The following is a 55707-nucleotide window of genomic DNA, read 5'->3' on the forward strand; positions in this document are numbered from 1 at the left end:
CGTATTCGTGTCCCATGGGGGCGTCGTGAACCTCGTCCGCGCCGCGATACGGCCACAGATCCGAACCACAGATGCAGGTCGCCGACATCTTGATGATCGCGTCCGTCGGATGGATGATCTCGGGGTCGTCCCGGTCTTCGACTCGCACGTCCCCCGGGGCATGCATCACGACGCCGCGCATTGGCTGGGCCTTCCTCTGCATCTGTGGTTCGGATCTGTGGCCGTATCGCGGCGCGGACGAGGTTCACGACGCCCCCATGGGACACGAATACGTGGGCATCGTGGAAGAGGTCGGCAGCGAGGTCCGCAACGTCCGGCCCGGCCAATTCGTCGTCGGCTCGTTCGTCACTTCGGACAACACCTGCGAGATCTGTCAGGCGGGTTACCAGAGCCGGTGTGTGCACGGCGAATTGATGGGCCACATCGGCACCCAGGCCCAGTACGCCCGCGTCCCGCTGGCCGACGGCACCTTGGTGGCCACGCCCGAGATGCCGCCCGCCGAGATGATCCCCAGCCTGCTGGCTGCTTCCGACGTGCTGGGCACCGGCTGGTTCGCCGCGGTGGCCGCCGAGGCCGGTCCCGGCAAGACCGTCACCGTGGTCGGCGACGGGGCGGTCGGACTGCTCGGGGTTCTGGCCGCCAAGCAACTCGGCGCGGAGCGGGTCATCGCGATGAGCCGGCACCGGGATCGCCAAGCGTTGGCCCGTGAATTCGGCGCGACGGACATCGTCGAAGAACGCGGCGACGAGGGTGTGGCCAGGATCAAAGACCTGACCAACGGCCTCGGCGCCCACAGCGTTGTCGAGGCGGTCGGCACCCAGCAGTCGATGATGCAAGCGATCTCCTGCACCCGACCGGGCGGTCACGTGGGCTACGTCGGCCTCTCGCACGACGTCGCGCTGCCCGGCGACGAGCTGTTCTTCTCGATGGTGCACCTGCACGGCGGCCTGGCCCCGGTACGCCGATTCCTGCCCGAGCTGATCAGGCTGATCTGGGACGGTGCGATCAACCCGGGCAAGGTGTTCGACCTGAACCTTCCGCTACAGGACGCCGCCGAGGGTTACAAGGCGATGGACGAACGTCGCGCGGTCAAGGTCCTGCTCACCGTCTGAGGACCGACTGCTCAGCGCTCGACCCAACGGGAGTTCAACGCGAAGTCCGACAGATACTTCGTCGAACTCCAGCCGCCATCGACGACGATGGTCTGCCCGTTGATGAAACTGCCACCCGGGGAGCACAGGAACGCGACGGTGCTGGCCACGTCATCGATGGTTCCCAGCCGCTGATGCGGTGTCATCTCGGTGTTGATTTTGCGGAACTTCTCGTCTTCCAAGCGCTTTTCGACCATCGGGGTGACCGTCACTCCGGGTGCCACGGCGTTGCACCGGATGCCGGACGGCCCGTACTGGCAGGCGATGTGGGTGGTCAGTGCTGTCAGCCCTCCCTTCGCCGCCGAGTAGGCACCGCCGCGCAGGCCGCCGACGACGGCGAAAGTCGATGTGACGTTGATGATCGCCGACCCGGGCCCCATGTGGGGCAGCACGTCGCGCGCCAACCTGAACGGCGCGCGCAGCATCAAACCCAGGAAATAGTCCAGTGTTTCGTCGTCGGTCTCGTGCAGCGGTTTGGGACTGCCCACCCCGGCGTTGTTGATGAGGAAGTCGATGTGACCCCAGCGGCTGACCGCGAGGTCGACGATGCGGCCGGGCGCGTCGTCGTGGGTCAGATCGACCGCGAGTGTCGCGACGCGGTTCGGATCACCGATGGATCTTTCCAGCTCGGCCAGCCGGCCCGGATCCCGGCCGGTGCCGAGGATCGCCATCCCCATCTCGGCGAGTTTCGTCGCGCATCCCAGGCCGATGCCGCTGCTTGCCCCCGTAACGATCGCGACCTGCATATCACCCATCTACCTTCGTCAGCGCCGCCTTGATCTGATGCTTGAGCACCTTTCCGGCATCGTTTTTCGGCAGCGTGTCCCAGAAGACGACCTGTTCCGGCGCCTTGAATTTGGCGACGCCCTTGCTCTGTAGCAGCGCAAGCAGGCTCGTGGTGTCCGGCCGGGACGAACCCGCGGGAACGATCACCGCGCAGGCGCGCTCGCCGGTGCGGTCGTCGGGCAGTCCCACGACCGCGATCTCGGCCACGCCGGGATGGTCGGCCAGCAAGTCCTCGACTTCCTTGGCCGAGATGTTCTCGCCGTTGCGGATGATGACGTCCTTGGCCCGGCCGGTCACCACGAGGTATTGGCCGTCCACCCAGCGTCCCAGGTCGCCCGTGCGAAAATAGCCTGCGTCGTCGAACGATTCGGCCTCGTCCTCGGCGTGCAGGTAGCCCAGCAGCATCTGCGGGCCCCGGACGCAGATTTCGCCCTCCCCGGCCGGCGCGGCCTGATGCGCGGCGAGCTTGATCTCGGCGATGCCCGCGCGCCCGTCGGTGTCGGCGGCGCGGGCGGCCTCGCCTGGCCTTGGCGCGCCGACAGTCGTGACCGGCACTTCCGTGCAGCCGTACACCCGGGTGATCACCGCCCGGTCAAGGTATGCGCCGGCCCGGCGGATCAGTGACGGCGACACGGCGGCGCCACCGCAGATGAACACCCTCAACGCGGGCAGCCGGCTGCCGGCGCGCTCGGCGGCGGAGAGCAGTTGTTGCAGAAACGGTGTCGCCCCGGCCATGTGGGTGCACCGTTCGCCGTCCATCAGCGTCACGGCCGCCGATGGGTCCCAGCGGTCCATCAGGATCGCGGACGTGCCCAGCAGCAGCGGGCACTCGAACGCATAGATCGACCCGCCGATGTGCGCCACCGGCGACGGCACCAGGAACGCGTCGCCAGGGTTGATGTCCCAGTGCTCGCGGATCTGGCTGATCAGGGCGTGGATCGAATTGTGGCTGTGCAGCACGCCTTTCGGCTGGCCCGAGGTTCCGGAGGTGTAGAGGACCATCCGCACGGCGTCGGGGTCGAGGCTCGGGAGCCGCGTCGCGTCCGGCGGCCGGCCCAGCAGTTCCGGGTACGGCGTGTGCGGGCCGGCTTGGGTCGTTTCGCAGCCGCGCAGCACCACCACTTCGGGGGCCCGCTTGAGGGCGGCCGTGACGCCGTCGAGCATCGCCGCGTAGTCGTGGCCGCCGAACCGGTGCGGGACGAAGATCATGGCGGCGCCGACGTCTTCGAGGATGAAGCGCAGCTCCCGCTCGCGCAGTGACGGCAGGATCGGGTTCACCACCATCCCGGCCAAAGTGGCCGCCAGATAGATGACCGCGGCCTCGTGCCAGTTCGGCAGCATGAACGACACGACGCTGCCCTCCGGCATCCGCGTCAGCAGGGCGTTCGCCAACGCGGTGGCCTGGGCGTAGAGCGTGGCGGCATCGAGCCGAATGTTCCCGTCCACCAGCACAACACGGCGCGGCGAGGTCGCCGCCGCCACGAGCAGGGAATCGGCCAGCGTGGTATGGACCCACAGCCCGCGCCGGTACGCATCCTCCGCGCGCGCGGGGTCGTGGCGAGCCGGGGCGATCACCGCAACAACCTAATCTTTCACGCGGCGCATTGTCATCGCATACCGAAAGTCCGAGGACAGATGGGTGTTGATGGTCACCTGGGCGACGTCGCCATCAGAGGTCTTGTACGTGCGCTGCATCTGCAAGGCGGCCAGCCCCGCTTCGACTCCGAGGCCGTCGGCCACCTCGGGTGAGAGCACCACCGCGGCGATCTCTTGGTGTAACTCGGCGATGGTGACGCCGAACAGGTCCTCGATCAACGGGAAGATCGGGCCGGCGTGCCGTTGCAGCAACCTGCCGACCGCCGCGAAATCGCGGTTGATGTAGTACTCCGTTCGGCACAGAGGCGCTGACGCGCCGTCGGCCCGGCGGTAACCGCGCACGCTCAACCACTCTGTGCCGGCGAGCAATCCGGTTCGAGCGGACACCTCGTCGTCGATGGTCACCATCACGTTGGACTCGATGGTCAGCTGCGCGCCGGCCGCGAACTCCAGCAGGTCGTCGATCGACATCGCGTCCTGCGCATAGGAACTGGAGGCGGGACGGGGAACCACCCGCGTGCCCGCCCGTGGCCGGGACGCGACGAGGTTGTCGTCGCGCAGCCGGCGCAGCGCCTCCCGAATGGTGTAGCGACTGACCGCGAACCGCTCGCACAGCTGATGCTCCGTCGGCAGCTGCGAGCCGACCGGATAGACGCCGTCGACGATCTCCTTGCGCAGTGTGCGGGCGATCTGAAGGTAGCGGTGCTCGCCCGCGACGGCCTGGGGCATCAGCGGCCGTCCCGCGACCGGCGCACAGCCAGCACGCTGCCATCGCCGTCGGCCGACAGGTAGATGGTCCCGTCGGGCGCGGACGCGATGCCGGCAAAGGGGCCCTGTGGGCCCGAGAACGGCGGCATCCCTTTCAAGGGTTTGGGCACCACACCCGGCGGCGGGCCGACCGGCAACCCCGATGCGATGACGCGCCGGACCTGGTCGTGCAGGTCGACGGCGATCAGCTCCTTGGCGCCGGCGTCGACGACGTAGAGCACGCCGTCACGCACCAGAATGCCTTGCGGGCGTTGCAGATCCGCCACCACGACGTCGCTCCTGGACCCGGCCACCCTGACGACCCGCCCGGCCTCGGCCACCAGGCACGCGCCGTCGGCGCCGATCGCGACACCGACCGGTTCAAGCAGGCCGGTGGCGAGCACCTCGAGGCCGCCCGGCCCCAGCGACAGGATCCGCCCGGTCCCCAGTTCGGCGAAGACGATGCCGGTGCGACCGACCGCGACGCCGTAAAGCTGGTCGAATCCCTCGGCCAGCACCTCAGTTTCGCTGACCCCCGGCCGGTACCGGGCGACCTGACCGGCCGAGGTGGTCACGACGAACTCGCCGGGCCCGCTCGGCGCGACGCCCCGCAGGAACCCGGGATAGCCGGGACTGAACAACATGCCCACGGTTTGCAACGACCCGTCCGGCAGTAGGACGTAGAAGTAGGTGCCATCGGCGATGTAGAGCCGGCCGTCGTGGCCGACGGCCAGGTCCAGCGGCCAGTTGAGGCCGCCGGGCAACACCGTTCGCGTCTCGCCGGTCGGTGCGATCTCGGTGACCTCTCCGGTGAAGTTGGATGCCAGCACCCGGTCACCGACCAACGTGCAGTTGTCCAGGCCAGGGTTCAGCTGGGCCAGTACCCGCCGCTCGCCGCTGCGCGGATCTATCCGAAGGACCTGCCCGGTGGCGACCTGGGTCGAGACGATGTGGCCTTGCGCGTCGAACTTGACCGAGTCGGGCACGCCGAGATCGGCTGCGACACATTGCGCCTCGCCGCCGTCGGGAGGGACGCGCCAGATCTCGTTGGCGCCCATCACCGGGAAGTACAACAGGCCGTCGGGGCCGACCTCCATCGCATTCGGTGACGGGACGTTCTCCAGCAGCACCCGCGCCGACCCGCCACCCGGGTCGAGTTCCAGCAACCGCCCACCCTCGCGGCATTCACCGACGAACAACCGGTCCCGATAGAACGTGATGCCGTTCGCCGACGGAAGGTCGTCACGCAGCACCCGGGTTCGCCCGGCGGTGTCGAGCACGCTGACCCGGCCGTCCATGACCTCGGTGGCGAACAGGTTGCCGCCGGAGTCGAACGCGACATCATCGGGGGCGACGATCTCGCCCCCCTTGGGGCTCACGTTTTCCAGCCCGCCGGTGCGGTGATCCAGTGCGCTGATCTGACTGCCGGTCACCTGCGCGATGTAAACGCGGCCGTCCGGCCCGGTGCGCAACCCGTTCGCGCCGAAGAGCCGGCTAGGAGCGGTGACCCGATCGAGGCGCCAGCCGTCCGCCACTTCGGCCTGATGGTTGAGGGCCGCATACCGTGACGGCTCCGCCGCGGTGGCCCGTGAAATCGACATGCCTTGCCGGGATCCTTCCGTCGGCCGTTTGCGCTGGACGCTATCAATTGCCGCTAGTCCAGACAATAGTCGGCGGCGCGGCCGCCATCGGCCTTGACAGTGCTGTCGAGCGATGGGAATAGTATTCTCCGAACGACAGAACGACATATTTTGTCCGGACCAGTAGAAAGCACAGCCCGTTGCGCCCGTGCCGGTGTTCGCAACAGGGGGAAGCAGGCCATGGAGGACTTCCTCAGACTCGACGGCCGCATCGTGGTGGTCTCCGGCGCCGGCGGCGGCGGGATCGGCACCACCGTGACCGCGATGGCCGCCCGGGCCGGCGCCACCGTGATCGCGGTGAGCCGGTCGAAGGAGAACCTCGACGAGCACATCGCCCCGCTGGCCGGACAGGGTCTGGCGGTGGTGCCCGTCGCGGCCGACGCCTCGACCGACGACGGCATCGCCGCGGTGATCGATCAGGCCCGGCGCGCCGAGGGCAATCTATACGGACTCGTCAACGTCGCCGGCGGCGCGGCGCCGTCGACCTGGATGCCATCCACCCGGGTGACGCGCCACGATTGGCGTGAGATCTTCGCCGCGAACCTCGAGACGGCGTTCTTCATGAGCCAGGCCGTGGCGGCCGAGCTGGTGGCACAGGAGCGGCCCGGATCGATCGTGTCGATCTCGTCGATCAGCGGCATGAACACCGCACCCTTTCACATCGCCTACGGCACCGCCAAGGCCGCCATCGCCGCGATGACCCGCACGATGGCACTCGAACTGGCGCTGGCCGGGATCCGGGTGAACGCCGTGGCACCGGGCGTCACCGAGACCGCCGCCTCGCGCACCTACGTCGACTCCGACCCGGACCGGGATCGGCGTGCGATCGCGATGGGCCGGCGTGGCAGGCCAGAGGAACAGGCGGGCGCCATCCTGTTTCTGCTCTCGGAACTGTCCGGCTACATCACCGGCCAGACGCTGCTGGTCGACGGCGGCCTGGACCTCAAGTGGAGTCATCTCGACGCCGACAACACCTCGCTGTTTCTCAAGGACGAATCCTTCCGCGCGGCCATTAGGAGGATGCGATGACCGATCTCGCCCGGGGCGTGAATGCCTCAGCCGCGGAGGAACTTTCGCAGCCGATGACGATCGGCGTCGAGGCCTACATCTCCGAGGATTACGCCCGCGCCGAGCGGGACAAGCTGTGGCGGAAGGTGTGGCAGCAGGTTGGTCGCGTCGAAGAGCTGCCCGAGGTGGGCAGCTACCTGACCTACGACATCCTCGACGACTCGATCATCGTGGTGCGCACCGGGTCCGACGAGTTCAAGGCCCACCACAACGTGTGCATGCACCGCGGCCGCCGGCTGATCGACACACCCGAAGGCGCGAAGAACGCTCGCGGTCGCGCCCGCAAGTCATTCGTCTGCGGATTCCACGGCTGGACATACGGTTTGGACGGGGCGTGCACCCACATCCGCGAACAGCAGGACTGGCGGGGGTCGCTCACAGCCGAGAACACCCACCTGCGGCCTGTCAAGGTCGACACCTGGGGCGGGTGGCTGTGGGTCAACATGGACCCCGATTGCGAACCGCTGGCCGATTACCTGTTCCCCGCCGCGAAGATTCTCGACCCGTTCGGCCTGGAAAACATGCGCTACAAATGGCGCAAGTGGCTGTCCTTCGACTGCAATTGGAAGGTCGCGCTGGAGGCGTTCAACGAGACCTACCACGTCTACACCACCCATCCCGAATTCAACAAGTTCGGCGAATTCAAGGGCTGGGCCAAAGCCCAGGGCAAACACAGCAACATCGGCTATGACGCTCCGGAGGACATGGAGGCCACCAAGTCCAAGATCCGCCTCGGCATCGGTGACGACCCGCGCGTGTCAACCGCGGAGATGCAGGTGTACACGATGGAGGAAACGAACGCCACCACCACCCAAACCCTGGTGAACGCCGCGAAGCGGCTGGTCGACGAGTTGCCCGAGGGGACACCGGCAGACAAGGTCCTCGAGCACTGGCTGGCGTCCGCGCGCCGCGACGATGAGGCCCGCGGAGTGACCTGGCCGACGATTCCCGCCGACATCCTCGGTCAGGCCGGCACCGCGTGGCAGATCTTCCCAAACTTCCAGATCGGGCAGGGCCTGACCAGCGCGCTGTGTTACAGCGCGCGACCACACCCCAGCTACAACCCCGACAAGTGCATCTTCGAGGTGTCCGTCTTCGAGCTGTATCCGAAAGGCCAAGAGCCCGAGACGGAATGGGAGCACACGCCGGTCGGCGATCCCAGGTGGCGATCTGTGCTACCACAGGATTTCTCGAACATGGCCGCCGTGCAGCAGGGCATGAAATCGCTCGGCTTCCCGGGCACCAAGCCCAACCCGTACCGCGAACGCAGCACCGTCAATCTGCACTACCAACTGTCGAAGTACATGGGTACCGGCGAACCGCGGGAGCTTTGAGATACATGACCATGTTCCAAAACGAATGCGGACCGACGCAGACACCCGACGACGTCGACATCGAGGCGCTGCGCGAGAAGTACCGGCAGGAGCGCGAAAAGCGTTTGCGCAAAGAGGGTTCCAAGCAATACATCGAGCTCGAGGACGACTTCGCCGGCTACTACGAGGTCGACCCGTACACGCCCGTGACGCCCCGCGAGCCGATCAACGAGGACATCGATGTCGCGGTCCTCGGGGGCGGCTTCGGGGGCCTGCTGTCGGCGGCTTACCTCAGGAAGGCGGGCGTCGACGACGTGCGAATCATCGAGCTCGGCGGTGACTTCGGCGGCGTCTGGTACTGGAACCGCTATCCGGGCATCCAGTGCGACAACGAATCCTACTGCTATATACCGCTTCTGGAAGAACTCGATTTCATGCCGTCGAAGAAGTTCGCCGACGGAGCCGAGATTTACCAGCACTGCCGGAACATCGGCAAGCATTTCGGCCTCTACGATGCGGCGATCTTCTCCACCCAGGTGCACGATCTGCGCTGGGACGGCGACATCAAGCGCTGGCGGATCGGCACCAACCGCGGTGACGACATCCGTGCGCGCTTCGTCGTGATGGCGTCCGGCCCGTTTCACCGGCCGAAGTTGCCCGGAATTCCCGGCATCAAGGACTTCAAGGGACACAGCTTCCATTCGTCGCGGTGGGATTACGCCTACACCGGCGGCGACGCCGGGGGCGGACTGGACAAACTGGCCGACAAGCGCGTGGCCGTGGTCGGCACCGGCGCCACCGGTATCCAGATCGTGCCGTTCCTGGCCCGCCACGCCGAACACCTGTACGTGTTCCAACGCACCCCGTCGACCGTCGACGCGCGCAACAACACGCCGACCGATCCCGAGTGGGTCAAGACCCTCAAACCCGGCTGGCAGAAGGAACGTCAGCGCAACTTCCACTCCTGGACGTTCGAGGGCATGGCGCTCGGTCAGCCGGATCTGGTGTGCGACTTCTGGACCGAGCTCGGCCGCAACACCGCGGCCCGGGTCCTCGCGCTGGACGATCCGGCGGCCCTGACTCCCGACGAGTTCATGGCGATCCGGGAAGAGGAAGACTACAAGGTCATGGAGCGGCTGCGCCGGCGCGTGTCCGCCATCGTCGAGGACGAGGCGACCGCCGAGGCCCTGAAGCCCTACTACCGGTTCCTGTGCAAGCGGCCGTGCTCCAACGACGACTACCTGGCGACGTTCAACCGGCCCAACGTCACGCTGGTCGACGTGTCGTCGAGCAAAGGCGTCGAGCGCGCCACCGAAAAGGGCCTTCTCGCAAACGGTGTCGAGTACGAGGTCGACTGCATCATCTACGCCAGCGGATTCGAGATCACCACCGAAATCAGCCGGCGCTACTCGATCGAGACGATCCAGGGTCGCAACGGGCGGTCGCTGTTCGACTACTGGCACGACGGCTACAAGACGTTGCACGGCATGACCAGCCGCGGGTTTCCCAACCAGTTCTATACCGGCTTCACCCAGGTCGGCATCTCCGCGAACATCGCCGCCAACTACGAGGTGCAGGGCGAGCACATCGCCTACATCATCGCCGAGGCCCTGGCGCGCGGCGCGACCACCGTCGAGCCCAGTCAGGAGGCCCAGGACGCCTGGTGCCAGACCATCCGCGAGACGGCGGTCGACAACTCGGCGTTCGACGCCCAATGCACACCCGGCTACTACAACAACGAAGGCGGCGGGGGCGGAGAGGGAATCCGGTCCCACCTGGGCGAGCCCTACGGCCCCGGCTTCTACGCCTTCGACGACCTGTTGCGGGTCTGGCGGGACAAGGGCGACCTGGAAGGCCTGGTCCTCGGGACGTGAACGAGACCCCTTCTGCAGAGCTGAGATTCGACGGCCGCGTCGCCGTCGTGACCGGCGCCGGACGCGGATTGGGCCGCGCGTACGCGCAGCTGCTCGCCGCGCGGGGCGCGAAGGTCGTGGTCAACGACCCGGGCGCCGGCCTGACCGGTGAGGGCGCCGACCCCGGGCCGGCCGAGCGGGTCGCGGCCGAGATCGCGGCCGCCGGCGGCGATGCCGTCGCGTGCACCGCGTCGGTCACGACCCGCGAAGGCGGCGAGGCCATCATCCAGGCCGCCGTTCAGCGCTACGGCGGGGTCGACATCCTCGTCCACAACGCCGGCAACGTCCGTCGCGGATCACTCAAGGAGATGAGCTACGAGGATTTCGACGCGGTCCTCGACGTCCACCTGCGCGGCGCTTTCCACGTCGTGCGGCCGGCCTTTCCGCTGATGTGCCGGGCGGGCTACGGGCGCATCGTGTTGACGTCGTCGATCGGCGGGCTGTACGGCAACCACGGGGTGGCCAACTATGCGGCCGCGAAGGCCGGCGTCATCGGACTGGCCAACGTCGCGGCGCTCGAAGGCGCCGCCGACGGGGTGGCGTGCAACGTCATCGTCCCGGCCGCGGTGACCCGGATGGCCGACGGCATCGACGTCTCCGCCTACCCGCCGATGGGTCCGGAACTCGTTGCGCCCGTGGTGGGCTGGCTCGCACACGAATCCTGCTCGGTGACCGGGGAAGTGTTCATCGCGCTGGCCGGGCGGGTGGCGCGGGCGGTCGTCGCCGAAAGCCCGGGGGTATACCGGCCGTCGTGGACGGTCGAAGACGTCGGCAGGCATCTGGAGGCGATTCGATACGTGGAGGCGCCGTTGATCTTTCCGGTCCTGCCCGACGGGCATGACCAACACATTCGCTACAGCTTCGAATTGGCGCATCGCTCAAGCGATCAAGGCGCGCTGCATGGCTGAAGCGACTGGCCCGCTCGCGGGCGTGCGGGTGATCGACCTCACGGCCATGGTGATGGGGCCGTACTGCACGCAGATCATGGCCGACATGGGCGCGGACGTGATCAAAGTCGAACCGCCGGAAGGGGATAACACCCGCTACATCTCCGTCGGCCCGGCGCCGGGCATGAGCGGCGTGTTCGTCAACGTCAACCGCGGCAAGCGCAGCCTCGTGCTCGACCTGCGCACCGACACCGGGACCGCCGCTCTGCGTGCACTGCTCGAGACGGCGGACGTCTTCATCCACTCGATGCGCGCCAAGGCGATCACCAAGCTGGGCTTTGGCTACCCCGAGGTCGCCGCGATCAACCCACGGATCGTCTACACCAATTGCTACGGCTACGGCAGGCGCGGGCCCGAACGCGACCGGCCCGCATACGACGACACCATCCAGGCCGAATGCGGCCTGCCCGCGGTGCAGCAGCAGCTGACGGGCGAGGCCGACTACGTCGGGACCATCATGGCCGACAAGGTCGCCGGCCTGACGGCGCTGTATGCGACGACCATGGCGTTGTTCCACCGCGAGCGCACCGGGGAAGGGCAGGAGGTCGAGGTCGCGATGTTCGAAACCATGGCCTCGTTCATGCTCGTCGAACACGCCAACGGCGCCATGTTCGATCCCCCGTTGGGCCCGGCCGTGTATCCGCGCACCGTGGCGCCCAACCGCCGCCCGTACCGCACCAGCGACGGCTACATCGCCGCGTTGATCTACAACGACAAGCACTGGAACGCCTTCATCGACGCGGTGCGGCCGCCGTGGGTCGACGGATCGTATTCGACGCTCGAGCAGCGCGCCCGCCAAATCGACTCCGTCTACGGCTTATTGGCCGAGACGATGAAGGAGCGCTCGACCGAGGAATGGTTGGCGTTGTTCCGAGACCTCGAGATACCGGCCGCACCGCTCAATACCCCCGGCGCGTTGTTCGACGACCCGCACCTCAACGCCGTCGGCATGTTCGAAACCGTGGACACCCCGCATGGCCCGGTGCGCTTCCCCGGCGTGCCCACCTGGTTCTCGCGGACGCCGGGCCGGGTCGCGGGCCCGGCCCCCGAACTCGGCGCCGACACCACGCAGATCCTGGACGAACTGGGGCTCGCGGCCGACGTGAAATCGACCCGCTGACCGTCAAACCACAGAGGAGCTTTGACCATGGGTGTGCCCGTCTACAAACGCATTCTGGACCTGTTCGAGGTCGAGGGCGTCAATACCCTGTTCGGCATCCCCGACCCGAACTTCGTGCACATGTTCGCGGAGGCGGACGCTCGTGGCTGGTCGGTGGTGGCACCGCATCACGAACTGAGCGCGGGGTTCATGGCCGAGGCGGCGTCGCGGATGACCGGTAATCCCGGCCTGTGTATCGGCACGCTCGGGCCCGGCATGGCCAACATGGCCGGTGCGATCCAGTGCGCGCTCGTGGAGAACTCCCCCGTGATCTTCATCGGCGGCCAGCGGGCCCGCATCACCGAGCGCCGGGTCCGGCGCGGCCGCATCCAGTTCGTCCGGCAGGAACCGCTCGTTGCGCCGTCCGTCAAGTACAGCGCCTCCATCGAATACCCCGACCAGACCGATGAGATCATCCACGAGGCGATCCGCCGGGCCATGTCCGGCACCCCCGGGCCGGCCTACGTCGAGTACCCCTCGCACGTCATCCTCTCCGAGCTCGACGTGCCGGATCCCCTGCCGCCCAACAGGTACCGACTCGTCAACCAGACCGCCGGTGAGCGTGAGGTGGCCGAGGCGGCACAGCTGATCCGGGCCGCCGAAAGCCCGATCCTGTTGGTCGGGCACGGGGTCCACACGTCGCGCACCGGTGCGGCGGTCCGGGAGCTGGCCGACCTGATGGCCTGCCCGGTGATCCAGACCTCCGGCGGCACGTCCTTCATCGACGGCCTCGAGGACCGGACCTTCGCGTACGGGTTCTCGCCGGCGGCCGTCGAGGCGGTGGTGAAGTCCGACCTGTGCGTCGCGCTCGGCACGGAGCTCGGTGAGCCGAGTCATTACGGCAGGACCCGCCATTGGGCGCAGAACAACGCGAATCGCAAATGGGTTCTGGTCGAACAGGACCCGGCCGCCGTCGGGGTGAACCGTCCGATCGATGTCCCGCTGGTCGGCGATCTTCGCGGCGTGGTGCCTCAGTTGGTCGAGGCGCTTCGCGGCAATCCGCGCAGAGCCTCGGCCGCCGCCAAGGCCGACCTCGACCGCTGGATCGCCGAGGACGCGGCGGAGCTGGCTCAGCTCGCGGAGAACGCGCCGACGGGACGGACGCCGGTGCATCCGGCCCGGTTCGTCGTCGAGGCCACCCGAGCGTTCCCAAAAGACGGCATCATGGTCCGCGACGGCGGCGCGACCGTCATCTTCGGTTGGACGTACTCGCAGGCCAAACCGCGCGATGTCATCTGGAACCAGAACTTCGGTCACCTCGGCACCGGCTTGCCGTACGCGGTTGGGGCCTCGGTCGCCGAAGGCGGTAAGCGCCCGGTCATGCTGATCACCAGCGACTCGGCGTTCCTTTTCCACATCGCCGAGTTGGAAACGGCCGCGCGGCAGCAACTTCCGCTGGTGTGCGTGGTCGGTGTCGACCACCAGTGGGGCCTCGAGGTCGGCGTCTACAAGCGCACCTTCGCCCAGCCGTCTCCGCAGCCTGGCGTGCACTGGAGCAAGGACGTCCGTCTCGACAAAGTCGCCGAGGGCTTCGGTTGCCACGGCGAGTTCGTCGAGAAGGAGGAGGAGATCGGCCCGGCGATCGAGCGGGCGTACGCGAGCGGCAAGACCGCCGTCGTCCACGTCTGCATCGACCCGAAGGCGAACTCCGAGGAGATGCCCAAGTACGACGAGTTCCGCACCTGGTACGCCGAAGGCACCCAGTAGATCAAGGATTCCCGAAGGAGGAGCCATGCGCGATTACCTGAAGTTCTACATCGACGGGCAATGGGTCGACCCGGCCCGGCCCAATACTTTCGACGTCGAAAACCCGGCGACCGAAGGCGTTTGCGGAAGGATCTCGCTCGGATCGCCCGCGGATGTGGACGCGGCGGTGGGCGCGGCCCGGCGGGCGTTCGCCGACTGGTCGCAGAGCAGCCGCGAGCATCGGCTCGAGCTGCTGGAGGGCATCCTTGCCGAATACCAGCGCCGTGCCGGCGATCTCGCCGACGCGGTGACCGAGGAGATGGGCGCTCCCCCGTCGCTGGCCGCGGGCCCGCAGGTTCAACTCGGGATCGGTCACTTGGTCACGGCGATCGATGTGTTGAAGAACTTCCCCTTCGAGGAGCAACACGGTGCGACGCTGATCACCAGGGAGCCCATCGGTGTCTGCGGGCTGATCACGCCATGGAACTGGCCGCTCAACCAAATCGCCGTCAAGGTGTACCCGGCGTTGGCCACGGGCTGCACGATGATCCTGAAACCCTCCGAGGTGGCGCCGTTTTCGGCCTACATCTTCGCCGAGATCCTCGACGCCGCCGGCGTGCCGGCCGGGGTGTTCAACCTGGTGAACGGTGACGGCCCCGGCGTGGGCATGGCGATTGCGGCCCATCCCGGCATCGACATGGTGTCGTTCACCGGCTCCACCCGCGCGGGCGTCGAGGTGGCGAAAACCGCCGCCCCGACCGTCAAGCGGGTGACCCAGGAGTTGGGTGGCAAGAGCCCCAACATCGTCCTCGACGACTCGGGCTTCGCCGACAGTGTGCGAGCCGGAGTCGCCAACATGATGCCGAATTCCGGTCAGAGTTGTAATGCGCCGTCGCGCATGCTTGTTCCGAATTCGCGCATGGACGAGGCCATCGCCATCGCACGCGAAACCGCCGGGCAGGTGAAGGTGGGCGACCCCGGTGACAAGACCGCAATCGGGCCTGTGGCGTCCAAGGCGCAGTTCGAGAAGGTGCAACGCCTCATCCAGCGCGGCATCGACGGTGGTGCGACCGTCGTCGCGGGCGGTCCCGGCCGGCCGGACGGCCTGACCAACGGCTACTACGTCCGGCCGACCGTCTTCGCGCACGTCACCAACGACATGGCGATCGCGCGGGAGGAGATCTTCGGGCCGGTGTTGTGCGTGCTCGGCTACGACGACCTCGACCAGGCCGTCGATATCGCCAACGACACCGATTATGGTCTGGCGGGCTATGTTTCGGCCGCCGACCTCGACAAGGCGCGTGCGGTGGCGCGCCGCATCCGGGCCGGTTGGGTGACGATCAACCACGCGTTCGACATGAGTGCGCCGTTCGGCGGCTACAAGCACAGCGGCAACGGGCGCGAGTGGAGCGAGTTCGGGTTCCACGAGTACCTGGAGGTCAAGAGCGTTTTGGGGTACGCGCCCGAGAAGGGCGGCCAGTAGCGTTGTCGCGCTGATCAGCGGGACTCGAAGTGGCGGCGGATGCCGGCCAGCATCGCGATGTGCGCCCGCACGGCTTCACGAGTGGTCATCGGGGCCAACGGCCGGGGCGCCGCGATCCCGATTCGCTCGGTGACGCGCGTGCCCGCCGCGGTCGGCTCGAAGCTCACCCGCCCGCGCAGGCGCACCCCCGGCGACTGGTCCGCCTCGGTGAGCACGTCGCCCTCCGGCGGCACCCGCAGCCGCGCCCGGTAGGTGATCGTCATCGTGAACGGTCCCAACGGAATCCGGTCCCGCACCCGATAGCTGAGGTCGACCCCGGCCGGGGTTTCGCTGCGCGACAACAGCTCCACGGACACGATCAGTGGGTGCACCAGCTTGATGTTGTCCAGGTCCACGTAGAAGTCGCGAACCTCACCCGGGGGCGCCGGCACGTCCTCGGTCAGCGTGTGCTCGCCGTGGGCGACCCACCAGCTCACGCCGAAAACTCCAACAGCAGCTGCGCCGTGCGCCACCAGATCAGCACGGCGAACGCCACCAGCACGATGACGGTCACCGCGGCCTGAATCGTGTTGCGGCGCTCCTTCGGTGGGTAAACGTAGGCGGCGGCGACCAGCGCACCCGTGACCAGCCCGCCCACGTGCGCCTGCCAGCTGATGCGTTGCGAGCTGAACAACGGCACCAGGAACGTGACGACCAGGTTGATCGCGATCACCGCCACCACCCAGCGGACGTCGAATGCCAGCCGCTTGCCCACCACGAAGGTGGCGCCGAACAGACCGAAGATCGCGCCCGAGGCGCCCGCCGTCGCGGTGTCCAGCGGCGACACCAAATAGACCAGCACCGAACCGCCCAGCCCGCTCAGCGCGTATAGCGCGCCGAAACGCAGTCGGCCCAGCCACATTTCGAGCGGCGGGCCCACCACGTACAGGGCCCACATGTTGAACACCAGATGGGTGGCGCCATAGTGCAGGAACGCCGACGTCACCAGGCGGTAGAACTGGCCGTCGGCGACGGCCGGCGGCCACAGCGCGAGCTGCTTCTCCAAGTTTCCCGACGCCATCTGCAGCACGAAGGCCAGCACGTTGATCCCGATCAGGGCGTAGGTAAGCACCGGGGTGTTCGACCGCTGCCGCCCGCCGAACCGGGTGCGGGGCTGCCGGACCGTCCGCGCGCCGGCCCGGACGCACTCCACGCATTGGTGACCGACGGCGGCGCTGCGCATGCAGTCCCCGCAGATGTAGCGCTCGCAGCGGTTGCAACGCACGTACGTCGGGCGGCCCGGATGCCGATAGCAACTCGGAGCCGCGGGCGGCGAATCCGGTGTGCTGGGTGCGCTCATCGCCCTATTCTTGCCCGCGCCGGCGGACCCGGCGCAGCGCTTTAGCAAAGCTGTTTTCTGCCCACGGCTTTCCGCCTACTGTTTTCTTCGTGGAGTCGACATGAGCAGTCGGGTGGTCGAGCGCTACCTCGAGTGCCTGGCCGCACACGACTGGGACGGTCTTGCCGCAACGATCGCCGACGAGGGGTTGGTCCGCGAGGGCCCGTTCTGTGACGTCGTCGAGGGCAAGCAGCACTACGTCGCCTACCTGCGCAAGGTCCTGACGAACCTGGATGGCCATCGGCTTCAGGTGCAGCGGGTTTCGCATGTCGACAGCCGCCTGTCGTACGTGGAGCTGACGGAGTCGTTCGTGATCGACGGCGACACCAAGCGCTGGCCCGAATGCATCCTCTTCGAGCGTGACGACGACGGGCTGATCTCCCGCGTCAGTGTGTTCTTCAAGCAGCCCGCCGCGCGGTGAATCGCCCGGGCGGTCACGAAGCTATTCCCTCACTCGCGAAATTGACCTAGCGTGTGACGGGTGGAATCAAACGGAACCCCGGAATTGGTGCCCGTCGAAACATTGCACTCAGGTGATCCGATCATGGATTGCGGCCAGCGGTACATAGTCCTCGAATCGAAGGCCGTCGGCGACAGCTGCGTGGTTCTCGAGCTCGAATCCAGGGTGGACCACCAGCTGCAGGTCATCGAGAAGTCGTTCCCGGCGGGATACCACGTCAACAGGGCGAACCACCGAATCTTATAGCCCGAATTTACTCAGCCGAATATTGCGCGAGTAGCCGTTGGTCGGCTACCGCGCATTCGTGTTATTCGGGCCGAAAACGCGAATATCGGACGGCCGCATTCAGCGGCCGCGCGCCGGCCGCGGATCGTTGGGATTGTCCTGATCGGGATCGCCGAACCACCGCGACGGCGGGCGCTCGCCGTACGCGTCGTGCCATTCCCACCACTCGTACGGCGCGGTCTGCGGGTATCCGGCCGGCGAGTCCTCCCAATTCTCCTGGCGTCCGAGCGCCGTCATGTCGAGGTAGCTCCAGGTGTTGCCCAGCGCTTCGTCACCCCGGTTGTTGATGAAGTAGGTGCGGAACACCCGCTGACCGTCGTGGATGAACGCGTTCGTGCCGTGCCATTCGTCCACACCGAAGTCGGCGTCGAAGCCGTCGGTGATCGTGTACCACGGCATCTGCCAGCCCATCCGCGCCTTCAGCCGGGTGATGTCGGCTTGCGGCGCCCGCGAAGCGAACACCAGGGTCGTGTCGCGGGCATTCAGGTGGGCGAGGTGTCCCACGTGGTCGGCGATCATCGAGCAACCGCGGCACGCGTGGTCGGGCCAGCCGTCCACGCCCGGCTCGAAGAAGGCGCGGTAGACGATCAGCTGACGCCGCCCCGCGAACAAACCCAGCAGGCTGACCCGACCCTCGGGTCCCTCGAACGCGTAGTCCCGCTCGACGGCGAACCAGGGCATCCGCCGGCGCGCCGCCGCCAGGGCGTCGTGGGCTCGCATCACTTCCTTCTCCTTCACCAGCAGCTCTTCGCGCGCGGCGGCCCAGTCCCGGGCCGACACGATTGGGGGTGTGTGCATGTCGTTGTCCTCCTTGGGTTTTGCGGCCTCAGGCCACCGCCGACAGGCCGGCGGACGTCAGCAGGTACGCGTCCGGTGTCCCGGAGTCCTCGGTGGCGATGGCCAGGACCGAGCGGCCGACCTGCTCGGCGGTGAGCGCGGGCCCGGCGGCCCGCACGAACGACTCGACGTCGACGCCTTGCCGCTCGGCGTACGCCGCGACGGCCTTGGCGCCGAGCTCGGTCGCCGGCGTCAACCGCGGCAGGACGGACACGAAGCGGATGCCCAACCCGGCCGCCTGCGACTCGATGGCCGCGTAGCTGGCGACGAACCTGACCGCCGCCTTCGCCCCCGCATAGCCCCCGCTCAGTGGTGAACCGGCGAGGGCGGCGCCGCTGGACATGACGATCACCGAGCTACCCGGGGCGAGCGGACGTCGCAGCGCGTGGCGGGTCCAGTGAAAAGCCTGTGCGACGTCGACATTCCAGTTCTGGCTGAAGCTGTGCCAGCTCTGCTCCTGCAGCGGGCTCATCTGCGGCGCCGCACCGGCGCAGAGGACCACCGTGCGCGGCCGGTATCGGTCGATGAGCCGCTGCGCCGTCGCCGGGTCGGCGGCGTCGGCGGCCACGGGGATGAAGCCGTCGCCGAGCTCCGCGCGCACGTCCTCGAGACCGGAAGCGCCGCGCGCGACGCCGACCACCTCGGCGCCGGCCCCCGCCAGGGCGCCGGCGATCGCGCGGCCGAATCCGCGGCTCGCCCCGGTCACGATCGCCGTGGCGCGGGCCAGGCCTCCGGATGGGCGGGTCAGGGGCTCGTTCATGTTCGTCCTCGCTCTCAACGGAAGTGCGTTCACCAATTGAGATGCGGCGCGACGCGCGAATTCATCGCCGCCGCACCGATGATTTTCGTCCGCCCGCCGTCTCTGTACTGGGAGTAGCGTTCGAACCCAGCCCAGACAGGAGGGGGCGTGCCGGCCCAAGAGGACTTCATCGCGCAGGCGGCGCCGTTTCGCGCCGAGCTGATCGCACACTGTTACCGCATGCTCGGGTCGGTGCACGACGCCGAGGACCTCGTCCAGGAGACCTACCTCAACGGCTGGCGCGGCTATCAGGCGTTCGAGGAGCGCGCGGCGTTGCGGACGTGGCTGTATCGGATCGCGACGACCGCCTGCCTGCGGGCGTTGCAGAACCGCGCCCGACGGGTGCTGCCGGCCGGACTCGGCGGCGGATCGGTCGACCCCGACGCCAGCCTCGATGCTGTCGGGGGCGCGCACGAGTGGCTGGAACCCATCCCCGACACGTTGACTTTCGCCACACCCGAGGACAACGTCGCCGCGCGACAAAGCCTGCGGCTGGCCGTGATGACCGCGCTGCAAGAGCTGCCCGCCCGTCAGCGCGCGGTGCTCATCCTGCGCGACGTGGTGCAGTTCAGCGCCGCGGAGGTGGCCGAGCTCCTCGAAACGACACCCGCCGCGGTCAACAGCTCGCTGCAGCGGGCGCGGGCCCGCCTCGCCGAGCTCTCCCCCGCCGAGGAGAGCCTGTCGGAGCCCGACGACGCCGAGCGCCGGGCCCTGCTCGACCGCTACTGCGCGGCATTCGAGAACGCGGACATGGACGCCCTCACCGCGTTGCTGCAAGCGGACGTGAAGCTCGAAATGCCGCCTCTCCCTGTCTGGTTCACCGGTCGCGACCCGGTGTTGCGATTCCTCGCCGCGCGTGCGTTCGCCGAGCCCGGTGAAATCGCGATGATCCCGACGGCCGCCAACACGCAACCCGCGGTCGCCGAGTACCGCCGCGGCGCCGATCGGACAATGCGGGCCCATTCCATTCACGTTTTGACCGCGGGCACCGGCGGTGTCGCCACCATCACCGTCTTCCTGGATCCCGGCCTGTTCAGCAGGTTTGGATTTCCGTCCAGCCGGTAACCTGTCCGCAGGGACGCGACCGCACCGCCGGCTAGGAGAAAGAAGGCTCAACCCCCCGGAGTCCTCGGTGTCGTCGCAGGGTCGAAATGTGGACAGGTCCCCTGCGCCCCAGGATCATTAGGCGCGGTAGACGTAATCGAAGGGTGACCGAGTGAGGATTCCGGGCGTTGCCAGCGTCGTCGCCGGCATGACCGACGGAGCGGCGCAGGTGGTGCGAGCCGGCGTGTCCACCGCGGCCGGGGCCGCGGGTGCGCTGCAGACGTTGGCCAGCCCGGTCGCCGAGTTGGCGGTCCCGGTGGTGCAGTCGATGGCCCAAACGACCGGACGGGCAATCGGATTGACCGGTTCCGCCAACGGCTCCGGACCCAGCGTCACGCCGCCGATTCGCTGGCAGAGCGGGCGGCGGGTGCACCTGGACCTGGATCCGCTACTGCCGTTTCCGGGCTGGCACGAGCACGCACCGGCCGTGGAGGAACCGGTCCGCCGGATTCCCGGAGTGGCCTCGGCCCACGTCGAGGGCGCCCTCGGCCGGCTGGTGATCGAATTCGAAAGCGAAGCCGACGCCGACGCCGCCCTGGACCGGGTCCGGGACACGGTCTGCGGCGTGGCGGCCGACCTGAGGCTGGTCGCTTCCAAGGAGGCGCCCCGCACCGCGCCGTTCGCCGACCCGGGGAACCCCTTGGCGATCCTGGTCCCGTTCAGCGCCGCGGCGATGGACGTGGCGGCCGTCGGCGCCGCGGTGACCGGCTGGCTGGGCCGGCTTCCCGTCGCGCCGCGCAGCGCGCGCGCCGCCGCCGCACTGCTCAATCACCAACCCCGCGTTGTCGCCGTGCTCGAGTCGCGGCTGGGCCGGGTCGGCACCGACATCGCACTCAGCGCGTCGACCGCTCTGGCCAACGGGCTGACACAGGCGGTCGGCACACCGCTGCTGGATCTGGCGCAGCGCAGCCTGCAGGTCTCCGAGGCGGTGGCGCACCGCGAGAGATGGCGCGAACGCGAACCCGAGCTGGCCTCGCCGAACCGGCCGCAGGCCCCGGTCGTACCCGTCATCTCGTCGGCCGGCCCGAAATCCCAAGCCCCGCGGCATAATTGGGCCGCCGCCGCCGCGGGAGAAGCGTCCCATGTCGTGGTGGGCGGCGCGATCGACGCCGCGATCGACACCGCGAAGGGGTCGATGGCGGGGCCGGTGGAGGAGTACGCCGACCAGGCCGCCAACGCCTCGCTGGTGGCCGCGGCGGGTGCGCTGTTGGCCGGCGGCGGCACCGAGGATGCGGCCGGCGCCCTGCTGGCCGGCGTGCCCAGGGCGGCGCACACGGGCCGGCAGGCGTTCGCGGCCGTGCTGGGCCGCGGATTGGCCCACGCCGGGCAGCTGTTCCTCGACCCGGGCGCCTTGCGGCGACTGGACCGAGTCAAGGTGGTCGTCATCGACGGCGCCGCCCTCCGCGGTGACAACCGCGCCGTGCTGCAGGCGCGGGGCGACGTACCCGGGTGGGACGAGGACCGCGTCTACGAGGTGGCGGACGCGCTGCTGCACGGCGAGGAGGCGCCCGAACCGGATCCCGACGAGTTGCCGGCCACGGGCGCGCGCCTGCGCTGGGTCCGGGCGCAGGGCTCCTCGGCGACGCCGGCGCAGGGTCTCGAACACGCCGACCTCGTCGTCGACGGCGAGCGCGTCGGCAGCGTCGACGTCGGCTGGGAGGTCGACCCGTTCGCCATCCCGCTGCTGCAGATCGCGAACCGGACCGGCGCACGGGTGGTGTTGCGCCACGTCGCCGGCACCGAGGACCTGACCGCCAGCGTCGCCGTCAGCCACCCGCCGGGCACGCCGCTGCTGCAGTTGGTTCGCGACCTGCGGACCGACCGCGGGCCCGTGCTGCTGATCACTGCGCTGCACCGGGACTTCGCGTCGACCGACACGCTGGCCGCGCTGGCCATCGCCGACGTCGGCGTCGCACTCGACGACCCGCAGGCCGCGACGCCGTGGACCGCGGACATCATCACCGGCACGGACCTGGCCGCCGCCGTGCGCATCCTTTCGGCGCTGCCCGTGGCCCGAGAGGCGACGGAATCGGCGGTGCGCCTGGCCAAGGGCGGCAGCACCCTGGCGGGGCTGTTGCTGGTCACCGGCGACCCGCGCACCCTGAGCCCGTTCGCCGTGCAGCGCTGGCTCAACCCGGTCAACGCCGCCGCCGCGGCCGCGCTGATGCAGGGCAGCTTCGCCGCCTCGCGGGTGCTACGGCTGGCCGACCCGACACCCCAGCCGCTGACCGCGTGGCACGCCCTGGACCCGGAGATCGTCTACTCCCGATTGGCCAGCCGCACCCGGCCGCTGGCCGTCGAGCCCGGCGTCGCGCCCTGGCGGCAGCTCCTCGACGACCTGTCCTACAACCCGATCGTCGCGCCGCTGCGCGGACCGGCGAGCCGGGTGGGGCGGCTGCTCACCGCGACGCGCGCCGAGCTGGCCGATCCGCTGACGCCGATCCTGGCCGTGGGAGCGGCGGCCTCGGCGATCGTGGGCAGCAGCGTCGACGCGCTGCTGGTGGCGGGCGTGATGACCGCCAACGCGGTCGCCGGTGGCGTGCAGCGGCTGCGCGCCGAGGCCGCGGTCGCCGAGCTGTTCGCCGAGCAAGACCAGTACGCCCGCCGCGTGGTTCTGCCCGCGGTGGCCACCGCACACCGCCGGCTGGAGGCCGCCCGCACCGTCGAGCGGACGGTGTCGGTGAGCGCGAAGTCGCTGCGCCCCGGCGACATCATCGACCTGGCCGCCCCCGAGGTCGTCCCCGCCGACGCGCGCCTGCTGGTGGCCGAGGACCTCGAAGTCGACGAGTCCTTCCTCACCGGCGAGTCGCTGCCGGTGGACAAGCAGGTCGAGCCGGTCGCCGTCGCCGACTCCGACCGCGCCAGCATGCTGTTCGAGGGCAGCACCATCGTGGCCGGGCACGCCCGGGCGATCGTCGTGGCGACCGGTGCGGGCACCGCCGCGCAGCGCGCGATCTCGGCCATCGCCGACGTCGAGTCGGCGGCCGGGGTGCAAGCCCGGTTGCGGGAGTTGACCAGCAAGGTCCTGCCACTGACCCTGGCCGGCGGTGCGGCGGTGACCGCGCTGGCCCTCTTGCATCAGGGATCGCTGCGCCAGGCCGTCGCGGACGGCGTGGCCATCGCCGTGGCCGCCGTCCCCGAGGGCCTGCCCCTGGTGGCCACCCTGGCCCAGCTGGCGGCCGCCCAGCGGTTGTCGCGGCGCGGCGTCCTCGTCCGCACGCCGCGGGCGGTCGAAGCCCTGGGCAGGGTCGAAACGGTGTGTTTCGACAAGACCGGCACGCTGACCGAGAACCGCCTGCGCGTCGTGCGCGGCGTCCCGCACGACGCCAGCGCGGACGGCGCGTTCCCCGAGGTCACCGCCCCGGAGTCCGCCGCGGTGTTGCGGGCGGCCGCGCGGAGCAGCACCCAGCCGCACAACGGGGGCGGCCACGCGCACGCCACCGACGAGGCGATCCTGACGGCGGCGAATTCCGTTGATCCGCAATGGTCTTCGGATTGGACCGTGCTTGCGGAGGTGCCTTTCGAATCCAGCCGCGGGTATTCGGCCGCGATCGGCGTGACCGGTGGAAACGGCGGGCCGATGCTGATGCTCAAGGGTGCGCCGGAGGAGGTTTTGCCGCGCTGCCGCTTCGCCGATACTGACGCCGGCCCCGCCCACGCGGAGTCGTTGGTGTTGCGCCTGGCCGAGCAGGGGCTGCGGGTGCTGGCGGTGGCCCAGCGCCGATGGGAGCACGGGACCGGCGAGGAGGACACCGACGTCGACGCCGTGGACGCCGCGGCGCACGACCTCGAGTTGATCGGCTACGTCGGGCTGGCCGACACGGCCCGCGCGTCGTCGCGGCCGCTGATCGAGGCGCTGGTGCAGGCCGGCCGCCGGGTGGTGCTGATCACCGGCGACCACCCGGTGACCGCCCGGGCGATCGCCCGGCAACTCGGGCTGCCCGCGGACGCGCGCGAGATCACCGGCGCGGAACTCGCCGCCTTCGGGGAGGAGGACCGCGCCAAGGTCGCCGCCGACGTCCAGGTGTTCGCCCGCGTCAGCCCGGAGCAGAAGGTGCAGATCGTCGCGGCGTTGCAGGACGGCGGGCAGGCGGTCGCCATGGTCGGCGACGGCGCGAATGACGCGGCCGCCATCCGGATGGCCGACGTGGGCATCGGCGTGAGCGGTCGCGGTTCGTCCGCCGCCCGCGGCGCCGCCGACATCGTGTTGACCGACAACGACCTGGGTGTGCTGCTCGACGCGCTGGTCGAGGGCCGCGGGATGTGGGGCGGCGTCCGCGACGCCGTGAGCATCCTGGTCGGCGGCAACGTCGGCGAAGTGCTGTTCACCCTGATCGGGACCGCCCTGGGCACCGGCCGGTCGCCGGTGGGCACCCGCCAGCTGCTGCTGGTGAACCTGCTCACCGACATGTTCCCCGCGCTCGCGGTCGCGGTCACCCCGCAATACCCCGAGCCCGAAGAGGCCGAGGACGGCGTCGACCGCGATGCCGAGGAGCTGCATCGCGCGTTCCAGCTGGCGACGCTCTCCGGGCCCTCGCCCTCCCTCGACGCGCCGCTGATGCGGCAGATCGTCACCCGGGGCGCCGTCACGGCGGCGGGTGCGACGGCGGCCTGGGCCATCGGTCGCTGGACGCCGGGCACCGAACGCCGCACCTCGACCATGGGACTCACCGCGCTGGTGACGACGCAGCTCGCGCAGACCCTGCTGACCCGGCGCCACAGCCCTCTCGTGCTGGGCACGGCGCTGGGCAGCGCGGGCGTCCTGGTCGCCATCGTCCAGACCCCCGGCGTCAGCCACTTCTTCGGCTGCACACCGTTGGGCCCGGTCGCGTGGACCGGCGTCATCAGCGCCACCGCGGGTGCCACCGTCGTCTCGGTGCTGGCGCCCAACTGGCTCGCGCAGCGGGTGGCCGCGCTGGAACCCAAGCAGGACTGAGGCTTTCCCCGCTAGCTGGACAGCTCCTTGCGGACGACCTTGCCAGCCGGATTGCGGGGTATGCTGGCGACGAGGTTGATGTCCCGGGGCTGCTCGAAGCGGGAGACTTTGCCCTTGAGGTACTCCCGCAACTCCGCCTCATCGGTGTCGGTGCCCGGCTGCAGGACCACGAACGCGGCCAGTCGATGGCCGAACTTCTCGTCGGGCACGCCGATGACCGCGTTGTCGACGATGGCCGGGTGCTGGGCGAGCGCGTTCTCGACCGCGCGCGGGTAGACGTTCTCTCCGCCGGAGATGATCATGTCGTCCTCGCGCCCGACGATGTAGAGCCGGCCTTCGTTGTCGAGGTAGCCCATGTCGCCGGTGCTGGTCATGCCGTCGATCACGGCCTTCGCCCCGCCGCCGGTGTAGCCCTCGCTCGCCAGCTCCCCGCCGACGAAGATGCGCCCGGTGACGCGCGGGCCGACGGGCCCGCCGTTCTTGTCGAGGATGCGCACCGGGCACCCGGCGACCGGACGCCCGACGGTCTCCGGCGCTTCGCGCAGCTCCGCCGGCGTCGCGAGCGCTCCGATGCCGACCTCGGTGGAACCGTATCCGTTGTAGAGAATGTCGCCGTAGGCGTCCATGAACCGCTGCCCGAGGGTCGGGTCGAGCCGGTCGCCGCTGGACATGACGACCCGCAGGTAGGGCACCGGGTTGCGCGCCCGCACCCGGTCGGGCAGCGCGAGGATGCGCGCGAGCACCACCGGCACCGCGGTGAACGCGTCGGCGCGATGCAGCGACGCCTGCGCGAGCGCGGCCTCGGCGTCGAAGTGGCGATGGGTGAGTACGGTGCCGCCGAGCGCCATGGTGAGCATCAGCATGCCCAGCCCCAGCCCGTGAAACATCGGCATTGCCACCGAGATTCGCGACCCGGTGCGCAGGCCGGTGCGGTCGAGGATCGTCACCCACACGCCCACCGCTGAGCGCAGCTGCGGTGAGCGCGGCACCCCCTTGGGCGTTCCGGTGGTGCCGGACGTGAGCAGGATGATCCGGCCCGGTGCGGCCACGTCGGTCCGCTCGTCGCCCTCCGTCTCGACCGTCGCCGGGTCGATCAGGGTGAGTGACTGATCGGCGGCCCGGACCCGCTCCCCGAACTCCTCGTCGGCGATCATCGTGGTGATCCGGTGGGCGCTCACCGCGGACGCCAGGGCGTCGCTGCGAAACTCGGTATTGACCAGGACGACGTCGGCGCCCACCCTGGCGGTGGCGAAGACCCCGGCGATGAAACCGCGGCCGTTGCGGCACATGACGCCCACGGCGTCGCCGGGTCCGACGCCGTCGCGGGACAACCGGCGCGCCAGCGAGTCGGTCGCCGACCGCAGCTCGCGGTAATCCCAGGCACCGTCGTCGTCGACGATCGCCGCCCGGTTGGGCCAGCGGGTCGCGGTCACCGCCAGCAGGGTGTAGGGATTGGTGCCGCCCCGGCGCGCCTCGCGGAGCACCCGCAGGGTTGCCAGCGGCGACGGCGGCATCAGCAGCCGCGACCGCAGCAACGCCCGCGCCGCGGTGCCGAGCACGCCCTCGTTGCTCATCGCCGGGTCTCCCCGGCGCCGGACTCGGAGAAGAACCGCCGGTACCACAACCGGGCGGCGCGCTCGGCCGGGCCGGCCAGCAGCACCGACGCCACCTCTGCCGGCAGCACCCAGGGCGGTTCGTTGCTGCGCGGCCGCTCGATGACGGCTTTGGCGATCGCGTCGGCCGCTTGGTCGGCCGACAATCCGGGGAGCCGGTTCAGGAGGGGGGTGGGTTCGATCATCCTGGTGCGGACCAGCGCGAAGTAGACGGACGTGACCTCGACGCCGTCGGCGTGCAGCTCCGGGGCGACGCTGCGCAGCCAGCGGTCGAAGGCGCCCTTCGACGCCTGGTACGCACCCCACTGCGGCCCCGGCACCACGCGCACGCCGACGCTGGACACGTTCACGATGTGCCCGCGGCCGCTTTCGCGCATGGCCGGCAGCAGCCCCAGGAATAGCCGGATGGGCCCCAGATAGTTGATGTCGATGGTGCGCTCGAAGTCGTGCGGCCGGTCGTACTGGTGATGCAACGAGCGGCGCAACGACTTCCCGGCGTTGCTGACCACGATGTCCAGCGCGCCGTGCTCCTCGGTGATCTCCTTGGTCAGCGCGCTGACGGCGGCCTCGTCGGTGAGGTCGGTGGGGTACGCGATCGCGCGGCCCCCTGCGGCGTTGATGGACGCCGCCAGGTCACCGAGACGTTCCTCGGACCGGGCGACCGCCAGCACGGTGGCTCCCCCGGCGGCCAGCCGCCGCGCTGTCGCCTCCCCGATCCCGTAAGAGGCGCCGGTAACCAGGACGGTCTTACCGCGGACGGCGGCGCGCAACTTGTCGGGGTCCGACACTCGCGCCGGATTGGCCACGTGGTCCGTGACCTTGTTGAGGGCCTGCACAATCACGTTCAACATCGCCGTTGCATCCGCTCGAGCCGCATGTCGAGGATCGGCGGGTGGCTTCACCGTGCACTTGACTCGTCATAGCTAGCAGACCACATCGCCGTCCGCCCGCGCGCTCCGCCCCGCCGTTGTGACGCACGCCGGGCGGGCACCCGATCGGTGCGCGCCGAAATCACCGGATAACCCCCGCGCGCAAGCCATCTCGGACCGCGTAACGCGGGGTGAACGGCGTTGTGTGAATTCGCAGTAATTTCCCGGGTCTGGCCTGTTTAGGGGGACGCTTCTCTGGGCACAATTGCGGCATGATCGCACGTCAAATAGCTCGTTTTCTCGGTCCAGCAGTAGTAGCCGCGTCCGGCCTCAGCGCGTCGGCCATCACCGGCTCCCTCCTCCCCTCCGCCGCCGCCCAATGTCCGGACGTGCAGGTGGTGTTCGCCCGCGGCACCGGTGAAGCCCCCGGCGTCGGCCCGACCGGCCAAGCCTTCGTCGATTCCCTGCACTCACGCCTCGGCGGCCGGTCCTTCGACGTCTACCCGGTCAACTACCCCGCCAGCGACCAATGGGACACCGGCATCGACGGCGTCAGAGACGCTGGCGCCCACGTCGTTTCGATGGCCCACGACTGCCCCAACACCAAAATGGTGCTCGGCGGCTACTCCCAGGGCGCGGCCGTGATGGGCTTCGTCACCTCCCCCTCGGTGCCCGACGGCATCGACCCCAACACCGTGCCCAAGCCCCTCGATCCCTCCGTCGCCAGCCACGTCTCCTCGGTCGTGCTCTTCGGCATGCCCAACGTGCGCGCGATGAACTTCCTCGGCGAACCCCCCGTCGTCATCGGCCCCACCTTCGTCGACAAGACCATCAAGGTCTGCGCCACCGAAGACCCGGTCTGCTCCGACGGCATGAACTTCGCCGCCCACAACACCTACGCCGACGACGGCGCCATGATCGACAAGGGCGTGGCCTTCGCCTCCAGCCACCTCGACGCCGGCACCAGTGGCACCTCGACGGTCTCGAGCGGTAGAGGTGGCTTCGGCAGCTGAGCGATGACCGCGCGCCGGCGCTGGCCATCAACCACGTCGGTTTGACGGTTCCCGACATTCACGCCGCTATCGATTGGTACGGCGCGGTATTCGGGTTCCGGTGCATCATGGGCCCGCGGGTGCTCGAGGGTGGCGGGCACCCGGAGGCGGCCTCGGTGTTCGGCGGCCGGTTTCGGCGGGCCTGGCAGGCGCATTTGCTCACCGGCAACTCTGTGGGCATCGAGCTGTTCCAGTTCGTCGACCCGCCGACGCGGGACCCGGGGTGGCCGCGGGAGCGGCAGCCGTGGTTCGACCGCGGCTGGTGGCATCTGTGCATCACGCACCCCGATGTCGCGGCCACGGTCGACCGGGTCGTCGAGCACGGTGGCACGCTGCTGGCGGCGCCGTATGAGTTCGTGCCCGGGCGTCCGTGGGTGCTGGCCTACGCCACCGACCCCTGGGGCACGGTGCTCGAGGTGATGAGCCACAGCTACGCCGAGGCGTTCGGCAACTGGCCGCAGCCGGGGCAACTGGTCCCGCCCACCCTGGTGCCCCGCCCGGATGGCGACGGCCCGGCCGGTGCCTGAATCGGTCGCGTCAGGGGCCGTCCGCGACGAACCCCTTGTTGCGCATCAGCGCGTCCGCCAGGAAGCCGTCGTGCGGGATGCTGGGCGCCGCGTACCACGTCGGGTGCGGGCCGACGTACACGTTGCCGACGGTCGGTTCGGCGAGCAGCTCGTCGACCAGCCGTTGGTCGCCGGTGATCGCGGTGACAACCAAGGACCGCCGCAACGGCTCCAGGCCGGCGCCGGGCGACCACGGTGCGACCCAAACGCAGGGGAAGGGCAGCTCGACGTTGAGCGTGTCCGCGACGGGCTCGGCCAACAGATGCACCGCCGGGCGCAGCGCGGCGTGGCCGTCGCCGAGGTCGGCCACCACCTGATCGGCACCGAGCACCGGGGTCGAGCCGGCGGCCTTCGCCGCCAAATAATCCGCCAGGGCCCGCGCTTGGTCGAGGGGCTGGGTGGGCAGGATCGCCCGTTCGTCATCCGGGGGGAGCGGCTCGAGCTCCGCCAGCCGCCGGGCGATCGCCGCGGCCAGCGGGGCGGGATCACCCTCACACAGCACGGCGGTGGTGTTGACGCAGGCCATTCCCCCGAGGTTGGTGATCGAGTCGACGATGACGTCGATGTGGTCGCGCCAATCCCGATCCGCCGTGATCAGGATCTTGGCGCGGCCGGGCCCGTTGACGATCACCGCGGGGTCAGCGGCGTACTTGTCGACCACGTCCTGGCCCCCGTACACCATCGCCAGGTCGGCCGACCGGACGATCTCGTCGGCGCCCGCATGATCGGTGGGTAGGTAGACGGCGTCCTCGGGGCGAAAACCCGCCTGCCGCAAGGCATGCACCAGCCGGTGGGCGGTCAGCGGCTCGCGGCGCGACGGGCGCACCGCGACGCGATAGCCGAGCGCCAGCGCTTGCGGCCACAGGCCGTGCACGCCGGGACCGTTGCCGGCGGCGTGCACGGCGAACACCTCCCCGCGCCGCGCCCACACCGCGCCACCGCGACGGATGCGTTCCTCGCGCCAATCCAGCGCCGCCCCCACCGGCCGGGCCGCGCGGACCGCGTCGACCGCGCCGCCCACGGCGTCGGCCACGCCGACCGCCCCGGCACGGGTGACCGCGATCGGCAGGCCCGAAATCCGGCTCGCCAGGCCGACATACGCCTCGAAGTCCAGGCCGGCGATCACCGCGCCGGTGAAAATGTCGGCGGCGTCCGACAGCGCGGTCGCGCGCGGCCCGACGGGCAGCGGGGTCGCGTTGCGTTGGGCGGCCAGGGTGCGTGTGACATACAGCGGCGGCACGAGGCTCAGCTCGGCAACCGCACTACCGGCGGTGCTGGTGATGACCTCGCGACGGCGGGTCCGGTACTCGCCGTCGGGGCCGAGCGCGTCGATCGCCACCAAATCGGCTGCGACACCTGTCCGTTCGGGCGGCACGCTCAGTACACCCCCTCGATGACGGCCTCGCCCTCGAAGGTCGGAACCGGCCGCACCGCACTGACGGAGTCGCTGAGCTCGGGGGCGGGCCCGGGCATCCTGACCGCCAGGTCGCGCTCCAGGTTGTTCGGGATGAGCATGCCCTTGCTGACATGGTTCATCACCACCTGACCGGTCTCCCCGTACGGCACCCGCTCACCGGTGTCGGGATCGACCACCCAGAAGACGACGTACGGTGTCCGCGGGTCGAACACGAACGCGTCACCGTCGGCTCGGGTAATCGCTTGGGAGAGCACCATCGTGCTGCCGAACGCCATCGTTATGGTCGTCGCGGGGAAGAGGTCGCGAAGCAGGTCCAGGGTGTCGGCGTCGACGTGCGCGCCGCTGAGCAACAGGTAGCGGATCTTGTCGTTCAGCAGGTCGACCACCCGGTCATCGCGGGCCATGGCCTCGAGCAAGGGGGGCGTGGTGTGCAGGTTGGCGACATTCTGCGTCCGCAGCACGAACAGCGCCTGCTCGACGACGTGGTCGACGTAAGCGGCCACCTCGGAGCCCGCGCCGCGGGCGGCGATCTTCTTGACCCAGCGGGGATCGATGTCGATGCCGTGGAATACCGCCCCGAGGCGCTCGGCGACCAGCCGAGAGAAATAGCCCACCCCGTGCGGCCCGCTCGGCATCAGGCACAAGAAGCCCTGGCCCCGGTGGAACCCGCCCGTGGCGAAATCCTCGGTCTGCCACCGCACCACCTGTGCAACCCAATCGGGAAGCTGCACAGTCCTTTTCGGCGCGCCCGTGGTGCCACCGGACTCGAATATCTGCGGCACAGGCGGCGGCTGCCCGTAGCCGCGCGGGATGAGGTCCTCCACCGGAACACGGCGCAGTTCGTTGACGAGGTTGGGGAACAGTCCTAAATCGGTGAACGTCTCGACGTCGGTCACCGGGTCGAAGTCCAGCGTGGCCGCGGTCCGCAACCAGAACGCGGACCCGGTGTCCTGACCGAAGTGCCAGGCCATCGCCGCGCGCAGGTAGGCCTCCGGGTCCTGGATCGGTTCGGCCCGTGGAACGTCCAGCAACGAGAAGTCGAAATCGGCCATGTGAAGAGATCCTCGCCCATCCTCAACCGATCGCCAAGCGCGCGGCACCGTATTGGGTTACTTCACAGGGAGTTTCGGCACCGTGTACCCTCTGTTCACTTTGACGATCACGTGGTCCTCAGGTGAGAGGCCGTTTCGGCTATGTTCTTCGACAGCGAGAGGGGACGGATCATGACCGGGGAAAAGATGGCGGCCGGGCCTATCGGCGGCAGGGAGTGCGCATGATCGAATTCACCCTCACCCGGACGTCCACCGCGCCGATCCAGACCGTGTTCGACGCCATGACCGACCACCGCGGGATCGCGGACTACATGTGGGCCATTCGGCGCAGCACGCTCGACCGCGAGGGAAACCCCGCGCCGAACGGTGTCGGGGCCATCCGGCGCCTGGCGGCCATCGGACCCCCATTCGTCGAGGAGATCATCGAGTTCGAGCCACCCACTCGCTACGCGTACAGGATGCTCTCGGGTGCGCCTACCCGGGATCACATCGGCACGGTCCAGCTGCGCGAAACGGACACGGGGACCGAGGTCAGCTGGCACCTACGATCAACGCTGAAGATTCCCGGCGTTGACCGCCTGATGCGCCCGGTGTTCGAGAAGGTCATCGACGGGCTCCTCAAAGGCGGCATCGCCGCCGCCGAACGCCGCCGCTAGCCGGGGCGGTTGTGCAGCCGGCGCGGGTCGACGCCCGAGCGCCGCCACGCGCTGGCTGCCCACGGCGTGTAGATCAGCCCGAGGGGCAGCCGGTTGATGAGCGGGTTGAGTGCGCGCATGGCGGCCGCGAACCGCTGGAATCGCTTCTCTTTCTTCGCATTCCACTCCAGCTGGCAGACCTCGCGCATCTGCGGCGGCATGGTCCCGACCAAGACCAGGCGGGTGTAGGCGTTAAGCGGGGCTGTCAACACCCTCCAAACCGGCCCCGGAATCCAGCGCGGGCCCGGTATCCCCTTCCTGATGTAACCGGTTCCGTACAAGACGGTCTTGTGCGGGACGAACCGCTCGAGCATCTCGTCCCAGTACGCGACGAACTCGTCGTAGGTCTGCGGCTGGCCGCGGTCGCTGACGCCGTAGAGGCCGTACCAGACCTTGCCCTCCTCGAAGATTCGCTCCTTCTCCGCGTGCGACAGGCGGCGGATGAACGTGTCGGTGTTGTAGATGACCTGATCGACGAAGCTGGCGTGCGCCCAGTAGAACAGCTCGGGATTCAGCGCGTGATACCTCGAGCCGTCGCTGATGGTCCCCTTGATCGTCTTGTGGAAGTCCCGCACCTTGCGGCCCCACTCGCGCGGTTCGTCGGAGTAGACGGTCTTCATCAGCGGCGGCGCCGTGCGTTTCGCCCGGCCCAACGTGTCGCTGAAGACCACCGAATGGTCAAGCACCCCCTGGGCGAGTTGTTCGATGCAGTTCTCCACCCCCGCCGTGCGCTGGAAGCCGAAGAACTGGGTTCGGTTGTCGCCGTAGAACTTCCAGATCAACGACTCGGGTCCCAGCCGCGCGACGGTATCGGCGTCCCCGGCCGGCCCGTCCACGGGCATGGGCAGCGCCTCCCGCACTCCGGTGTCGAAGCGGGATCCCGCCGTGGGGGCGGCGGTCAACCCGTCGTTGTGTGCGGTCATGCTCCCCTCCCCGCGGCTCGAGCCGGCATAACCTTGCGAATCAATGACACAAAACCGTATCTTTGTGTCAGAGCCTAGCAACCGGCCGCGCCGATTGCATACCGGGGCCTTTCGAGGAGTCGACGATGCGGACAGCCACGCGGCCCGACACGGCCGCAGAGCTCAGTGACCTCGACCGCACCATCCTGGACACCGCGCGCACCGTCTTCGAGACCTACGGCGTGCGCCGGGCCAACATCGAAGACGTCGCCGCCCGCGCGGGCGTCAGCCGCAGCACGGTATACCGGCGCTTTCCCACCAAGGACGACCTGTTCGGGCATGTGGTGCGGCGCGAGGCCGAATCCTTCTTCAGCACGCTGGACCGGGCCACCACCGGCTGCGACCCGCAGCAGGCGGTGATCGAGGCGTTCGCGCTAGGCGTGCGCCTGGTCCACGACTCGCCGCTGTACTCGCGGATCGCCGACAGCGAACCCGAGCTGTTGGGCATGTTCTCCCGATCGCAGGCCTTCCCCATCGGCCAGTTCGCCGACGGAATCGCCCACACCCTGCGCCGTTGCGGCGCCGACATTCCCGACCGCGACCTGACCAACATCGCCGACATCCTGCTGCGCGTGGCACTGGGCATCATCGTGTTTCCCACCGATCGCCTCGACACGTCGGACTCCGCGGCCGTTCGCGAGTACGCGGCCCGCTACCTGGTGCCGATCATCCGCCGCTGAGCGGTTCCGGCGTGTCGGTGACCTGCACTAGCCTGGATGCGTGGCTGGGAGTTCTGCGGCTCCGCGGACCCGGTACGCCAGTTGCGGCGAGATCGACATCGCCTATCAGGTCTTCGGCGATGGCCCGATGGACCTGCTCATGCTGCCGGGCCCGTTGATCCCGATCGACTGCGTCGACCTCGAGCCGTCGATGTACCGGTTCCATCGCCGCCTGGCCTCGTTCTGCCGGGTGATCCGCTTCGATCAGCGCGGCATCGGCCTGTCGTCGCGGATCGCGTCGCTGGACATGCTCGGCCCGGAATCCTGGGCCCAGGACGCGATCGCCGTCATGAACGCGGCGGGATGCGAGCGAGCGACGATCTTCGCCCCGGGTTTCACGTCGCTGGCCGGCGTCGTTCTCGCGTCCGACCATGCCGATCGGGTGAACAGCCTGGTGATAGCCAACGGCGCGGCGCGCACGCTGCGCGGTCCCGATTACCCCATCGGCAGCGACCTCGACGACGCCGACCGCTTCACGACCGTCGGAATGGAGCCGGACGCCGTCGAGCAGGGGTTCGACATGCTCGGAATCATCGCGCCCTCCGTGGCCGGCGACGCCGCGTTCCGCTCGTGGTGGGACATGGCCGGCAACCGGGCCGCCTCGCCCAGCATGGCCCGCGCGTTCATCAACAAGATCCGGGAGGGTGACGTCCGCGACCGGCTCCACCGCGTCGCCGTGCCGACCCTGATCCTGCATCGCGACAACCCCGACTTCAGCCCCGTGGCGCACGCCCACTATCTGGCCGAGCACATTCCCGGGTCGCGCCTCGTCGAGCTGCCGGGCGGGGACGCGCTGTACTGGGTCGGCGACACCGCCCCCGTCCTCGACGAGATCGAGGAATTCATCACCGGCGTGCGGGGCGCGTCCGACGCCGAGCGCCTGCTCACCACGATCGTGTTCACCGACATCGTCGGCTCCACGGAGCGCGCCGCACTGCTCGGCGACCACCGCTGGCGCGACCTACTCGACAACCACGACACCCTTATCCGCCATGAGCTGCTCCGGTTCTCGGGGCGTGAAGTCAACACGGCCGGCGACGGCTTCGTCGCGACATTCAGCAGCCCGAGCGCCGCGATCGCCTGCGCCGACGCCATCGTCGACGCGGTCCGCGTGCTGGGCATCGAGGTGCGGGTGGGCATTCACGCCGGCGAGGTCGAGGTGCGCGGCAAGGACGTCGCCGGCATGGCCGTGCACATCGGCGCCCGGGTGGCCGCCCTCGCCGGTCCCAGCGAGGTGCTGGTGTCCTCCACGCTGCGCGACATCGTCACCGGCTCGCGGCACCGCTTCGGCGACCGCGGCGCGACGGCGCTCAAGGGCGTGCCGGGCCAGTGGCGGTTGTACTCGCTGGTGCGCGAGCACGCGGTCGTCAAGCGGTGACCGGGCCTGGCCCGGCGTAGGCTGCCAGCAGAGCCTCATTCGCCCGGCCCGGTCTTCGAGTTGTGGCGCACCGCTTGGCTTTTCCTCCAAGGAGTACGCATGACCGACGTGCACGTCTCGCTGCCCCCCGCGCTGCGCCGAGCGCTGGAACTGCTGGCCGACCCGCCGGCGGATCCCGATGTGAGCAAGGGTTACCTCGATCTGCTCGGCGGCGGATCCGACGGGGGCGACGGCGTCGCGAAGAACACCGGCCCGATCCAGGCGGCGTGGGCATCACCGATCGGATCGATGCTCTACGACAACGCCCAAGCGCTGTCGCGGCGGCTGATCAGCGCCTGGCAGACACCCCTCGAGTGGTTGAACATTCCGCCGGGCGGGATCGCACTGGACGTCGGTTCGGGCCCGGGCAATGTGACGGCGTCGCTGGCGCGCGCGGCCGGCCCGGACGGCCTCGCCCTGGGCGTCGACATCTCCGAGCCCATGCTCGCGCGGGCCGTCCGCAACGAAGCGGGTCCGCAAGTCGGCTTCATCCGGGCTGACGCACAACGACTTCCGCTGCGCGACGACACGGTCGACGCGGTGATCTCGACGGCCGTGTTGCAGCTGATCCCGGATCCGGCGGCCGCGCTCGGCGAGATCGCGCGGGTGCTGCGCCCCGGTGGAAGGCTGGCGGTCATGGTGCCCACCGTCGGTCCGGCCGCCCGGTTGTTCCAGAAGCTGCCGAACGTCGGAGCGCATGTCTTCGGCGACGACGAGATCGGCGACATCCTGGAGAGCCAGGGATTCGTCAGCGTGCGGGTGAAGAGCTACGGCACGGTGCAGTGGGTGCGCGCCAAGTCCGGCTGAGTCGGTCCCGTTGGTCTTAGGAGTCCGGATTTTGCGCGGCCGTGGCGAGCCGATCCATGGACTCGCGCAGCATCTCCGGCGTCGTCGCGCGCGCCCGCTCGAGGCGGCTCGCGTCGGTCAGCGCCGTCCAATCGTAGGTATGGGTCACCGTGGTGAGTTCGGCGTTCACCGGGCTGAGCTCCCAGCGCCACAGGTGTCCGGGCGGCTGCTTTCTGGGTTCGGCTGGGCACCAAGCGATTTTGCTGCCTTCGACGAATTCCACGACGTGGTTCTCCCGCACCGCGCCGTTCGTCAGCTTTGTGGTGAACACATCCCCGACCGCGCGGACTCGTTGCCCCGGTGCGGACGAGGCGAGGTTGTTGTTGCCGTCCCAGCTCGGCTGGCGAGCGGGATCGGCGATCAGTTCGAAGATCCGCGCGGCGTTGGCCGCGATCACGCGCGTGGCGCTCACGATGCCTTCGATTTCCATGTCGGACATATCGCTATCCAAACACGTCGACCGTCGACGCGCCGCCGTGTGAATGTGACCTTCGGCCGAAGCGTTGAGGACCTTCGACCGTCGAGCCACCGGCCGGCCGGGTGCGACCGTGTTGATGCCGGGGCAACCCGGTGGTCTGCCCGAAGTGCAGCAAGCCCATTTTTGGGCGAGGCCATCCGCAAGGGCCTGATTGACCCACCGTCTTAAGACGGGGATCTGCCTTCGGGCAGACCCTCATGCCTACGGCATCCGGGGCAGGGCCTCGACCGGCCCTGACAGCGCCGCCTTGACATAGCGGGTGTCGTCGTCGGCCAGCACCTCGGGGTCGCCCGCTTCGATGCCGTCGGCGATCGCCCGCGCCACCTGACGCGGGTCGTTCTTGGGCGCATCGAATCCGGACGCCATGTCGGTGTCGGTGAAGCTGAGGTGCGCGGCCACCACCAAAGTGGCCTGCTTTTCGAGTTCGATGCGCAGCGAGTTCGTCGTCGACCACAGCGCCGCCTTGGAGTCTCCGTACCCGCCGGAGCCCGGCATCCACGACAGGATCGAGGCGATGTCGACGAGCGCGCCACCCCCGTTGGCGGCGAGGATCGGCGCGAACGCCTTGGCGACACGCAGGGCGCCGAAGTAATTCGTCTCGAACACGGCGCGCACCTCCTCGATGTCGCTGTCGAGCAGCTTCGCCGCGCCCAGAACACCCGCGTTGTTGATGACGATCTCGGCGTCTGAAGCCGCAGCCGCAAGTGCCGCAACGGATTCCGCGTTGGTGACGTCCAGCTCGGCACTGACCACCCGCGGGTCCTCGCTGGGCTTGGGCGCCCGCGCCGTGGCGTACACCTTAGCCGCGCCGCGCTGCAACAACTCGTCCACGATGGCCTTGCCGAGTCCGCGTTGCCCGCCGGTGACCACGACCGTCGACCCCTTGATGTTGACCATGATCCGCACTCCTGACGTAGGTAAACGTATTTTGTTTCTGTCACCGTAGTTGCCGGTTCCGACATAGTCAAGTATATTTTGCTTATGTCTATTTCATGGGCTGCGTCACAGCGATACGGCACCACCCCGGCGCCCGGCGGCCTCGCGCTGGTCCAGGACTTCCTCAACACCCGGGGGATCGCGGGATACGGCCCCGACCTGCTCGCCGACACCACGCTCGCCCGCGAGTGGGTCGATGGCGCGGTGCGCAACTGGTCGGCCGCCCGCGGTGAGGAGTTGCCGCCGCCGAAGCTCGACGACGCGGACCTGAGCAAGCTGCGCTCGTTGCGGGACACCATCGATGCGCTGGTATCCGGCGAGGTGGCGGGCGCACGATCCGTCGTCCCCGCGGCCTTGGTGATCTCCGACGCCGGTGCGGTGCGGCTGGAGCCCAGCGGCACCGGGTGGCGGTGGCTGGCTTCCGCCGTGTGGGCCGAGATTCTGCTCAGCCAGCACGCCGACACCTGGCGGCGCGTCAAGCAGTGCCACAACCACCGTTGCGGGTCGACGTTCTACGACCGCTCTAAAAACAACAGCGGGGTCTGGCACGACGTCAAGACGTGCGGCAACGCCGCCAATCTGCGCGCTTCGCGGGCGCGCCGACGGGAACGTGAGCGCGCGGCGGGCTCAGCCGTTTCGCCACAGTAGGCGGTATCGGTAATAGAGGCCCCGCCGGATCACCGCTCCCGGGATCACGTCCGCGGCCACCCCGCGAATCTCTTGCAGGCTTTCCCCAGGGTCTGCTACCGCCACGCCGATGTTGCGGGTTTCTCGATGCAGCAGCGACCCGGCCCGCGCCGCGGGGTACAGAGCGCGGCCCACGCCCAATCGGCGACCGTCTTATTGGCCGACAGGCCGACGACGGCGAGCTCCCCTGCGGGCCTGAGCATTTCGCGCGCTCTTTGCAGCGTCCCGCGCAGCGGCAGGTGATGCAGGCTCGCCACGAACGTGATGAGGTCGAAGGAGCGCGGCTGCGCCGGAAAAGTTTCGAAGGGGGCGAGCCGCACCGATGCGTTGTCGGTGGACCGCAATCGCTGCACCGCCCGCTGGACCGCGGTTGGGTCGGCATCGATGCCGGTGACGCTGCGCGAGACCGGGGCCAGCCGCTGGACCAGCAGCCCCTCGCCACACCCCACGTCCAGGACGTCGCCGCCGTGCCGCGCGGCGATGTCGACCAGCCAGCCGTGATACGCGGCGTTGTGGTTCCAATAGTCGGGTGCGCGGTCGGCCCTCAGCAGCGCTCCGCGCCCCGCCGCATGAGCGTCACGTCGGCGCGCGCGCGACGCGGCCGGCTCCTCAGCACCACCTGCAACGCGTAGCCGGCGCGCGCCTTGATCGGCGTCACGACATCGAGATTGCTATGGCTCTGGCTAATCCAGGAGGGCAGTGTCGCCACGGTGTCGGTCCTTCGTCTGTTCGGCCTGTCCGCCGACTCATTGAATTGCACCGGCGCCGATTTACGGGCGCGCCGCGCCGCGGTAAACGCCACGAAAACCCGCATTGTGGCCATCCGCACAGCTGGCGGGCCGCCGGGCGGCGTGTCACACACTCCTCGAGCGTCTGAACTTTCGCAGGTAGGCCGACAGCGCGCGCGCCGGTGGCGCCTTGGGCCAATCGTCGGCCCGGAAATGAGCGTCGGTGCCGCCATCGACGAAGACGACGCTGCCGCAGAGGAATTCGGCGGACTCCGACAGCATGAAACACATCCACTCGGCCATGTGCCGCGCCTCGCCGAAGCCGCCCAGTGGCACTGGGAAGGACCGCACGGCCTTGGCCTGCCGCGGCGTCGCAAGCTGTTCCTGCAGCAGCGGCGTCATGATGGCCCCGGGAGCCAACGCATTGAGGCGCACGCCCGCGCCCGCCCATTCGGGCAGCACCGCGTGTCGCCGCACCCAGCGACTCAGGGCGATCTTCGATGCGGCGTACATCATCGTCGGCGCGGCCGGGCCGAACGGTCGCACCGATCGCATCGCCTTACCGGCGTCATGCGCGAGGAACGCCTTCACCGCACGGCGCGGGACGAGGGGCACCGTCGTCGCCGAGTTGCTCGCCACGACCACCACTTTCGCGCTCTCGGCCGCCGCCAGCGCCGGTCGCCAGGCGACCAGCGGCTCGACGACGCCGAAGAAGTTGACCTCGCCGATCTGGCGTAACCGCTCTCGCCCGGGTGCCGGCCCGAGCCCGGCGGCCAGCACCGCCCCGTCGAGTTTGCCGCCCGAGGCCGCCAGCACACCATCGGCGGCGTGCTCACGCCCGTGCGGAGTCGACAGGTCGGCGACAATGTCGGCGTCTTTGATGTCGACGCCGATCACGGTGTGCCCGTCGGCCTTGAGCCGCCGCGCCGTCTCGTAGCCCATCCCCGACGCCGACCCGGTGACCGCATAGATGCCCATCGGTTTAGTTCTTACCAGCCGCGGTGGACTCGGACCTCAGGTTTTGGCGGCGGCCTTCTCGACATCGAGCAGCTGCTCGCCGCGCCGTTCCTCGTCGTAGGCTTCGCGGCCGCCCCGCAAGCCGAACAGGCGTTTCGAGAACAGCAGGTAGATCACGGCCGCCACGTTGATGCCGAAGGTGACCAGGCGGGTCATCGTGATGCCCTTGGCCAGGTCGTCAATCTCCAACGGCAAGAACACCGACGTGGCTATCACCGCGAAGTACTCGCCCCAGCGCTTGAGCAACCACAGGCCGACGCCCTCGACCACTTCCAGCAGCGCATAGCCGGCCAGCATCAGGGTCAGCAACGCCAAGGTGGAGGGCTTGGCCGCCAGCGCCTTTTCGAGTTCGTGCACGATGGTCATCTGGTCGACCTTGAACCCCGCCGCCCGGAAGATCGGCAGGTCGCGGTCGAGGGTGGCCTGGATGGCTCCCCGTGCACCGCGGAACTTCCACACCGCGTACGCGGCGAGCGCGATCACCACCGCGCGGAACAGGCGTTCAACCGCGAGTGTCCGGATGATGATCGCCTGGCGTAAAGCCTTGCCGCGCATGATCATCGGCGCATCTTCGGCTGGTCCCCGCCCGTGCGGCGCGCCGACGGTGAATTCACCGCAACGCAGACAGCGCCACACCTCGCCAAGGCCGGTGGTGCCGCTCAGGCGTGCGGCGAGATCCTCCTCGTCGGGGGCGTAGGTGACGTGTCCCGCGATCGCGCAGGTGACCAACTCCCACCGATTGATGCCCTGATGTTTACGCATGGCCGATCATCGCACTGCCGGCGGCGGTTCACGCAAGAGGGCGCCTCAGAACCGGGGATGGGCCCGCGGCCGCTCGGCGCGGGGGCTCACCGCCCCCAGAAGACCGGTGAGTTCGGCGACCGGTATCTGGTCGAGGTGATCGACCGCCGCGATGATGTCGGCGCGCAACGCTTCCCCGCTGAAGGGTTCGGCCAGCCAGCCGAACTTGTCGACGACGCGTTCCCACGACATGGGCCGGGTCGGCGAGCCCTCGTAATCGGCTTGTTCACGGTCGAATTCGCGCCCGTCCCGGGTCAACAGGTGAACCCGGGCCGCGGTGCGGTTCGGATAGTCGGCGGTCAGATCGGCGGCCGGCTCGACATCGATCCGGGTCAGCAGGTCCTGGACGTCGGCTCGCATGACCCGATCGGTTTCCAGCTGTTCGGGGCCCACCCCACCATCGAGGAGCGCTACCGCGCTGAGGTACTTCAGGTTGTAGTCCGCCTGCTCCTTGGTGCGCGGGTGGTCCTTGGCACCGTAGGCTCCCCCACCGGCGAAGTCATAGGCACCCTGGAAGACCTCGAGCGTCACCCCCTCGATGTCCTCGCCGCGCAAGGCGTGCTCGCCGCGCAGCGCCAGGATCGCGTCGATGACGACCTGGCCGTGGATCAGTGCGCAGTACTGCTTCAGATAGGTCCGCTCGACGCAGGCGAGCCCGCGATCGGCGGTGCCGAGATCGATGGGTTGGTCGAAGAGTTGGACAAGGCCGTGCGGGCCCTCGAACAACGACTTGGGACCGGTGACGCCGCGGGCGGCCAGCATGGTCGCGTAGACGGCGCGCATGGCGGTGCTGGCCGGGGAAATGCCCTTCCAATTCGAGACCGGCTCGGCGTGCACGGTGGCCAGCGACACATTGTCGGTCGCGGCCGCCGCGATGGCATTGGCGGTCTCCTCGACGCCCAGGCCGAGCAACTTCGCCGCACCGGCCGCGACCGACATCGACAGCTGCAGCGCATGATTGAGTCCTCGCGCCATCACGGGCACCTGCGCGCTGAACCGGCACTGCACCTCGTAGGCGACCGCAAGGGCCAGCAGGAAATCGGCTCCGCTGGCGCCGGTGTGCTCGGCGACCGCCAGCACCGCGCCGAAGTTGTCGGCGGGATGGCACAGCCCGCCGACCGTCAGATAGGTGTCCAGCAGGTCGGGGTACCGCACCAGCACCGTGTTGAAAAACGCGGCCTGGTCCACCGAGGCCCGCCCGCCGCCCACCAGCGTCGCGGTGGGGACGCCGCTGAACTGCGCGGTGTGCTCGCGGATGGGCGCAATCAGTTCCCCGTCCAGGGAACCGACCGCGCAGGCAATGCTGTCGAGCACATTGCGCTTCAGCAGCGCCCGGGGTCGTCCCGTCAGGTCCGCGGGCTCCGCACGGACGGCGAATGCGGCCAGCTGATCCACAACGTAGTTATCTGCCATGACTTTTCGCCTTCCGGGCTACTCACTTCACTGAAGCGCAGCGCCGGCCCGGCGTCCAGGACCGTTCTCTTACCAGTGCTCGATGCGGGTTCTCACCGCAGGTGGGGGTCGCCGGCCGGAACCCACCACCGACCGGCGGGCGGGGCCGGCCAGTCGCGGGTGCGCGCGATCGTCAGCAGCGCGTCCACGGCGTCACGCACGCTGGCGCGGTCGTCGTCGCGCCGGTGCAGCAGCGACCATGTCCACAGCGGTATCGGGTCGGCGACGGGACGCTGACCCAAACTCGGCGGCAACGCCGCGGTATGGCGCTTCGGGGACGCGAGCACGGCCCCACCCACCTTGCGTACATGCGCGTGAAAGGCATCCCCGGTGATGCCGCCGTCGTCGATGTGCACGACGCGCGCGCCGACGGCGGCCGCGAACTCGGTGGCGTATCGGTTCCACGACGACCACGCCGATTCGTCGGCGTCGACTAGCACGCTCAGCCGTTGCGCGGCAACGGGTTCCGTTGAGCCGGCACCGGGAAGGACCGCGCGCAGCGGCTCCGTCCGCATCAGGTGCGCGATCAGGCCACGATCGCTGACCTGGTCGGCGGTGACCCACGCCAACGCGACGTCGAGAGTGCCCTCGGCCACCCGGTCGGCTTGCGCATGCGACGGCAGCACCCATTCGTCGACGCGCAGGTCCGCGGCGGAGCCCACCAGGGCGGTGATGTCCTCGGGCAGCCAACTGACGTACCCCAGGCGCACCGGCGTGCTGCGCGCGGACGCCCGCTGGAGCCGGCGCTTGGCGTCGTCGGCGAGCGACAGGATGTGCCGCGCATCGGGAAGGAACGTGCGCCCGGCCTCGGTCAGCCGAACGCTGCGCCGGTCGCGCACGAGCAAGTCGGCGCCCAGTTCACGCTCGAGGGCGATGATCTGTTGCGAGAGCGCCGGTCCCGAGATGTGGACGCGTTGCGCGGCCCGGCCGAAGTGCAACTCCTCGGCGACGGCCACGAAATAGCGCAGCTGCCGCAGTTCCATACGCGGAGCCTAGACGGCGCGATCGACCGCGCGGGGCCGCGGCGGTCCCACGCTGATGGCCGTCGTTTCATCGGTCAAGTGTTTCCCGATGAGCCGGATCTGCCGCGCCGACAGCGGGCACAGCGGATGCACGGCCACCATCAGGGCCACCTGTCGTTCGTCGAAAACCGGTGCCGCGATGGTCACGACGGGCTGCTTGCGCCGGCCCGGGTTGTCGTCGGAAAGGAAGCCGATGGTGGTGAACTCGACGCGCAACTGATCCATGATGTGGCGCACCGGTGTCGGCATGTCAGCGCTGTCCAACGTGCCGACCACCTGTGCGGCCTGCGCCAGCGCGGGCGTAGTCCAGTCGACGTCGAAGCCGCGCTCACGGGTGCGTGCCAACACCTGCTCGAGTCGCCGGATGCGATCCGGGTTGTCGCCAGCGCCGCGGCGGATCCACGCGCGTTGTTCGTCCTCGTCGTCCCAGGCGGCGAAAGCCACCCCGAAGGGCGGCGCGTAGGGGATGCGATCGCCGGGTATCCCGGACGGTTGGGTGGCGGGCTCGCCCTCAAACGCGGTGACCACCAACGAATCCCCGAACCGCTCGACCACGGAACAGGCGTAGCCGACCTCGCGGGACAGCCGCACCGCCGCCGCGCGGGCCGCGTGCGCGAGCGGGCGTGCGGTGTCCGTTCGCGCGGCCACGACGGCCAGCGCCGGGCCCAGGGTGAAGGTCTTGGTGACCGGGTCACGGCTGGCCCAACCGCGGTCGCACAACGTCTTGAGGATCGCGTGCGCCGTCGCCTGGGTGAGGTCGAGTTCGCGCACGATGTCGGAGAATCGCAGCCGCGCATTCCCGGACCGGGCCAGCAGCTCGACTACGTCGAGCACCCGACCCGTCGGCGCAGACGTCGCTCCGCGAATGGCTTGACTCCTTCGCCGCACGATTTAGAGTTAGACGAACATTCGAGATTGTACGTCGACTATTCGAGAGAGTTAAGCCTTTTGCGCACTGCGGTGTTGAGGGCGGGCACGCTCGACGCGATCGCGGCGGGGCGGCCCGGTCCGCTCCCCCAGCGTGGGCAAGATCATCGGCCTCGACGGAGTGCGCTCGAACCGGTCAGCCGGTCGGATGGGCCGCGGCGCGTGGTGGTCCATCCGAACGGAGACCCGTCATGACCGAACGTGAAGACCGCCAAGACATTTCCGAGCTGCTGGTGCGCTACGCCACCGGGATAGACCGGCGCGACTGGCCGCTGTTTCGGACGGTGTTCACGGCGGATTGCGAGCTCGACTACGGGGAGATCGGCTCGTGGACGGGCGTCGACGCCGTCGCAGGCTTCATGGAGCAGGTGCACGCCCTCGCGGGGCACACGCTGCACCGGTTGACCAATCATGCGATCACCGTCGACGGCGATAAGGCGACGGCGCGGACCTACATCGACGGACTGATCATGGCCGCCGACAACAACTCCGGGGTCAACGCGATCGGCTTCTACGACGACGAAATCGTGCGCACCGCGGACGGCTGGCGGATCGCCCGCCGCCGCTACACCCAGGTTCGGCTGACGACGGTCGGGGGTTCCTAGATGATGACGTTTGCAACCAAGTACGGACCGTGGGCGCTGGTGGCGGGCGCCTCCGACGGGGTGGGGGCGGCATTCGCGCGCGAGGTCGCCGAGCGTGGCGTCAACGTCGTGCTGATCGCCCGTCGGCAAGCCGTGCTCGACGAGGTCGCGGCCGGGATCCGCGCCGATACATCGGCGTCCACGCGGACTCTCGCCATCGATCTCGCCGAGCCGGGCGCGGCGGCGGCGATCGCGGCGGCGACCGCCGACCTGGAGGTCGGCTTCCTCGTGTACTGCGCGGGCGCCGACCCGAACTTCGAGCCGTTTCTGGCCAATCCGATCGGAGTGGCCGAGGCGATGGTGCAGCGCAACTGCATGGTGCCGATGCAGCTGTGCCACCACTTCGCCGCCCCCATGGTCGAACGGGGCCGCGGCGGAATCGTGTTGTTCGGATCCGGCGCCGGCCTGGCCGGTGGCGCCAATATGGTCGCCTACGGTGCGACGAAGGCGTTCGACATGGTGTTCGCCGAAGCGCTCTGGGCCGAGTTGCACGACAAGGGCGTCGACGTCCTGGGCCTCATCCTGGGCAAGACCGACACGCCCGCGTTGCGGCAACTCGAGCACAGCCGTGGGCAGATAGCGTCGCTCGACGAGGCGCCGCCGGGGGCGGCCGCCGTGCCGGACGTGATCGCCGAGGCCTTCGGGAACCTTGGCAACGGGCCGACCCTGATGGTCGGCGACATGATGCGGGCCGCCGAACAAATGCTGGCGTCGCTAACCCGCAACCAGGCCGTCGCCCTGTTCGCCCAGGCCGCGGCGGCGGCCATGGGCGCGGGCGAGTAGTGGCGGCCTCCCCCGCTCGCGGCCCGTGGAACTGCACAAGCTCGGATCCCAGTCCGGAAGGTTTGCCAAACTTCGAAATCAGGACAGCCTAACTTTCTGCTGACGCGTGTCTGGCCAGCAAAGATAAGCCGGGGCCCGTCGACGCCCCGAGGATCGACGACGTTGCTGGCGGCGCGCTTCGCGGGTAGTTTAGGGAGGCGTTGGGCACGGCTAATCCAGTCCGGAGTAGCCGCTCTGAGTCGCCACCCCCTCCCGATCGAAGGATGACGATGCTCGCCACCGACAGGCCCGGGGCCGCGACCGCGACGGCAGAACGGTCGCGACGCCTCACCCTGACCCGGTCGGGATTGATCACCGCGGCTTTCGTTGCCCCGGCCGTCATCATCCGTGTCGTCGGCCTGCACCCCGACCCGGTCGCGGCCCTGCTGATCTACGGGGCCGCGGTCGTCTCGGCGAGCTTCTTGCTGGCGTGGGCCGCGGAGACCGCGCAGATCGATGTCTCCGGCGGGCTGGCGACGGCGATCCTGGCGTTGATCGCGGTACTGCCCGAGTACGCCGTCGACCTTTATTACGCGTACGTCTCCGGCCACAACGCCGAGTACACGCAATACGCCGCGGCCAACATGACGGGCTCGAACCGGTTGCTGATGGGTTTGGGGTGGCCCGTCGTGGTGTTGGTCAGCATCGTCGTGGCGCGCAAGGCCGGCGCGAAGAACGCCACCGGTCTGGCGCTGCAACCCACCAATCGCGTCGAACTCGGTTTCCTCCTGATCGCCGGGGTCATCGCCTTCGCGATCCCGGCCAGTGGGCAGATCCACTTCGGCCTGGGGCTGGCGCTGCTCGCCTGGTTCGGGTTCTACCTGTACAAGATCGGTCACGGCGACGTCGAGGAGCCCGATCTGATCGGGACCGCCGCCGCCCTCGGGGAGCTGCCCGATCGCGGGCGGCGCATCGTCGTCGTCGGCCTCTTCCTGGTGTCCGGCGCGGTGATTCTGCTGTGCGCCAAACCGTTCGCCGACAACCTGGTCGCCGCGGGCACCGAGCTGGGCATCGACCGGTTCCTGCTGGTCCAGTGGCTCGCCCCGCTGGCCTCCGAGGCCCCGGAGTTCATCGTCGCCACCATCTTCGCCGCCCGCGGCAAGGGCACGGCGGCCATCGCCACCTTGATCTCCTCCAAGGTCAATCAGTGGACGCTGCTGATCGGGTCGCTGCCGGTCGCCCATCTGCTCGGCGGCGGCGGATTCTCGCTGCAGCTCGACCCGCGTCAGGTGGAGGAAGTGCTCCTGACGGCCACCCAGACCATGATGGGCGTGGCGCTGTTGCTGGCACTGCGATTCCAGCGCGCCGCGGCATGCACGCTGCTGGGCTTGTTCGTCGTGCAATTCCCGATCGCCTCGACGCATGGCCGGCTGTTGCTCTGTGCCGTCTACATTGTGGTGGCCGTCGTCGCGCTGGTCCGCTACCGTCGTCACCTCGTCGCCACCCTGCGGGCGCCGTTTGTCGGGACGGCCATCCGGCACAGCGGTCACCCGCACCATCTGGAGCCAGACGCCTAGTCGCCTCGGCCGCCGTATACGGTCCACGGTATGAATCGTGTGTCCGTCATCACGGGCGGCGCGGGCGGCATGGGCCTGGCCACCGCCAGGGTCGTCGGCCGCGACCACACCCTGGTCCTCTGCGACGTCAGGCAAGACCGGCTCGACGCAGCGGCCGCAGCACTGAAAGAGCTCGGGATGGCGCCGACGACCGTCGACTGCGATGTCACGGACCGGGGTGCGGTCGCCGACCTGCTCGAACGGGCGAAGGGCCTGGGGACGCTCGCCTCGGTAATCCACACCGCGGGGGTCAGCCCGAGCATGGGCCCCGCCGACTACGTCATGCGCACCAACGCGCTCGGCACGCTCAACGTCAACGAGGCGTTCTTCGCCGCGGCCGGCGAGGGCGCGGTAATCGTCAACGTGGCGTCGATGGCGGCCCACATCCTGCCCGCGGAAATGGTTCCGGTAGACCAATTTCCCCTCGCGCTGCGCGACGCCGACGCCTTCCTGGACGCTCTGATGACGACCTGCAACATCGTCCCCGAGGAGGGGCGGTCCGGCATCGCCTACGCGGTCAGCAAGAGCTTCGTGAAGTGGTACAGCCAGTCGCAGGCGGAGAGATTCAACGGGCGCGGGTTGCGCATCGTCTCGGTCTCGCCGGGGTCGATCGACACCGAGATGGGCAGGCTCGAGGAGCAAGCCGGCGCTGGCGCGATGGTTACCAACGCCGCGGTCCCGCGGTGGGGCAAGCCGGAGGAGATGGCCGAGCTACTCGCCTTCTGCGCCAGTGACAAGGCGGGCTACCTCACCGGCACCGACATCCTCAACGACGGCGGCGTGATCGCCTCGATGACCGAACGGGCCCGGGCGGCCGCCGCCGGCTGAGCCCGCGTCAGACCAGGTAGTACAGCTCCGGGTGGCGGGCGAGTTCGGGCGGAGTCGTAAAGGGCGCCTTGAGGTTCAGCGCGGCCAGCTTGTTGTGCGCGTAGCGCACCGCTTTGAGCGTCGCCGAGAATTCCTCGTCCTCCTCGGGGAAGACCTGCTCTGCGGGGAACCAACTCTGGAAGCCGACATTGGTCAACACGCCGAGCGTGTCCGGGCGCACCCCGGCCAACAGGATCGTCACCCCACGCGCGGTCTCGTCGCGCAGGAAATGCTCGATGCGCTCGATGCAGACGACGTCGGGATGCCGCACCCGCTTGAGCCGCAACACCACGAACGTGTTGCCGTCCTCGGCGACCCGCCGGCTGATCGCCGACAGGTAGCGGTCCAGTTCCGGCGCCGCCCCGAAGAACAACTCCCCCTCCAGGTCGTAGATGACGATCGATTGATCCACCGGATCACCCGGGATACGTTCGCGCACAACGCGTTCGGGTGTGACGACGAGCTCCCTCGCCTTCAGCTTCGCCGCACGCGGCACGAACAGCAGGATCGAGAGCACCACCCCGAGCAACACCGACTTGTCCAGATCGATCGCCACGCCGGTGAACGCGGTGACGACGACCAAACCGGCGTCGTACTTCGACGCCTTGAGCGTGTAGACCAGGCGTCTGAAGTCGACCAACCGCGCGGCGGTCACCAGCAGCAGCCCGGCGAGCGCCGCCTGCGGGACGTAGCGCAGCAACGGTGCGAACAACAGCAGCGCCGCGGCCACCGTTGCGGCCGAGACGATCCCGGAGAAACGCGTACGGGCGCCGGACTGGAAGTTGATCGCCGACCGCGACAGTGAACCCGAGCCCGGCAGGCTTTGAAAGAAGCCACCGGCGAGGTTGGCCAAGCCTTCGGCCATGATCTGCCTGTTGTAGTCGATCTCTTGATTGGTCTGGTAGGCAATCGCTTTGGCGATCGAGAGCGCCTCGATGATGCCGACGAAGGCGATGGCCAGCGCGCCAGTCGACAGGTGCGGCAACCAGCCGGCGTGCACCTCGGGAACGTGCGCGGTCGGCAGGCTGCGGGGAATCTTTGCGGCCACCGTGACGGCGGTACGCCCGTTCGGGCCCGGAACCGACCAGCCCGCCAGATACGCGAGCAATGCGGTGACGATCAGGACGGCGAGCATGTCGATCTGCGGCCATCTATAGCGCTGCACCAGCTTCCGTAAGACCACGGCCAATATCACCGCCGCGGCGCTCAGCGTCAGTGCGCGGTAGTTGATGTGGTCGCCGTGGGTCAGCGTCAGCCATACGCGACGCAGGACGTGCATGTGGCCGTTGCCCTTGTCCCGCACACCGAGCGCGTTGCCCAGCTGTCCGATGGCGAGCAGAAACGCCGCCGCCGCCATGAAGCCGATGATCACCGATTCGGAAATGTAGCGGGTCAGGTTGCCGAGCTTGAACAAGCTGATCACGATCTGGAACGCCCCCACCAGCACGGCCAACAGGAACAGCCCCTCGAACAGTTCGGTCGCGTTCTCCGAGTCGATGAACGCCAGGGCCGTGAACACCAGTAGCGAGATGGCGCTCGTCGGCCCGTTGATCAGATGCGACGACGATCCGAAAATGGAGGCGACCACCGTCACGACGATCGCCGAATACACCCCGAACCGGGGATCCACCCCGGCGATCAGCGCATACGCCATCGCCTGCGGAAACGAAATCGCGGCCACGGTGAGCCCGGCGATCAGATCGTGCCGACCCTTGACCAGGCCGTAATTGAAAGCGATGGCCAAAGTGTGCTCGTCTTCCGCTATGTGCCCGACGCCGCGCCCGGCGGCGCGGAGATCGCGTCGAGGATTCCGTTGGTGCCGAAGAACTGTTCTCGCGCGTCGGCCCAGTCCTTGGCGATGGCCCCGATCGGGAACAGGGCGAGCGGCGGCAGCCGATCGGCGTGCCGGGCAAGGATCTCCGCCTTGAATGGCCGATAGCCGTACTGCGCCACCTGCTCTTGCCCCGCGTCGGTGAACAGGTACTCGAGGTAGGCCTTCGCGTAGCCGGCCGTCTTCGCGTCCGTGACGTTGGCGTCCACCCACGCCACCGCGGGCTCGGCAAGGATGCTGACCGGTGGGTAGACGAGCTCGAGTTCGTCCTTGTTGGCGGCGACCTCGCGGAGCGCTTCGTTCTCCCAGGTCAGTTGTGCGTCACCGACCTTCGCCAGCGTGAAGCTGTCGCCCGCGCTGCGGGCGCCGGCGTCGGAAACCGCGACGTGACGCAATAACGTCCGGACGTAGTCGGCCGCCTGGGCGTGGCTGCCGCCCCGGGTGGTGACCGAACCCCAGGCCGCCAGGACGCTGAGTTGGCCGTTGCCGGAGCTGCGCGGGTTGGGGGTCACCACGGACACGTCGCTCTTGATCAGGTCGGGCCAGTCGCGCACGCCCTTGGGATTGCCCTTGCGGACGACGAAGACGATGGTCGAGGTGTAGGGCACCGAGTGGTTCGGCAACCGCCGCTGCCAGTCCGGGGCGATGAGCCCCCGCTTGCTCAGTGTGTCGATGTCACTGATCAGCGCCAACGACACCACGTTGGCTTTCTGGCTGCCGTCCAGGACGTTGCGCAGCTGCCGCCCCGATCCGCCGTGAGATTCCTTGATGTCCAGCGTGATTCCGGAGCGTGCCCGGTATTGCGCGACGAATGTCCGATCGATGGCGGCGTACAGCTCGCGCGTGGGGTCGTAGGAAACGTTGAGGATCCGATTGGCCCCCTGGGGAGCCGCGTTCTTGACCGCGATTGCCCCGGCCGCAACGACTATGGCCACAACGCCGAGGACGGTGAGCCAGTTGACCCGCAACCGCGATAATCTCGGACGCGCGTCGAACATCCAGGCGTCCTCCCGCGGCAATGGCCAAGACGGTGTCGTCTGGCGAGAATTTTTAAATATGTTAACGATCGGCCCATTCGGGTGCAGCGGTGAGAATCAGCCTGAAAATAAGTGCGGACGCGCCGCATTCTCAGAACTGCTCGATCACACCGACCTGACCGCCGGCCACCCGATCCGCGAGGTCGTCGACTTCGGCCGGCGCTAGCCGCCAATCCCCCTGCCGCAGGCGCCAGGTGCGTCGGGCATACTCAAGCTCGGTGTAGGGCCACTGCGTGACGATGCGCCCGGTGGGCGAGCGGAAGTAGCTGTCGCAGCGGGTCCAGATGGTGCGTTCCAGGTCGGCCGAAAGACGGTCGTTGTAACGATTTTCGGCTTCGGGCCGGACGTCGATGTAACCGCCCCGCCGCGCCACCCGGGCGACCGCGCTGGCGATCAGTCGCGCCCCCGCCTCGAGGATGTAGACGATCGAGTTACCACCCTGGTTGGTGTTGGGGCCGTAAAGCATGAAGAAGTTCGGGAAACCGCTGACCGCGACGCCCAGGTATGCGCTCGGGTCGTCGCCCCAGTGCTCGTGCAACCGGCGGCCACCGGGGCCGATGACGTCGATGCCGGAGAGATAGCGGGACGTCTCGAAGCCGGTGGCCAGCACGATCGTGTCGACATCGACCGTCCGCCCCGAGGTGGTCAGCACGGACGATCCGTCGATGCGCCCGATGGGGTCGGTCACCAACTCGACATTGTCGCGCTGCAGAGCCCGATAGTACTCGTCGCCCAGCAACACCCGCTTGCACCGGAACGGGTAATCGGGCGTCAACGCCCGGCGCAGCCGCTCGTCGCCGACGGTGCGCTCCAGGAACGACGTCGCGACATGCGTGCGCGCGTAGATGACCGGGTCGTCGGCGAAGGTCGCCGTGTTGTCGTGTTGGAACTTCCAGATTTGCCAGCGGGTCCGGCGCGTCGCGAGGGGGTTGCGGCGGAATCGCGCCAATTCGCTTGCGCTGTAGGGACGGTCATCCTTGGGCACCATCCACGGCGGTGTGCGTTGGAAGACGCTGACCCGGTCGGCGATGTTGGCCAGTTCGGGGACAACTTGGACCCCGCTCGCGCCGGTGCCGATGACCGCCACCCTCTTGCCGGCCAGCTCGACCCGGTCATCCCACCGCGCGGTGTGCATGAGTGTGCCGGCGAAGTCGGTCAGGCCGGTGATGTCGGGAAGCTTTGGGGCGCCGAACAATCCGACGGCGCTTACCACGACGTCGGCGGTCAGGGTGCTCGCTGTCCCGGCGCGGTCCAGCTGGCAGTCCCAGCCCGCGCCGTTCCAGCGCAGCGAGCGCACCCGGGTGCCGAGCAGCAGATGCCGCCGCAAATCGAAGTCGTCGGCTACCGATTCGAGGTAGGCCAGGATTTCGGGCTGCCGGGCGTAGGTACGGCTCCACGATTTGTTGGGCGCGAACGAGAACGAGTAGAGGTGGCTTTGGATGTCACAGGCGGCGCCGGGATAGATGTTGCGCCGCCAGGTGCCTCCGACGCCGTCGTCAGCCTCGATGATCACCAGGTCGTCGATGCCGGCCCGGCGTAGCGCGACGGCGGCGCCCAGGCCACCGAAGCCCGCGCCGATGATCGCCACCCTGGGCGGGCGCCGGCGCCGAGTCGACGCCCGCAGCCGGCCGACGCCGTAACGCCACCGCGCGCGCCGACTGGTCACGATCCGGCCGTCCCGCCCCGGATCAGGTAGCCCCGCAGGTCGGCACGCTCACGCCATGCCCGCAATATGTCGGCATACTCGGTGGGTGCCCCGAAGAAGAAGCTGCCCTGACGAGTCTTGTTGTCCGCCTTGCCTTCCCGGTTGTAGTAGCCGGGGGTGCAGGTTTGGGCCCGCTCGGCGCCGGCGGCCGACCGCGTGACAACCGTGTCGACCCACGCGGCCTCGGCGTCGGTTGTCGCCTCCACTTCGCTGACGCCGCGTTCGAGTGCCCAGGCGATGATCCACGCGGCGTGCGTTGCCTGAACGTCCAGCAGGTAGGGGAAGTTCACCGTCAGCCCCGCCTGGGCGATGCTTTCGATGAAGCAGTTGGGGAACCTCGAGGTGCACAGGCCCTGAAAGGTGCGCACCCCGTCCGCCCAGTGTTCGGTCAGCGACACCCCGTCACGACCGATCAGCTCGAACCCGGTGCGGCGGCAGTAGTCGGTGCCCACCTCGAAACCCGTTGCGAAGATCAGGCAGTCGAGCTCGTAGGTCACGCCGTCGACCACCACGCCGGACTCGGTGATGCGCTGGACCCCGCGGCCTCGGGTGTCGACCAGGGTGACGTTGTCGCGGTTGAACGTCTGCAGGTACTCGTCGTGGAAACAGGGACGTTTGCAGAAATAGCCGTACCACGGTTTGAGCGCCTCCGCGGTGGCCGGATTGGCGACGAGCTCGTCGACTCGCGCCCGGATCTCTTCCATCTTGGCGAAGTCCGCGATCTCGATGTCGCGGCCTCGTCGCGCCGGGTCCGCGACGCCGTCGTCGTCATGACGCATCACGGGAAGCTTGCGCGTGATGCTCGTCCAGGCGTCGGCGACCAGGTCCTCGTCGGCTTGGCCGCCGGCGGTCAGGATCTGGAAGTTCTCGATGCGTTGGCGTTGCCAGCCGGGCCGTAAGGTGTTGGCCCACTGGGCATCTGTGGCGCGGTTGGCCCTTACGTCGACCGACGACGGCGTGCGCTGAAAGACGTACAGCCGCTCGGCCGCCCGGGCGAGGTGGGGCACGCACTGGATCGCCGTGGCGCCGGTACCGATGATGCCGACGCGCTTGCCGGTGAGATTCTCCAGGTTCGCGCCGGTGTAGGCGTAGTCCCACCGGCTGGTATGAAAGGCATGCCCGCGAAACGCACCGAGGCCCTCGATGCCCGGCAGCTTGGGCTTGGCCTGGTAGCCGTTGGCCATGGACACGAACCTGGCCCGCATCTCGTCACCCCGGTTGGTGCGGATGACCCAACGCGATTCCCGTGCTTCCCAGCGGATCTCCTGGACGTCGGTCTGCAGGCATGCGTCGCGGTACAGGTCGTAGTGCCGGGCGATCCGCTGGCAATGGGCGAAGATCTCCGGGCCCTTGGCGTACTTCTCGGTCGGGACGTAGCCGAGCTCCTCCAGCAGCGGCATGTACACATAGGACTCGACGTCGCAGGCGATTCCCGGATACCGGTTCCAGTACCACGTCCCGCCCACGTCGGCTGCTCGGTCGATCAGACGCACGCTTTCGACGCCGAGCTGACGCAGCCGCACGCCCGTCAGCAGCCCGCCGAAGCCCGCGCCAACGATCGCGACGTCGACCTCGTCGGTCAGCGGCTCGCGCGTGAATTCACCGTCCGCCCATGGGTCGTCGGCGAAACGGGCGAACGCGCCCGCGGTCTCGACGTACTGCGCGATGCCGTCCGGACGCAATCGTCGCGCGCGCTCTTGGGCGTACTTGCGTCGCAGCGCGTCGACGTCGAACGTCACGCCAACGGTTTCAGTCACGGCCACGATCCTCTCGTGGGCCCGACTATATAATCAATCGCTTGATCATATCAAGGCGTGGCCGCGTCTGCCTGCGGCTATCCCCGCCCGGCGGCGAACAGCGTCCCCCTGACCATTTTCTTGGCCACGTCCAGAGCAGCGTGGTAATCGCGCGGCGGCGACGTGGCCGCCAACTCGACCAACCCATAGATCAGCGCGTAGACCGCCTCGACGACACTGTCACGACCGGAACGGTGTGACAGATCCCCCCGCCGGTAGCCGTCGTCGACGACGCCCTCGATGATCTCGCGGAATGCCTGAAATCCCGTGCCCTCGTCGACGTGTGGATCGGAGCCGACCGCGCCTTCGGCACGAATCACCCACTCGAAGGCGGCGAGATCGGGATACTCGCGCATCAGCCGGCCCGATTCGTCGAGCACCGCCTCGATGCGGTCGACCGCGCTTCCGGACCGCGCGGCGGCCGCTCGCAGTCGCGGCAATGCGACGTCGGTGCGCGCCGCGATCGCCGCCTTGATCAGCTCGGCCTTGTTCGGAAAGTAGTTGTACAGGCTGGCGCTGGTGACATCCGCGGTGCGGGCGATCTCCCGAATCGTGGCTCGCGAGTAGCCCACCGTCGCCACACAGCGCATGGTGGCCACGATGATGCGCTGGCGGGTCTGCTCGCCGTCCGCACCGACCGGGCGCCCCAATTGCGCCGGGGGACCGCTCATGCGGGAAGGTACCGTCCCTCACGCACCGCGCACCTCCGCCGGAAACCCCGAATTAATCGATCGCTCGATTATATTCGACCTGTCAGGCACCGAGGGCCGGCGGACGGGACACGCGAGTGGGGAGAACACGGTGACGCGGCCGCAGCGGGGACGCCCCGTCGGGGCCAGCGGTGAGGAGACCCGCCAGCGCATCATCGTGGCCACCATGCGCTGTGTGGCGACGGTGGGCTACTC

At 68.8% G+C, this 55707-nt stretch carries 49 protein-coding genes and 3 pseudogenes; 24 read left to right on the forward strand and 28 right to left on the reverse strand.

The genetic code is table 11. The features are described 5' to 3' along the window. Positions 1–181, reverse strand: a pseudogene (locus tag A5681_RS26460) (alcohol dehydrogenase catalytic domain-containing protein); the annotation flags it as partial. Here A5681_RS26460 and A5681_RS09640 point away from each other — a divergent pair. Beyond that, a complete protein-coding gene (locus tag A5681_RS09640; protein ID WP_419866305.1) occupies positions 114–1112 on the forward strand; it encodes a zinc-dependent alcohol dehydrogenase family protein in 999 nt (332 codons plus the stop codon). The pseudogene A5681_RS26460 and the gene A5681_RS09640 sit on opposite strands and share 68 nt — an antisense overlap. An 11-nt stretch (positions 1113–1123) precedes the next feature. Here the strand turns inward: A5681_RS09640 and A5681_RS09645 are convergent, their stop codons facing one another. Genes A5681_RS09645 through A5681_RS09660 form a run of 4 tightly spaced genes read right to left on the reverse strand, consistent with a single transcriptional unit; the run spans position 1124 to position 5881 of the window. Next, positions 1124–1906, reverse strand: coding sequence for an SDR family NAD(P)-dependent oxidoreductase (locus tag A5681_RS09645; protein ID WP_082968286.1), 783 nt, complete (start codon positions 1904–1906; stop codon positions 1124–1126). Then, a complete protein-coding gene (locus A5681_RS09650) occupies positions 1899–3512 on the reverse strand; it encodes an AMP-binding protein (RefSeq protein ID WP_067272839.1) in 1614 nt (537 codons plus the stop codon). The genes A5681_RS09645 and A5681_RS09650 overlap by 8 nt, the downstream gene beginning before the upstream one ends. Before the next feature lie 9 nt (positions 3513–3521). After that, positions 3522–4262: a GntR family transcriptional regulator gene (locus tag A5681_RS09655; protein ID WP_067272841.1), complete on the reverse strand. Its 741-nt coding sequence runs from the start codon at positions 4260–4262 to the stop codon at positions 3522–3524. Then, positions 4262–5881, reverse strand: a complete 1620-nt coding sequence (locus tag A5681_RS09660) for an SMP-30/gluconolactonase/LRE family protein (RefSeq protein ID WP_067272844.1) — start codon at positions 5879–5881, stop codon at positions 4262–4264. The genes A5681_RS09655 and A5681_RS09660 overlap by 1 nt, the downstream gene beginning before the upstream one ends. A 219-nt stretch (positions 5882–6100) precedes the next feature. On the opposite strand from A5681_RS09660, the gene A5681_RS09665 reads away from it, so the two are divergent. The 7 genes from A5681_RS09665 to A5681_RS09695 are packed head-to-tail and all read left to right on the forward strand — an operon-like array spanning position 6101 to position 15489. After that, complete coding sequence (locus A5681_RS09665; protein ID WP_067272847.1) at positions 6101–6949, forward strand: SDR family NAD(P)-dependent oxidoreductase; 849 nt, start codon at positions 6101–6103, stop codon at positions 6947–6949. Further along, complete coding sequence (locus tag A5681_RS09670) at positions 6946–8322, forward strand: aromatic ring-hydroxylating oxygenase subunit alpha (protein WP_067272850.1); 1377 nt, start codon at positions 6946–6948, stop codon at positions 8320–8322. Before A5681_RS09665 ends, A5681_RS09670 begins: the two co-directional genes overlap by 4 nt. Positions 8323–8327: 5 nt before the next feature. After that, positions 8328–10175 carry a flavin-containing monooxygenase gene (locus A5681_RS09675; RefSeq protein ID WP_067272853.1) on the forward strand — a complete coding sequence of 616 codons (1848 nt, stop codon included), beginning with the start codon at positions 8328–8330 and terminating at the stop codon, positions 10173–10175. Continuing rightward, a complete protein-coding gene (locus A5681_RS09680) occupies positions 10172–11122 on the forward strand; it encodes an SDR family NAD(P)-dependent oxidoreductase (RefSeq protein WP_067272858.1) in 951 nt (316 codons plus the stop codon). The genes A5681_RS09675 and A5681_RS09680 overlap by 4 nt, the downstream gene beginning before the upstream one ends. After that, on the forward strand, positions 11115–12281 hold the full coding sequence (locus A5681_RS09685) for a CaiB/BaiF CoA transferase family protein (protein ID WP_067272862.1): 1167 nt from the start codon (positions 11115–11117) through the stop codon (positions 12279–12281). Before A5681_RS09680 ends, A5681_RS09685 begins: the two co-directional genes overlap by 8 nt. A 27-nt stretch (positions 12282–12308) precedes the next feature. Next, complete coding sequence (locus A5681_RS09690) at positions 12309–14027, forward strand: thiamine pyrophosphate-binding protein (protein WP_067272867.1); 1719 nt, start codon at positions 12309–12311, stop codon at positions 14025–14027. Between the two features lie 25 nt (positions 14028–14052). Continuing rightward, positions 14053–15489 (forward strand): aldehyde dehydrogenase family protein, encoded by a 1437-nt coding sequence (locus A5681_RS09695; RefSeq protein WP_067272870.1) that lies wholly within the window; start codon positions 14053–14055, stop codon positions 15487–15489. 14 nt (positions 15490–15503) lie between these two features. Here the strand turns inward: A5681_RS09695 and A5681_RS09700 are convergent, their stop codons facing one another. After that, on the reverse strand, positions 15504–15965 hold the full coding sequence (locus A5681_RS09700; protein ID WP_067272873.1) for an SRPBCC family protein: 462 nt from the start codon (positions 15963–15965) through the stop codon (positions 15504–15506). Then, positions 15962–16828, reverse strand: a complete 867-nt coding sequence (locus A5681_RS09705) for a rhomboid family intramembrane serine protease (protein WP_067272877.1) — start codon at positions 16826–16828, stop codon at positions 15962–15964. Before A5681_RS09705 ends, A5681_RS09700 begins: the two co-directional genes overlap by 4 nt. Positions 16829–16928: 100 nt before the next feature. Between A5681_RS09705 and A5681_RS09710 the strand changes: the two genes are divergently transcribed. Together A5681_RS09710 and A5681_RS09715 are read left to right on the forward strand one after the other, a co-directional pair. After that, positions 16929–17288 (forward strand): nuclear transport factor 2 family protein, encoded by a 360-nt coding sequence (locus tag A5681_RS09710; protein ID WP_067272880.1) that lies wholly within the window; start codon positions 16929–16931, stop codon positions 17286–17288. Positions 17289–17348: 60 nt separating this feature from the next. Continuing rightward, on the forward strand, positions 17349–17573 hold the full coding sequence (locus A5681_RS09715) for a hypothetical protein (RefSeq protein WP_055404709.1): 225 nt from the start codon (positions 17349–17351) through the stop codon (positions 17571–17573). Between the two features lie 99 nt (positions 17574–17672). Here the strand turns inward: A5681_RS09715 and A5681_RS09720 are convergent, their stop codons facing one another. Together A5681_RS09720 and A5681_RS09725 are read right to left on the reverse strand one after the other, a co-directional pair. Further along, positions 17673–18410 carry a DUF899 domain-containing protein gene (locus tag A5681_RS09720; protein ID WP_067272883.1) on the reverse strand — a complete coding sequence of 246 codons (738 nt, stop codon included), beginning with the start codon at positions 18408–18410 and terminating at the stop codon, positions 17673–17675. A 28-nt stretch (positions 18411–18438) separates the two neighbouring features. Continuing rightward, positions 18439–19209 (reverse strand): SDR family oxidoreductase, encoded by a 771-nt coding sequence (locus A5681_RS09725; protein WP_067272885.1) that lies wholly within the window; start codon positions 19207–19209, stop codon positions 18439–18441. Positions 19210–19356: 147 nt separating this feature from the next. Here A5681_RS09725 and A5681_RS09730 point away from each other — a divergent pair, with 147 nt between their 5' ends. Together A5681_RS09730 and A5681_RS09735 are read left to right on the forward strand one after the other, a co-directional pair. Further along, positions 19357–20313 (forward strand): sigma-70 family RNA polymerase sigma factor, encoded by a 957-nt coding sequence (locus A5681_RS09730; protein ID WP_067272888.1) that lies wholly within the window; start codon positions 19357–19359, stop codon positions 20311–20313. A gap of 151 nt (positions 20314–20464) precedes the next feature. Further along, positions 20465–25288, forward strand: a complete 4824-nt coding sequence (locus tag A5681_RS09735) for a cation-translocating P-type ATPase (RefSeq protein ID WP_067272890.1) — start codon at positions 20465–20467, stop codon at positions 25286–25288. A gap of 11 nt (positions 25289–25299) precedes the next feature. Here A5681_RS09735 and A5681_RS09740 read toward each other — a convergent pair whose 3' ends face one another. Continuing rightward, positions 25300–26862, reverse strand: a complete 1563-nt coding sequence (locus A5681_RS09740) for an AMP-binding protein (RefSeq protein WP_067272893.1) — start codon at positions 26860–26862, stop codon at positions 25300–25302. Beyond that, positions 26859–27752 (reverse strand): SDR family NAD(P)-dependent oxidoreductase, encoded by an 894-nt coding sequence (locus tag A5681_RS09745; RefSeq protein WP_067272898.1) that lies wholly within the window; start codon positions 27750–27752, stop codon positions 26859–26861. The genes A5681_RS09740 and A5681_RS09745 overlap by 4 nt, the downstream gene beginning before the upstream one ends. 290 nt (positions 27753–28042) lie before the next feature. Here A5681_RS09745 and A5681_RS09750 point away from each other — a divergent pair, with 290 nt between their 5' ends. Both A5681_RS09750 and A5681_RS09755 read left to right on the forward strand, forming a co-directional pair. Next, positions 28043–28783, forward strand: a complete 741-nt coding sequence (locus A5681_RS09750) for a cutinase family protein (RefSeq protein WP_067272901.1) — start codon at positions 28043–28045, stop codon at positions 28781–28783. Positions 28784–28809: 26 nt separating this feature from the next. Beyond that, on the forward strand, positions 28810–29349 hold the full coding sequence (locus A5681_RS09755) for a VOC family protein (protein ID WP_269454948.1): 540 nt from the start codon (positions 28810–28812) through the stop codon (positions 29347–29349). A gap of 10 nt (positions 29350–29359) precedes the next feature. Here the strand turns inward: A5681_RS09755 and A5681_RS09760 are convergent, their stop codons facing one another. Together A5681_RS09760 and A5681_RS09765 are read right to left on the reverse strand one after the other, a co-directional pair. Then, the gene (locus A5681_RS09760) at positions 29360–30730 is read right to left on the reverse strand and encodes an aldehyde dehydrogenase family protein (RefSeq protein ID WP_067272976.1); all 1371 of its coding nucleotides are present in this window, start codon (positions 30728–30730) and stop codon (positions 29360–29362) included. 35 nt (positions 30731–30765) lie between these two features. Beyond that, the gene (locus tag A5681_RS09765) at positions 30766–31857 is read right to left on the reverse strand and encodes an AMP-binding protein (protein ID WP_067272908.1); all 1092 of its coding nucleotides are present in this window, start codon (positions 31855–31857) and stop codon (positions 30766–30768) included. A 221-nt stretch (positions 31858–32078) separates the two neighbouring features. Here A5681_RS09765 and A5681_RS09770 point away from each other — a divergent pair, with 221 nt between their 5' ends. Next, positions 32079–32513: an SRPBCC family protein gene (locus A5681_RS09770; RefSeq protein ID WP_067272911.1), complete on the forward strand. Its 435-nt coding sequence runs from the start codon at positions 32079–32081 to the stop codon at positions 32511–32513. Here the strand turns inward: A5681_RS09770 and A5681_RS09775 are convergent. Next, on the reverse strand, positions 32510–33475 hold the full coding sequence (locus A5681_RS09775) for an oxygenase MpaB family protein (RefSeq protein WP_067272914.1): 966 nt from the start codon (positions 33473–33475) through the stop codon (positions 32510–32512). The genes A5681_RS09770 and A5681_RS09775 overlap by 4 nt on opposite strands. A 125-nt stretch (positions 33476–33600) precedes the next feature. Here A5681_RS09775 and A5681_RS09780 point away from each other — a divergent pair, with 125 nt between their 5' ends. The 3 genes from A5681_RS09780 (at position 33601) to A5681_RS09790 (ending at position 36457) form a co-directional block, all read left to right on the forward strand. Then, a complete protein-coding gene (locus tag A5681_RS09780; RefSeq protein ID WP_067272921.1) occupies positions 33601–34194 on the forward strand; it encodes a TetR/AcrR family transcriptional regulator in 594 nt (197 codons plus the stop codon). A gap of 40 nt (positions 34195–34234) precedes the next feature. Further along, on the forward strand, positions 34235–35611 hold the full coding sequence (locus A5681_RS09785) for an adenylate/guanylate cyclase domain-containing protein (protein ID WP_067272925.1): 1377 nt from the start codon (positions 34235–34237) through the stop codon (positions 35609–35611). A 99-nt stretch (positions 35612–35710) separates the two neighbouring features. Beyond that, on the forward strand, positions 35711–36457 hold the full coding sequence (locus A5681_RS09790; protein ID WP_067272929.1) for a methyltransferase domain-containing protein: 747 nt from the start codon (positions 35711–35713) through the stop codon (positions 36455–36457). 16 nt (positions 36458–36473) lie between these two features. On the opposite strand, the gene A5681_RS09795 is transcribed toward A5681_RS09790, so the two are convergent. Beyond that, positions 36474–36935, reverse strand: a complete 462-nt coding sequence (locus tag A5681_RS09795) for an SRPBCC family protein (protein WP_067272932.1) — start codon at positions 36933–36935, stop codon at positions 36474–36476. A 240-nt stretch (positions 36936–37175) separates the two neighbouring features. Continuing rightward, positions 37176–37871 carry an SDR family oxidoreductase gene (locus tag A5681_RS09800; RefSeq protein ID WP_067272979.1) on the reverse strand — a complete coding sequence of 232 codons (696 nt, stop codon included), beginning with the start codon at positions 37869–37871 and terminating at the stop codon, positions 37176–37178. A gap of 84 nt (positions 37872–37955) precedes the next feature. Here A5681_RS09800 and A5681_RS09805 point away from each other — a divergent pair, with 84 nt between their 5' ends. Continuing rightward, entirely contained in the window at positions 37956–38558 is a 603-nt protein-coding gene (locus A5681_RS09805; RefSeq protein WP_231996272.1) for a CGNR zinc finger domain-containing protein, read from the forward strand. Here the strand turns inward: A5681_RS09805 and A5681_RS09810 are convergent. The 7 genes and pseudogenes from A5681_RS09810 to A5681_RS09840 form a co-directional block, all read right to left on the reverse strand. Next, positions 38538–39148 (reverse strand): annotated as a pseudogene (locus A5681_RS09810) (class I SAM-dependent methyltransferase). The gene A5681_RS09805 and the pseudogene A5681_RS09810 overlap by 21 nt on opposite strands. Then, entirely contained in the window at positions 39142–39411 is a 270-nt protein-coding gene (locus A5681_RS09815; RefSeq protein ID WP_197498561.1) for a hypothetical protein, read from the reverse strand. Before A5681_RS09815 ends, A5681_RS09810 begins: the two are co-directional and overlap by 7 nt. A gap of 40 nt (positions 39412–39451) precedes the next feature. Then, entirely contained in the window at positions 39452–40303 is an 852-nt protein-coding gene (locus tag A5681_RS09820; protein WP_067272938.1) for an SDR family oxidoreductase, read from the reverse strand. Between the two features lie 36 nt (positions 40304–40339). Then, positions 40340–41104 carry a DUF2127 domain-containing protein gene (locus A5681_RS09825; protein ID WP_067272942.1) on the reverse strand — a complete coding sequence of 255 codons (765 nt, stop codon included), beginning with the start codon at positions 41102–41104 and terminating at the stop codon, positions 40340–40342. Positions 41105–41149: 45 nt separating this feature from the next. Then, positions 41150–42538 carry an MmgE/PrpD family protein gene (locus A5681_RS09830; protein ID WP_082968288.1) on the reverse strand — a complete coding sequence of 463 codons (1389 nt, stop codon included), beginning with the start codon at positions 42536–42538 and terminating at the stop codon, positions 41150–41152. Positions 42539–42648: 110 nt separating this feature from the next. Further along, on the reverse strand, positions 42649–43578 hold the full coding sequence (locus A5681_RS27960; RefSeq protein ID WP_067272948.1) for a LysR family transcriptional regulator: 930 nt from the start codon (positions 43576–43578) through the stop codon (positions 42649–42651). 9 nt (positions 43579–43587) lie between these two features. Beyond that, positions 43588–44451 (reverse strand): helix-turn-helix domain-containing protein, encoded by an 864-nt coding sequence (locus A5681_RS09840; RefSeq protein WP_067272952.1) that lies wholly within the window; start codon positions 44449–44451, stop codon positions 43588–43590. 284 nt (positions 44452–44735) lie between these two features. Here A5681_RS09840 and A5681_RS09845 point away from each other — a divergent pair, with 284 nt between their 5' ends. From A5681_RS09845 to A5681_RS09860, 4 genes are all read left to right on the forward strand, one after another. Next, a complete protein-coding gene (locus A5681_RS09845) occupies positions 44736–45149 on the forward strand; it encodes a nuclear transport factor 2 family protein (RefSeq protein ID WP_067272956.1) in 414 nt (137 codons plus the stop codon). 3 nt (positions 45150–45152) lie between these two features. After that, positions 45153–45971, forward strand: a complete 819-nt coding sequence (locus A5681_RS09850) for an SDR family NAD(P)-dependent oxidoreductase (protein WP_067272985.1) — start codon at positions 45153–45155, stop codon at positions 45969–45971. Positions 45972–46240: 269 nt separating this feature from the next. Continuing rightward, positions 46241–47527 carry a sodium:proton exchanger gene (locus tag A5681_RS09855; RefSeq protein ID WP_419866306.1) on the forward strand — a complete coding sequence of 429 codons (1287 nt, stop codon included), beginning with the start codon at positions 46241–46243 and terminating at the stop codon, positions 47525–47527. 30 nt (positions 47528–47557) lie between these two features. Next, positions 47558–48394 (forward strand): SDR family oxidoreductase, encoded by an 837-nt coding sequence (locus A5681_RS09860; RefSeq protein ID WP_082968289.1) that lies wholly within the window; start codon positions 47558–47560, stop codon positions 48392–48394. 7 nt (positions 48395–48401) lie between these two features. Here the strand turns inward: A5681_RS09860 and A5681_RS09865 are convergent, their stop codons facing one another. The 5 genes from A5681_RS09865 to A5681_RS09885 form a co-directional block, all read right to left on the reverse strand. Further along, positions 48402–50177 carry a SulP family inorganic anion transporter gene (locus A5681_RS09865; protein ID WP_067272963.1) on the reverse strand — a complete coding sequence of 592 codons (1776 nt, stop codon included), beginning with the start codon at positions 50175–50177 and terminating at the stop codon, positions 48402–48404. 17 nt (positions 50178–50194) lie between these two features. Further along, on the reverse strand, positions 50195–51262 hold the full coding sequence (locus A5681_RS09870) for a sulfate ABC transporter substrate-binding protein (RefSeq protein ID WP_067272966.1): 1068 nt from the start codon (positions 51260–51262) through the stop codon (positions 50195–50197). Positions 51263–51392: 130 nt separating this feature from the next. Continuing rightward, positions 51393–52967, reverse strand: coding sequence for a flavin-containing monooxygenase (locus tag A5681_RS09875; protein ID WP_067272968.1), 1575 nt, complete (start codon positions 52965–52967; stop codon positions 51393–51395). Beyond that, the gene (locus A5681_RS09880) at positions 52964–54763 is read right to left on the reverse strand and encodes a flavin-containing monooxygenase (protein ID WP_067272990.1); all 1800 of its coding nucleotides are present in this window, start codon (positions 54761–54763) and stop codon (positions 52964–52966) included. The genes A5681_RS09875 and A5681_RS09880 overlap by 4 nt, the downstream gene beginning before the upstream one ends. A 77-nt stretch (positions 54764–54840) precedes the next feature. Continuing rightward, complete coding sequence (locus A5681_RS09885; RefSeq protein WP_067272971.1) at positions 54841–55473, reverse strand: TetR/AcrR family transcriptional regulator; 633 nt, start codon at positions 55471–55473, stop codon at positions 54841–54843. 130 nt (positions 55474–55603) lie between these two features. On the opposite strand from A5681_RS09885, the pseudogene A5681_RS27670 reads away from it, so the two are divergent. After that, positions 55604–55707: pseudogene (locus A5681_RS27670) on the forward strand (TetR/AcrR family transcriptional regulator); the annotation flags it as partial.

The sequence above is a fragment of the Mycobacterium scrofulaceum genome (genome assembly GCF_001667885.1).
In the GTDB taxonomy this organism is placed as follows: Bacteria; Actinomycetota; Actinomycetes; order Mycobacteriales; family Mycobacteriaceae; genus Mycobacterium; species Mycobacterium scrofulaceum_C.

What these genes read in the sequence shown, in the direction of transcription:
- A5681_RS09640 (WP_419866305.1), top strand. Translation starts at nt 114, where the DNA reads ATGATCTCGGGGTCGTCCCGGTCTTCGACTCGCACGTCCCCCGGGGCA.
- A5681_RS09645 (WP_082968286.1), bottom strand. Translation starts at nt 1,906, where the DNA reads ATGGGTGATATGCAGGTCGCGATCGTTACGGGGGCAAGCAGCGGCATC.
- A5681_RS09655 (WP_067272841.1), bottom strand. Translation starts at nt 4,262, where the DNA reads ATGCCCCAGGCCGTCGCGGGCGAGCACCGCTACCTTCAGATCGCCCGC.
- A5681_RS09660 (WP_067272844.1), bottom strand. Translation starts at nt 5,881, where the DNA reads ATGTCGATTTCACGGGCCACCGCGGCGGAGCCGTCACGGTATGCGGCC.
- A5681_RS09665 (WP_067272847.1), top strand. Translation starts at nt 6,101, where the DNA reads ATGGAGGACTTCCTCAGACTCGACGGCCGCATCGTGGTGGTCTCCGGC.
- A5681_RS09670 (WP_067272850.1), top strand. Translation starts at nt 6,946, where the DNA reads ATGACCGATCTCGCCCGGGGCGTGAATGCCTCAGCCGCGGAGGAACTT.
- A5681_RS09675 (WP_067272853.1), top strand. Translation starts at nt 8,328, where the DNA reads ATGACCATGTTCCAAAACGAATGCGGACCGACGCAGACACCCGACGAC.
- A5681_RS09685 (WP_067272862.1), top strand. Translation starts at nt 11,115, where the DNA reads ATGGCTGAAGCGACTGGCCCGCTCGCGGGCGTGCGGGTGATCGACCTC.
- A5681_RS09690 (WP_067272867.1), top strand. Translation starts at nt 12,309, where the DNA reads ATGGGTGTGCCCGTCTACAAACGCATTCTGGACCTGTTCGAGGTCGAG.
- A5681_RS09695 (WP_067272870.1), top strand. Translation starts at nt 14,053, where the DNA reads ATGCGCGATTACCTGAAGTTCTACATCGACGGGCAATGGGTCGACCCG.
- A5681_RS09705 (WP_067272877.1), bottom strand. Translation starts at nt 16,828, where the DNA reads ATGAGCGCACCCAGCACACCGGATTCGCCGCCCGCGGCTCCGAGTTGC.
- A5681_RS09710 (WP_067272880.1), top strand. Translation starts at nt 16,929, where the DNA reads ATGAGCAGTCGGGTGGTCGAGCGCTACCTCGAGTGCCTGGCCGCACAC.
- A5681_RS09720 (WP_067272883.1), bottom strand. Translation starts at nt 18,410, where the DNA reads ATGCACACACCCCCAATCGTGTCGGCCCGGGACTGGGCCGCCGCGCGC.
- A5681_RS09725 (WP_067272885.1), bottom strand. Translation starts at nt 19,209, where the DNA reads ATGAACGAGCCCCTGACCCGCCCATCCGGAGGCCTGGCCCGCGCCACG.
- A5681_RS09740 (WP_067272893.1), bottom strand. Translation starts at nt 26,862, where the DNA reads ATGAGCAACGAGGGCGTGCTCGGCACCGCGGCGCGGGCGTTGCTGCGG.
- A5681_RS09745 (WP_067272898.1), bottom strand. Translation starts at nt 27,752, where the DNA reads ATGTTGAACGTGATTGTGCAGGCCCTCAACAAGGTCACGGACCACGTG.
- A5681_RS09750 (WP_067272901.1), top strand. Translation starts at nt 28,043, where the DNA reads ATGATCGCACGTCAAATAGCTCGTTTTCTCGGTCCAGCAGTAGTAGCC.
- A5681_RS09765 (WP_067272908.1), bottom strand. Translation starts at nt 31,857, where the DNA reads ATGGCCGATTTCGACTTCTCGTTGCTGGACGTTCCACGGGCCGAACCG.
- A5681_RS09770 (WP_067272911.1), top strand. Translation starts at nt 32,079, where the DNA reads ATGATCGAATTCACCCTCACCCGGACGTCCACCGCGCCGATCCAGACC.
- A5681_RS09775 (WP_067272914.1), bottom strand. Translation starts at nt 33,475, where the DNA reads ATGACCGCACACAACGACGGGTTGACCGCCGCCCCCACGGCGGGATCC.
- A5681_RS09780 (WP_067272921.1), top strand. Translation starts at nt 33,601, where the DNA reads ATGCGGACAGCCACGCGGCCCGACACGGCCGCAGAGCTCAGTGACCTC.
- A5681_RS09790 (WP_067272929.1), top strand. Translation starts at nt 35,711, where the DNA reads ATGACCGACGTGCACGTCTCGCTGCCCCCCGCGCTGCGCCGAGCGCTG.
- A5681_RS09795 (WP_067272932.1), bottom strand. Translation starts at nt 36,935, where the DNA reads ATGTCCGACATGGAAATCGAAGGCATCGTGAGCGCCACGCGCGTGATC.
- A5681_RS09800 (WP_067272979.1), bottom strand. Translation starts at nt 37,871, where the DNA reads ATGGTCAACATCAAGGGGTCGACGGTCGTGGTCACCGGCGGGCAACGC.
- A5681_RS09805 (WP_231996272.1), top strand. Translation starts at nt 37,956, where the DNA reads ATGTCTATTTCATGGGCTGCGTCACAGCGATACGGCACCACCCCGGCG.
- A5681_RS09815 (WP_197498561.1), bottom strand. Translation starts at nt 39,411, where the DNA reads ATGCGGGTTTTCGTGGCGTTTACCGCGGCGCGGCGCGCCCGTAAATCG.
- A5681_RS09820 (WP_067272938.1), bottom strand. Translation starts at nt 40,303, where the DNA reads ATGGGCATCTATGCGGTCACCGGGTCGGCGTCGGGGATGGGCTACGAG.
- A5681_RS09825 (WP_067272942.1), bottom strand. Translation starts at nt 41,104, where the DNA reads ATGCGTAAACATCAGGGCATCAATCGGTGGGAGTTGGTCACCTGCGCG.
- A5681_RS27960 (WP_067272948.1), bottom strand. Translation starts at nt 43,578, where the DNA reads ATGGAACTGCGGCAGCTGCGCTATTTCGTGGCCGTCGCCGAGGAGTTG.
- A5681_RS09845 (WP_067272956.1), top strand. Translation starts at nt 44,736, where the DNA reads ATGACCGAACGTGAAGACCGCCAAGACATTTCCGAGCTGCTGGTGCGC.
- A5681_RS09850 (WP_067272985.1), top strand. Translation starts at nt 45,153, where the DNA reads ATGACGTTTGCAACCAAGTACGGACCGTGGGCGCTGGTGGCGGGCGCC.
- A5681_RS09855 (WP_419866306.1), top strand. Translation starts at nt 46,241, where the DNA reads ATGCTCGCCACCGACAGGCCCGGGGCCGCGACCGCGACGGCAGAACGG.
- A5681_RS09860 (WP_082968289.1), top strand. Translation starts at nt 47,558, where the DNA reads ATGAATCGTGTGTCCGTCATCACGGGCGGCGCGGGCGGCATGGGCCTG.
- A5681_RS09870 (WP_067272966.1), bottom strand. Translation starts at nt 51,262, where the DNA reads ATGTTCGACGCGCGTCCGAGATTATCGCGGTTGCGGGTCAACTGGCTC.
- A5681_RS09885 (WP_067272971.1), bottom strand. Translation starts at nt 55,473, where the DNA reads ATGAGCGGTCCCCCGGCGCAATTGGGGCGCCCGGTCGGTGCGGACGGC.